This is a genomic window from Bacillus cereus group sp. MYBKT111-2, assembly GCF_051915205.1.
Classification (GTDB): Bacteria; Bacillota; Bacilli; order Bacillales; family Bacillaceae_G; genus Bacillus_A; species Bacillus_A paranthracis.
In genome coordinates, this window is the sequence record NZ_JBQAEG010000003.1 from 173015 (window position 1) to 230685 (window position 57671).

The following is a 57671-nucleotide window of genomic DNA, read 5'->3' on the forward strand; positions in this document are numbered from 1 at the left end:
TACTGTCGTAATTTGAAAATCATCCGTTCGTTTTGAGAAACGATCTCGGAGCCTTTTCACATGAACATCAACTGTTCGTTCATCCCCTTCAAAATCCATTCCCCATACTAGCTCAATTAATTCTTCTCTTGAAAATGTTCTCCCAGGATAACTAGCTAATTGTGATAATAATTCAAATTCCTTTAATGGAAGCAAAATCGTCTGCCCGTTACACTTTACTTCAACACCTTTACGATCAATTGTCGTCCCGTGAAGTGTAATTATGTCCGCACTTAGCATTTGATAACGGCGTAATAAAGCTTTCATACGGAAAATGACTTCAGCTGGTTCAAATGGTTTTACGATATAATCGTCTGTACCAGAAATAAATCCTTTTTCTTTATCGACTAACTGATCCTTTGCTGTTAATAAAATAACAGGAATATCATGATACTTCCGAATTTCTTCACATAACGTATAGCCATCAACGAACGGCATCATAATGTCTACGATCGCAAGATGAATATTTTCCTTCTCTAATACTTCTTGCGCTACCTTTCCATCTTCTGCTTCAAAAACTGTAAACCCCTCTTTTTGTAAATGATAATGTAACAACTCTCTAATATGCTTATCATCATCAGCTAATAAAATATGTATCATCTTCATTAAACCCTCTCTTATTCATCCTTCTACATCACTACATTAAGAAACAATTGGATTTTTTGCAAGAAAAAGAAAAGGATTCCTTAGAAGATACTCTTGTTATCATTGTGGTCAGCTGCTTTATTACTCTTATAACTTGGTGATGTACTCTGGTGTACGAATAAGTGATCTAATACTTTTTTAGTAAGTGGCATAAAGAAATTCAGTAATAGCCCACCTAAACAAACGGTTAATATAGTTCCAATACCAATTGGTCCATGTAAAATCGTTGCCATTATTAAGAATATAAGGTAAATACATGTTCGCGATATAAAGATATTCGTTCTCGTTAATTCTTGTATGATTAAAGTTAATCGGTCAATTGGAATGGGAGCAAAATTTGTTTGTAAATATATCGCAGTTCCTAATCCTGTAATAACTAAGCCAATTCCAAAATAAATCATTTTACTGTACCATATTTCTGGTTTAATTAAATTGCGTAATAAAAATAGCCACACATCAATACCAATACCCGTGATGAATGCTGTTAACAACCCTATTATCTCTGGTCTATGTCTTTTTAAAATTGAGTTACAACATATTAATAATAAAGCTATTATTATTTCCCAGCTTCCCACAGTAAGTCCCACATTTAAAGAAAGTCCTACTAAAAGTGCATCAAAAGGTGACGTTCCAAGATCTGATTGTATTGTAAAAGAAATACCAAGGGTTAATATTAAAATTCCTAATACATAAAAAATATACTTCATTTTAATCAACCTCTTCATCGTTATTTTTGTTGCATTTACAATAAAAATGTTTTATATTAAATGTAACTTCGAATTGTTGCATTTGCAACAAAAATAAAAGATAAGGAGTTCATTATGAAAGAAATTCTTCGTGAAATTGGTATGATTGCAAGGGCGTTAGATTCTATCAGTAATATAGAATTTAAAGAATATGAGCTTACAAAAGGTCAGTATTTGTATCTTGTGCGAATATGTGAAAACCCAGGAATCATTCAAGAAAAGCTATCTGAAATGATAAAAGTAGATCGTACAACTGCAGCCCGGGCTATCAAAAAGCTTGAAATCAATGGATTTATCGAAAAGAAAGAAGATGAATCTAACAAAAAAATTAAAAAACTTTTCCCGACAGAAAAAGGAAAAAATGTTTATCCTTTCATTAAGAGAGAAAATGATTATTCCAATACTGTTGCATTAGAGGGATTTTCGGAAACAGAAGCGGAAACTATTTCTAACCTTCTTCAAAGAGTAAGAAAAAATATAGAAAAAGATTGGGAATTTGTAAAAAAGGGAAATAAGAGAGATTATTGATTATATAAAGGAGCGAACTATTAATATGACTACACATATAGAAAAGTGCACCCTTAAAGATATACACAAACTTCAAGAAATTAGTTATGAAACATTTAATGAAACTTTTAAACATCAAAATTCACCCGAAAATATGCATCATTATTTGGAAAAGGCATTTAACTTAAAGCAATTAGAAAAAGAATTATCCAATAACTCTTCTCAATTCTTTTTTGTCTACTTCAACGATAAAATTGCTGGGTATCTGAAGATCAATACTGATGATGCTCAGTCTGAAGAAATGGGCGATGAATCACTTGAAGTCGAGAGAATTTATATAAAGAGCTCCTTTCAAAAACATGGTCTTGGAAAATATCTACTAAATAACGCTATCGAAATTGCAATAGCAAATAATAAAAAAAATATTTGGCTAGGCGTATGGGAGAAAAATGAAAATGCTATTGCTTTTTATAAAAAATCAGGGTTTGTACAAGCTGGCTCTCACTCCTTTTATATGGGAGATGATGAACAAGTTGACCTTATCATGATTAAAACACTCATATAAATTTTTTGAGAGGTGGGCTATTATGTATATTCCAAAGTATTTTAAAGTCACAAATGTTGATGAAATTTGGGATTTTGTTCAAAAAAACTCTTTTGGAACAATCGTCACAACAAAAAAAGAAAAACCAATCGCAACTCATTTGCCCTTTGGATTAACTAAAAAAGGTGATGACTATTTTATTACCGGACATATGGCTTATGGGAACCCCCAGTGGAGAACATTTGAAACCTGTGAGAATGTTCTTGTAATGTTTCAGGGACCGCACTCTTATATCTCTTCTTCTTGGTATGAAAATGAAGAAGTTCCAACATGGAATTATCAAGCCGTCCATATATATGGTAAAGCAAGTATTTTACATAAAGAGGAATTAATAGATGAATTAACCACAATGCTGAAAAAATATGAAGAGCATCGTGAAAATCCAGTATTATGGGATAAACTTTCCCCCACTCTCTTAGAAAATGAACTGAAAGGCATAGTTGGGTTTAAAATTAAAGTAGGAGACATTCAGGCTGCATATAAATTAAGTCAAAATCGAAATGAGACGGATTATATTAATATTATTGAAAAATTGTACAATGAAGAAAATCCAGATGCAAAACAAATGGCGGAACTCATGGGGAGTAGATTAAACAATCACATATAATCCATTGTAATTCAACTCTCACATTTCAAAATTAAAAAACAGACTGGAGCGCTTTATCGGCCGTTTCCATTAGAACGCAAAAGATTGAACTAAAAGTGAATGGCGTTTAATTAAAAAAGAATCTATTTTGAAAAAAGATTATTCAAAATAGATTCTCACGTTTTAGTATTAAGATTATTTTAAACAAAAATAATTTCTAAGCTTTCGAAATATCAACAAATCCTTCTCCAAACACATCACGAACATCGTGTATAGCGATGAACGCAGCCGGATCTGTAGTTTGAACAATCCGCTTTAGCTTCACTACTTCTTGCTTATTAATAACAACATATAGAATGTCCTTCGGCGTTTTCGTGTAATAGCCATGACCTGAATACACGGTAACCCCTCTGCCCATTAAGGTTGTTACCTTCCCGGCAATTTCATCCGGATTATCAGAAATAATTGTAATGGCCTTTTTCGGATTTAAACCTTCAATTACAAATTCCATTACTTTCGTTCCTACATATAGCATAATAATTGTCAGCATCAGTTTTTCTGCACCAATGATGAAATAAGATGAAAACGCAACGATTAAATCGAAGAACAGTAGACCATAGCTAATGCTCCAGCCTAAGTATTTATGTGTCATCCTCGCTAAGATCGTAGTTCCTGCTGTCGTTCCACCAACGCGAATGATAAGACCAATCCCGCATCCGATAAATATTCCACCGAAAATGGCATTTACGAGCATTTCATCCGAAGCAATCGTCCATCCTTCTGTTAAATGAAGAAATAGCGAGTTTGTAACTACAGCGATAATCGTATAAATCGTTGTGATTTTATTCAAAAATTTATAGCCGACTATTAACAAAATCGCATTTAAAATTAAATTCACTAAACCTGGTGACCACTCAAATAAGTAGTACGTAATAATCGTAATACCTGTTACCCCGCCTTCACCGAACTCATTCGGGATTACAAACAAATTCACACCTAACGCAAAAAGAAATGCACCGATAATAATAAAAATAATGTCTGTCGTTCTTTTTTTCATACAGTACCTCACTTCTTATGTAAATATTTATTCTGTCATAAACTCTCACCATTATATCGTGGAATATTCAAATCGAACAGTGGTTTATTTTTATTTTCATATAGGATGATAAATCAACTTTATTCTATATCCACATGTAATTTTAAAAGGGTAACAACTGTATTTATTATGTACTACAAGTAAAGTTTTGATTTCACATGTTATTCATGCTAAAAACCGAATAGGAACACGTACTCGCATGAACTTCGAGTACAAAACAAATAGGCGAAGCTATAGAATAGGCTTCGCATTAAGCATTTGATTGTAGAGATTTATATTCATACATTCCAAAATAAATTTACTTATCTTTCTCCATATATTCTTTAATCTTTCGTTCTTCCCACTCTTTTCCGAATATCCCAAATGGAAAAGTTGTTAAACCGTGTATAACGATACCAATCCCCCAACCTGCAAGTGGATATAAAAACCATAATTTACTTGAATCAGAGCTTATATTTATAAAAAAAAGCATTAAGTTAACTAGTATATATAATGCTAAATGAATATAAAACGCTTTTAAATTCTCCACTCTTTTTTTAGCTCGTAAATAATTCTCATCTCGCTCCATATATAAACACCTCTTTCATTATTGTATTTTTTAAATTCACTCCGATTTAAACATCATATTCTAGTCAGGAATACCTTATTCTCAAAAAATACAAAACAAAAAAGTACCTAGCAAATGGTCATGTCTATGACCATTTGCTAGGTACTGAATAATCCATTTATTATTTACAGAAATCTAATTAAGACCAAATCCAAACATCGTCATTATTTTCAACGTTGTTTTTTACTTCATGCACTTTTTCGATATGATCAACTGTGTTCCAGTTAATAGAACTTCCACCCCAGCCCACATAATTCATATCAATTTTCACTTTCTCACCCACATTAAATACTTGTCCCTTTGTTAAGAAAACATCAATAATATCTTTCTTCCCGTTTAACGATGGATACTCCACTACGACATATTTAGTAGCACCGTCTGTTCCTACTTTTGCTACTTCTCCAATTACATAATCAGGTGAGCCATCTTCTTTCATATGCATACCTAACTTGTTTGTTGTATTTTCAATTGCAGTTGCAACCATATATTCTGTAAAATTACGCATCATAGATCCAGTAGCTTTAACCTCATCTCCTACTTTCACATTTGAGAAAGTATCCATGTATACACTAACAGGTTCTTCATATTGCTTAGATTTTACGACAATTACACCGTTATCTACTTCTACTACTCGTCCTTCTAACGTCGAGAAATTCGATTCAATAGAAGCTGCACTCGCTGTTGTTACTTCTAGTCCTGGTAAATTTGTTCCTGATAATGCTGCGATTCCTAAAGCACCTGCTAAAATTAATTTTTTCATACCCATTATGAAACATCTCCATTCATGATGATTTTATATTTGATTGGATACGACCAACCTGTAACCATTATAGTTACAAGTCATAAAAAATAGCAACCCTCTTTCTTATGCAATGTTGCATACTGTGCTTTTTAAATATAAAGCGTTTTTCCCTATATTCAATACTACTGCTAAATTCTTGTACACCAGCAGGTAAACGAATTGATGATGAAGAAACTAATGTCATGCATCATATTTTTCAATACTACAGTTTGATAATCGTAGTCCATTACATTATGTAGGAGCGGAGTTAACATGTTAATAAAACCAAAGAGATTACAGGCAGGAGATGTTGTGGCAACAGTAAGTCCTTCATGGGGAGGAGCAGGTGATCCTGAAATAAGATGGCGATATGAGCAAGGGGTAAAGAGGTTAGAAGAAGTTTTCGGTCTTACGGTTGTTCCCATGCCAAATAGTTTAAAAGGTAGCGAATTCATTTATAACAACCCACAAGCTCGTGCGGAAGATTTAATGACAGCATTTAAAGATACGCGCGTGAAAGCAATTATTGCGAATATTGGCGGTCAAGATAGCATTCGCCTACTTCCCTATATAGATTTTAATGTAATACGTGAAAACCCGAAAATTTTTATGGGATACTCTGACGTTACTATTTCACATTTATTTTGTCATAAAGCAGGCCTTTCCTCTTTATACGGTCCGGCAATTTTGACCGACTTTGCCGAAAATGTAGAAATGGATCCATATACAATTGAAATGGTAAATCGAACTCTCTTTTCCAATGAAACGATTGGCAAGATTCAACCAGCTCATAAATGGACAAGTGAGCGTTTAGAATGGATCGAAATAAATAAGGATACAAGACGTACGATGCAGCAAAACAACGGGTATGAGTTACTTCAAGGCTCTACTACTGTACAAGGGCGTTTAATTGGTGGTTGCATTGAAGTACTAGAATTTGCAAAAGGAACGGAACTTTGGCCTGAGAAAAAACATTGGGAGGATAGTATTCTCTTCTTTGAAACTTCTGAAGATCATCCAGAACCAAGTTATATAAAGTATTGGTTACGAAATTATGCAGCGCAAGGCATTCTGCAAAAAGCAAAAGGTATCATTTTCGGTAAACCGAAAGATGAACAATACTATGAAGAATATAAAGATGAAATACTGAAAGTTATGAGAGAATATAACTTAGAAGATTTGCCGATTCTTTATAATTTAAATTTTGGCCATACTGAACCGAAGTTTATTTTACCTTACGGGGCAATGGCAGAAATTGATTGTGGAAATGGATCGTTCTCTATTTTAGAAAGTGGCGTGGAATGAATAAAATCACTCCTATGAGATATGAATGTGAACGGATACTTTTTAAAAGTATATAATTGGAGGGAGATTACGTGTATGGAAGTAACATTTACAGTAAGTAAATGGGATGAAAAACCAATTGATGATACTAGAAAAGATTTCCCTATTAATATTGCTCATGTTGAATATGATATTGATGGGGAATTAAAAGGAAAAGCTTTTGTTGAATACTTATTATATTATTTAGACTCAAATATAAATGATGGTCACTTGGCTACTGCTAAAATTTCTGGATTTTTACACTTTGAAGGGATTTATAAGGGGCAACAAGGGACATTTACAGCTATAGAGCAAGGAATATTTGATAAAGGAAATTTAGATTCCCCAGGAACAATTATTAAAGCTACCGGTAACTTAGAAAACCTACGAGGATTCTATAATTATCAGTTTACAGGTCAAACTAGTAAACTAATTTTAGAGTTTGAATTTCAGCAAAATATCCTATAATTTAGTGGAAAGGACATTTCTTGTAATACTAGGAATGTCCTTAACTCTTTTAAAATAAGAAAAACCGAAACTAAAATCATTTCGGTTTTTCAAACTAATGAAGTCTATCATTATTTTAAAGAATGTACAAATAACCCACTACGCAGTTTCGGTTCAAACCACGTTGATTTTGGTGGCATAACTTCTCCAGCGTCTGCGATTGCTAATAAAGATTCCATTGATGTCGGATATAGCGAGAACGCCGCTTTATATGCACCGCTATTTACAAGGCGTTCTAGTTCTTCTAATCCGCGGATTCCTCCGACAAAGTCGATACGTGAATCAGATCGCGGATCATGTATTTCAAGTACTTGGCTTAATAAATGATCTTGCAAAATAGATACATCTAAACCTTTCACAAGATCATTCGCATCAAACGTTTCCTCTTTCACTGTGAGCTTATACCACTTCTCGTTCACATACATGCCAAATGTTTTTGGTTCATTTGGTTTATACGGTGAAACAGATGCTTCTTCTACATAGAAGTATTGCGTGATTTGCTTTAAAAACTGTTCTTCTGATAAGGCGTTTAAATCTTTCACAACTCGGTTATAGTCCCAAATTGATAATTCATCATGAGGGAATAAAACTGATAGGAAGAAATTAAACTCTTCTTCTCCTGTGTAATTCGGATATTGTTCTCTTCGCATAAGCCCTACTTTTGCAGCTGATGCGGAGCGGTGATGTCCATCTGCAATGTAAAGATTAGGAATGTCTTCAAATACGTTCACTAAGCCTGCAATTACTTCTTCATCATCTATTTTCCAAGCAACATGCCTAACGCCGTCTTCTGCTGTAAATGTATAGATTGGCGCATGTTCTTCTTTCCAGCTTGCGATGAAACGTTTCACTTCTTCTTTTGTACGATACGTTAAAAAGATAGGACCTGTATTTGCGTCACATACATCTACGTGACGAATACGATCTAGTTCTTTTTCATGACGCGTTCTTTCATGTTTTTTAATTGTATCGTCTTCATACTCATCAATAGACGTACAAACGACAAGACCGGACTGCTTTCTACCTTGCATGGTCAGTTCATAAATATATAGTGCTGGCTCTTCGTCTTGAATGAACACTTCTTCTCGTATCAATCGATTTAAATTTTCACCCGCTTTTTCATATACGCGATCATCGTACGGTGAAAGCGCTGGGTCTAAATCAATTTCTGCTTTATCAACGTGTAAGAAAGAATACGGATTCCCTTTTACAACCTCTCTTGCCTCTTCACTATTTAAAACGTCATACGGTAAAGCTGCCACTTCCGCTGCTTTTTCTTCTACTGGACGAATGGCCCGAAACGGTCGGATTTTTGCCAAGTTCCTCTCTCCTTTACACAATCATTCGAACGGCTACAACACCTGTAATTTTACTTATATTTTCCACAATGTTCTCTTTTATTATATCATCAATTCCGTTATCAATATCAATCATCGTGTACGCCCAAGAATGTTTACTACGATTAATCATATCCGCAATATTAATATGATGCTCTGCTAAACATCCTGTAATTTGTCCTACCATGTTCGGAACGTTTTGATGCATGATTGTAATACGTTTCTTTCCGATATACGGCAATTCTACGTTTGGATAGTTGACTGAGTTACGAATATTTCCTGTCTCTAAATATTCACGTAATTGACGCGCTGCCATGATCGCACAATTTTCTTCTGATTCAGACGTAGATGCACCAAGGTGTGGAGTCGCAGTTACATTTTTCATCTTAATCACATTTTCATTTGGGAAGTCCGTTACGTAATGTGCAATAATCTCTTCTTCTAACGCTTTTTGAAGAACCTTTTCATCTACAAGTTCTCCTCTAGAGAAATTGAATAGACGCATACCTTTTTTCATCTTCTCTATAGCGTGTTCACCAATAATTCCCTTCGTTTGATTCGTAAGTGGAATATGAAGGGTAATATAATCACACGTTGCAAAAATTTCATCTAAACTAAATGCTCTTTGCACATGTGTAGAAAGGCGCCAAGCTGTTTCAACTGAAATGTAAGGGTCATAACCGACGACGTCCATGCCTAAAGCTAACGCATCGTTCGCAACTAAAGCACCAATTGCGCCAAGTCCGATAACACCTAGACGTTTCCCTGCAATCTCTGATCCAACGAATTGTTTTTTCCCTGATTCAACAAGCTGCGGTACTTCTTCACCCTCTAAATTTTTCGTCCAGCTTACTCCGTTAATAATGTTGCGTGAAGACATAATAAGACTGGCGATAATGAGTTCCTTTACTGCATTAGCATTCGCCCCTGGCGTATTAAAGACTACAATCCCTTTTTCTGTACATCGCTCGACAGGAATATTATTTACACCAGCACCAGCTCTGGCAATCGCCTTTAAATCTTTTGAAAACTCTTCTTGATGTAAAGAATAGCTGCGAAGTAAAATACCGTCTGGGTGGTCCATTCTCTCCCCTACTTCATAGCGCTCTCCGCTAAGCACTTGCAAACCTTTTTCTGCAATTTGATTTAACGTTTGAACACGAAACATATCCCCATCTCCCTATCTATTCTCAAGCTCAAATTCCTTCATATAATTTACTAATTGCTGTACGCCGTGTGCTGGCATCGCATTATAAATACTTGCGCGCATACCACCGACTGAGCGATGTCCTTTTAGCGTAACAAGTCCTCGTTCTTTCGCTTTTTGTAAAAACTCACTGTTCAGCTCTTCTGACGGTGTTGTAAACGGAATGTTCATAAGTGATCGATACGTAGGATCAACTGGTGAAGTAAACAATTTTGATTCATCTAAGAAATTGTAAAGAAGTGAAGATTTTATTTTATTTTGTTCTTCAATCGCAGATACTCCGCCTTGCTCTTTCAGCCACTCTAGTACAAGTTTTGTTACGTAAATACTAAAGGACGGCGGTGTATTATATAAGGAGTTATTTTTGCTGTATGTTTCATAGTTTAACATTGTAGGACAAGAGCGATCTGCTCCCCCAATTAAATCTCTTTTTATAATCGCAATCGTTAAGCCTGCTGGCCCTAAATTCTTTTGCGCTCCCGCATATATAAGACCAAACTTTGAAACATCATATCGTTCTGATAAAATATTTGAGGACATATCCGCAACGAGTGGTACTTTATCTACATGTGGAATGTCCACATACTTCGTTCCCTCAATTGTATTGTTCGTTGTAATATGTACATAATCTAGTTTTTCATCGCCTAGTAAACCATCCAGTTTAGGAATTGTAGTAAACTTCTCATTTTCAGAAGAAGCAATCACTTGCACTTCTCCTACTTTTTCAGCCTCTTGCAGTGCCTTTTTAGACCATGAACCAGTCAATACGTACCCTGCTTTTTTATACGTATTCATTAAATTTAACGGTATCATAGAGAATTGTAATGAAGCACCACCTTGTAAAAACAATACTTCATACTCATCAGGAATGTTCATTAATTCACGAAGTAAGCTACCCGCTTCATCTATAATACTTTGAAAATAAGAAGATCTATGACTCATTTCCATAATAGACATGCCTGTCCCGTTATAATTTACAAGCTCCTTTTGCACTTTCTCTAAAACTGGCAAAGGGAGTATTGATGGTCCTGCTGAAAAATTATACACTCTTTCCATCACCTTAATAACCTCCCTATTTCTCATCTTTTATTTTTTAAACTTTCTGAATTATACCTCACAATACAAGACACGGTCAATTTGTTTTCTATTATTACGGCGTAAGACGCAATGGAATCGCTTGCAAGTGCCAATATATTTTTTATAAAGTGAACAAAAAAAACATATCAACATAACGACATTCAAAATGTATACTGCGCTCCTTTTAAATTTGATACGTTCTTCTCTTATCTATTTTACTTTTTACACATAAAAAAAGAGCGAATCTACATTCGCTCTTTCCCACATATTTACGGCCCAAAGCTTATCATCCAACCTAACATAAATCCAAATATAGTAAACAATAGCATAAAAACAAATAAACTACATGCCCACAATGCATATTTTCGACTTTTTCTTTTTGTGATCATGCCTACGACTGAACATAACAATCCAACGCCAACTATTTCTCGAAAACCTTCGCCTATAAATGTTTCTTGACTAAGCAAAGTAATGTTCAAATACAATAACGCTAGAAAGGCAATAATTAATGAAATAGTCCCCATCCATGTTTCTTTTTTATAACTATGACTCTTTCTTTTTTTTAAGAATGCCAATTCCATAATCTCGCTTCACCTACTTTCAAGTTTCTAACTTTTTCATGGCTCATCAATTTTTCAACTTCCCCTTTAGGTCCAGTTACAACTGCCCCATATGTTTTTACCCCATTTTTTTCAAGGAAAGAAATACGCTTTGACAACTCTAATGTTTTCGCTCTAGATAGCTTCATCGCTAAATCTTCATGCTTTTGTAATGACTTTAACACACCAATAAATTGTTTCTCATGAGGTGAATCACTTACAAAAGGACCATTTAGACTTGAAATCATATCTGCTGGAAAACCAATCGGAGCAACATACATACCCTCATCATTCTTTTGCTTCTCCTCTAAACCTGTATTAACGGCATACCAGACGATATCAATAGTAGGAAACATATTCGTTACCTCTTGTACACTTAATAATTCTCTAAAAGATACAAATGCTTCTACGACAGATTCTTGCGGAAGACCTTTTAATACCTGCGCTTCTTCACTACTATTATAAGATATATTATAATTATTAGGATGAGACAATACTTCATTATCTACATATGGGACTTCTGGAATTTTTTCATCTGTTGTATATTCGCGGCTTACTTTCGCCACTTTACTTAATAAATAATATGTTTTCTCTTCACCTATTCGAATATCTTTCTTTCCTACCCTTTTATACAAATCAAAATGCAATTGTAAACTAAGCGGTAACAATGTTTGCTCCATGTCTCTTTCTTTCATATATACATTTGGTTCCGTTACACTTAACGTTTGCTTTACTACATTCCGTATCTCCATTGCGTTTGTAGGTGCGAATACATAGTATAAGAGCGTAGATATATATAAAATAGGTTGAATCAGTAATAAAAAAGTAAATACAATCAAAACGTTCGTAATACGCGCTCTTTTTTTCCCTATTTTCAACACTTGCTCCTGTTTTCCATCAGGAAGAGGTGCAGGTCTTTGATGAAGTGCTTCTTGCAACAAGTCTTTATAATCTTCTTGTTCAGAATGAGGTTTATCATTTGTCATTTTGACTCTTTTCCTCCTTTAACAATTGTTTTAATCTCTTTCTCCCGCGAAATATGTGGCTTTTATACGTGTTTAACTTTAAATCTAATACAGAAGCACCCTCTTCGTACGTTAATTGATGTACATCACATAATAAAACAGCTTGTGCCTCTACCACAGGTAAAGTATGAATAATCTGAATTAATTTTTCATAACTATTTTTTGCGACTACATACTCTTCTGTAGATTCACCTGCTTGTATTGTCTCTAATTCCTCCGTTCCTACAAAAGTCACTTTTCTCTCTTTCCTAACAAAATCAATAAACGTATGATACGCCACTTTAAAAAGCCATGATTTTACCTTTTGATTTTCATAATCTTCTAGATAAAGATACGCCCGATAAAAAGTCTCCTGCATCAAGTCCTCCGCTACATGATGGCTACGAGAAAGGGAAAATAAATACCGATACACATCGTTTATATAAACCTTATATATTTCTTCAATTTCCATTCCCCTCCTCCTTTCATATATAACACGAATAAGCGCGTTAAAAAGTTGCATTATTTTTCCTTTTTCTTTTTTTATAAAAAAATACCCCTTATACATTCTAATAACTATTTACAATTATAAACAAAATATAAGATGTTATAACTATGAATTCCAAAAAAACTCCACATGTAGTATGTACGGAGATTACACCATAGTTTATTTATAAATTGTAGGCGGGGAATATTTAATGCTTACTTTATAACCATACAAAAAAGTGTTAAGTACATAATCGTACTTAACACTCTAGTAATAAAAGAATAATAGCTAATCGTTCGTAAAAAACCGATCAAAAATTTGATAAATTGCAGAAAGACCAATGAGCCAATAAATAGTGTCCACAAGCGCCGGCATAGAACCAAACCATTTCTCAACTACATTGTAATCTAACGCTACAAATAACCAATTCAAACCGCCAAGAATCACCAAAATTACTGTAAGGTAAGACAAAAATTTCATTATGATTGCCCCCTAGGTGATAAGATGGTGAAAGGCCTTTCACTAGAAATATATGTGCCAAACTTTAAAACTTACCTATTTTATAAAAATTATTTTCGGTACCAGCCGTTAATAACTGCCGCCGTTTCTTGACTATGTATTTGATACGCATGCGTACTATCATTAGAACCAATAAACCAAATTGAAAAACCTTTAAAATATGGTTTCGGTTCTAATACGTCACGGTAAGCGCGCCATCCATTTAATTGTACGTCTTTTGAAAACACGTTAGAAACATCTGGATTCCACGGATTTTGCAATCCTAGTTCACGCGCTGGAACGTTAAATCCACCAAAGTAAACTGGCTTTCCTGTTGCTTTATGTAATTGTTCTAGTTGCTGAACAACATTCTGCCCACGATTATATACTGTCGTCGCAAATAAACTTTGCTTCACTTCTTCGTATGATGGATTTCTTTTTCCTGAAACTTCAAACCAACTATCGATACTAACAATGTCTACCTTCTTTAAATATGGACGGTTTATTTTCTCTACAAACTTCGCTTCATATGAAGGATCCCAGCTTGCTGTTAACCACCAATTCATTTGATACAAAACATTTCCTTTATACTGCTGGCGAACAAAATCAATCGTATCGCTCCAATATCCTTCTGCATATTCCATATTCACGAAATTAGAAGCAATCTTGAGCCCGTACACATTGTATTTACTTGTAATCGAGTTAAAGATGTCTTGCAAAATAACCGTTTTCCAATTCCAGAAGAAATCATTAATATTACTTGGATTCCATTCCGTTTCTCCAACATTTCCTTGCTGAATATATGGGAACGGTTCTACTATAACTTGAATATTACGCTTTAATAATTCTTGAATTAAAATAATAGCCTGTTGCTTTTGCGCTTGATTAATTACCATGTTCGTAGAAGTCACATTCGGAATATCTACCTGAATTGGTACATTTACTGTATTTAAATTTAAGCGCTCTACATCAGCTAACACTTTCGCTACATTTCCAACTTCCCATACCGTTACATTTCCTGATTTAATTTTTCCAGATTGAACAGTATTTACATCTGCCTGTACATTTCCTTGAAAACAAAAAGAAAACAGCATAATAAACACTCCTAAAAAACTTATTAAACTCTTATTTTTCTTCACAACTTTCCCCCTATAATTTTTGGCTTTCTTGATTATTTTATACAACGTTTCATATATATTCCACAAAAAATCCAATAAATTTTTATTGATAAAAATGCTATTCATACTAACCTCCTAAAAATAGTAAGATAAATAAAAAAAGGAACGGGTTTCCGCTCCTTTTTTATCTTTTTACGATTATCAATCCATTTCCCTTTTAGGCTCTACCAACATAATGTGGGATTCCTTTTCAGTGAACGGTTTATGCTCAACGCCCCTCGGGACAATAAACATCTCGCCTTTAGAAATTTTCACCTGTCCATCACGAAAATCGATGAACATCTCCCCTTCAAGCACAATAAATAGCTTATCTGTATTAGGATGCTCATGCCATATAAAATCTCCATTAGCTTTAAAAAGCTGAATTTGATCGTCATTCATTTCACTAATCACTTGTGGATACCAATAATCGTTAATTTTAGATAACTCGTCATTTAGTTTAATAGGTTGGTAATGGATAATGATCCCTCCTCATTTTCAACTTCCACTATATTACAGTAATCTAAGTAAAAAAGTCGTTATTACGCTTAAAAAGAAAATGCTCAGGCCAGAACTTTTCATTCAGATAGTACAAAGAAGTGATTTCAATGAAAGTACTTTCAATCCAATGTTTCCTTTAACTCTCCATAAGTATAGAACAGTGATTTTCAAATAAGAATGGACCTCTGTTGACATTAGTATGGATTATTGATGAACTTCTCGCGATATTTAGTAGGCGAAATGCCAACTCGCTTCTTGAAAACTCTACTAAAATAAAAAGGGTCTGCGATTCCAACAGCCTGCGCAATTTGTTGTACAGGCACACTACTTGTACATAACATTTTTTGAGCCATCTTTATACGATAGTTCAATAAATATTCTGCTGGCCCCATACCTGCATGCTTTCTAAACACGTAAGAAAGACGATTTCGATTAACATTATTTTGTTCTGTAAGCGTATGTATTGTAATATCTTTATAATAGTATTTATGAACGTAACTAGATATTCGTTCGAATAAAGTATGCGATTCATAGTTGTTTTCTCTATTGACAACACTTAATAAAGCTTCATTCAACGCTTCGCGAAACAGCATTTCAGTCTGAAACATCGAAATGCCTCCTCGCTGATTATACACATCCCAAAGACGCATAAGTAATTCGACAAGACGAGGAGATTGTCCTGTTAACAATTCAAAATGCTGATGAGTAAAGCCAGAGTCTTCTCGTTCTGAATTGCTTATCCGATATAAAACAAGAATATATTCCCAGTTTATTTCACCAAGCATTTTATGGGCTAATGTCATTTTTGCACCCCCATGTATAACTTTTCCTGGGGAAAGGATATACGGCGTACCATTAAATTGAAATTGCGTCTTCCCTGTAAGTGGAAATACAAATCCTGGGAAAGAATCTGTAGACTCAGCACAAGGCACACCTGGATTTTTAGCATAACGATATACTCCTTCTACTCGGAAAGGAGTATTGGCAAGATACTCTGCTAACTCATTCACGTCCAACTTCACAATGCAAGCCTCATTTCAATTATAGTTTTCTTGTAATTCGTGAGATTAATTGGTGTACATTCTGGGCAACGCTAAACTAAAAATAGTACATACGACTTAACAACATCTAGTTATTAACCTATAAATATATCGTTTTTCATTTATTGACAAAAGTATCCTCCCTATATTATTGATAATGATTTTCATTGTAGTTTGATAAAAAAACATTTGTCAAGTTGGATAGCCTAGAAAAATGATGAAACAAGGGGTACAGAGGAACAGTTCTGTCGCAAATAATATCTGGTCTTTGTTAACTAATTCCCCTTAAAACTGGAATGATCATATTAATAGTTGTAATAGCTTTATTAGTTACAGCACTTGCAGCATGTAGAAATAATCGTAATCCTGAAGAAGTTGCTACAGCGTATTTCGAATATGGAAACAGCCTACTATCCAATTAAATGATAGTAGGCTGGCTGTTAAAATGATTTAAGAACTGGGTTATGTTCTAAATGATAAGATTTCATTATCAAAAAGATTATTACTAGTCCTCTCCACAAACAAAAACACTCTATCACTTCGGCTCTAAATTTAACACCTTCCCTTCTATCCCCTCCGTATTCAATGTAGTCGTATGATATGTTCCATTTACCCAATCATCTATTTGATCATGATACCAATCGCTTCTAAAATGGCCCGATTGTCCTGGTCCTACGATATGATAACCGTTTGACATATCTTTCGTATCAATAACGAATCGCCAAGAAGCTCCGTGATTGACAATACCGTTATCTCCGTAACTCGCCGCTTGAACGGTAACTTGACTTCCGCCAATTGGAACTGGTTTCTCACGATTAAATGCTAGTAACGCTAACATACTAGATGATTTTGAGATTGGATGTGTAAAAGCAAGTTGATGGTAATCGCCCCACTTCCACTCCGTAACATCTGGTCCATACTCCTTCTGTAATTTCTTCATTACATTCTCGTACGATGTATGCACAACTTTCGTGAAGCCTCCATACTTCGTAAACCAAGCGCTCTTTTCTCCTGCTACTTCTTTTCGAATCAATTCATCCACAACTTGTGACTTCCCTTCAAATAACTCCATCACATCTTTCGGAATTTCTTTTGAAAATAACGTATTTGAAATCTCTTTCATTAATAGATGGAATAGTAACGGTGCCGATTCATCTTTACTATCGTAAAAATTCCACTTCGTTAATTGTTTTACGCCCTCTTTCTCTACTTCATTTAAAGATGCTTTATTTAACTCTTTTAAAAATATAGGAGCAAACTCTTTCCCGTATAAATTTTTTTGATCCATCTGTAACTCTTCTAAATCTTTCACTGTATATTTTTCCTTCTCTTGTAAAAACTCTTGAATACGCATTTGCCTATATGGCTGCGCCCACGTATTACTAATATGGTACGGATAATGATCATCTACAATTTTATTATTCGCAGTTGAAATAAACCCTTGTTTTGGATTGATTACTTTTGGAAGTTGATCATACGGGATATACCCTTCCCATTCATATTCATCTGTCCATCCTGGCACAGGCAGACTACCATCACCTTTTTTACGCACTGGTATATTTCCATTTGCTTTATAAGCAATTGTGCCGTCGTTTGATGCAAATACAAAATTTTGAGTTGGTGTATGAAAATCTTGCAGTGCCGTTTCAAACTCATTCCAGTCTTTCGCCTTATTCATATTTAATACAGCCTTTAATTCAGCGGAAGGCTCCAAAGCAGTCCATTTCAAAGCAAATACTGTTTTCGTCTTCTCTTTCCCTTTATCCGCAAACTCTGAAATGACTGGGCCATGCCTCGTAACTGTAACATTATACGGAATTGTTTTCCCGCCTTTTACTTTAATAGATTCATCCACAACGGTAGCTTTTTCCCACTTATCGTTATACAGAAATTCATTTTCATTATTAGGATTTCTCTTCTCAATATATAAATCTTGCACATCAGGACCTGTATTCGTAACGCCCCATGCTATTTTGTCATTGTGCCCTAATATAACCCCTGGTACGCCAGCGAAAATAACGCCACTCACATGTAAATCTTTCATTTCAAGTTTCGATTGATACCAAATAGAAGGTGTCGCAAGAGATAAATGAGGATCATCCGCTAAAATCGGCTTACCAGACGCACTCTTCTCACCGCTTATAACCCAGTTATTACTACCATTAAACTCTGGTGGAATGATTGTTTTTGCAAAGCTTTGTGCGACATTCACATTTGTATTCTCGAGTTCAGCTAGCAATCTAGGCGCATCTTTCGGATATGTAGGAAATAACTCATTTGCTTGCTCTTTCGGCAAATTTTTCAGCGCCCAATATCGAAATGCCTGTCCATGCCAATGTCCACCTAAATCAAACGCCATATACTTTCCAATTGTTAACGTATCAACAATTGACCACTCAGCAGGTTCGTAGCCTAATATAGTAAACTCGACCGGCAATTTCTTTTCCTCTTTTGCCTCGCGTATAAAAGCGTTCACCCCATCAGCAAATGACTGCAGAGCAAATTTTGCTTCTCCATCATATTGGCTAACAGACGCTTCGGCTGCTCGCCGTAAACCGAGCGTTCGAAACAACTTATCTCGATCAACAGCTGCTTCCCCCACAACTTCACTTAACATCCCAGAAGCCTGCCTTCTACTTAAATCCATTTGAAATAATCGATCTTGCGCTTGTACATACCCTTGCGAAAAATATAAATCATGTGCATTTTCCGCTTTAATATGTGGTACTCCTTTACTATCTCGCTTTACCGTAACAGCACGTTGTAAATCCTCTAGTTTTATCGTTCCGTCTATCTTTGGCACAGATTTCAGCGTATATATGTTTAAAAAAATCGCTGTACAAATAACTAATAAAAGAACGGTACTACTAGACCAAATGAAAATTTTCTTACCCCTAGTTCGTTTCTTCTTTATAACAACTTCCATATAACCCCTCCTTTCTCAAACTATTCGCTTCTATTTTGAAAGAACCTTTTTGAAAAGTTGAAAACCCCCTTCATTTTCCTACAAATGAAGGGGGAATTTTTATCGTTTATTACGCCAGCTTTCATTATGACCAAGATTTGAATCGGTCGCTAATTGTACATCATATAATATTTCACTAAAGAAATACTTATCTACTTCTTTTGGCACAATGCGTCTTTCATCATCAATTTCATCGTATTCATATGAACCACGATTCACTGTACCTGCTTTATAAAATTCAATATCATACACACATATATCTTCTTCATCTTCATAGCCAATCGGCGCTCCGCTAAATGACAGTTGTGCCCCTAATCCAGTGCGAGTATCTTCTTTATAAAACGTATAATACACACCGCCATCTTGAACTGATCCGCGAATCCATCCAAGTTTCGTCATCTTACCGAATAACGAGCGACCATTTAATAAAATACCACCAAACCTCTCAACAGTAACCTTATCATTTTCCTCTACTACAAACACTGGACGTTCCATTTGTAAGAACGGCTGGACAATCTTAGAATGTTCCAGTTGCTCTTTCCACAATTCTCTTTCCGTTTCGGATAATTCTAACGGATGAATGAAACCAATCACGGTTCCAGACGAAAATTCATGATTCTCTCCTATCACCGAATAAAACGTACCATCCTCCGCATAACGGAACATTTCCAGTAACTTTCCTTCCGTATATTCACCCCAAATAAGTGAAGTTGCAAATTGCTTCATAATTGGATTCTCCAGAAATAGCGCCTTCCACGAATCGTATGACCAATAGCGCTTTCTTGATAGAGCAGCTTCCAAACGTTGTTTCTGCATGGAAAGAGCACTTCGAAGCTCTTTCTTTAAAGTGGATACCTCTCTCTTAGCTAATTCAGCTTTTTCTATATCATCTTTTGCATTCGGCTTTGGAAGTGACTTCATACGTTTCCCTTCTTCTGTCTCTAATTCAATTTTTGACTCTGCAGTTAATATGGCCGTAAAACACCTATTCCCAAAATCAATCTCCTTCTCACCACGTATATTGAAACCAAGATTTGGTACCAGTTGATCTTCCAGCTCCTCTTCCGTTATACTACGTGTTTTTGCAGCGAGACTTAGTGCTTCTTTTGCCGCATTACGCACTTGTTTATGTTTATATTTAAAGGCCATTGCATGAATAGACATAAGTGCAAGCTTAGATGAGGACAAGCCTAAAGCCCGAACAGCATCAGCTGCAATTTTCCCTCGCATATCGAGCACCCATTCATCGATTTGCTTTTTCAGTATGCCGACCATTTTGTCATCACTATATATTCCATATAACGAAAGAATACCGCGTTTCTTCACATCTGCATCTTGAGAAATCCATGTTTGATATATTTCTTGCACACATTCTTTCAAGTCCTGTTCATTTAAAGTACTCCCAATCGCTTCAACTTCTTCTTTCTTCTCGATAACAGAATCTGAAATGTACTGCCGCAAATAAGCTAATGGAATTGTAGCATCGGCAATTTCATTAGAATGACGAAGACGGATTTGTGGTTCATCCCCAATCAATTGCAGAAGTGAATTTCTTTTTTGTTCCGTTACGATACGGCCACAAAGTTCTTCTATATTTTCTGCGCTTCTCCCCACTTCAAGTAATGGAGCAAATTTCTCGGCCAAAGAGGCATTCTTCTTATCTTGCAAAGCTTCCTGTACAAGTTCTGTATATTTTTCGATTTTATACTCTATAAGCAGTTTCATCACATTTTCACGAACAATTTTCTTTTTATTATGAAGTTCCAGCGCTACATCCTCCGCAGCTTCTACATCTCTTGAAAGAAGTTTAATTACAGACTCACGCATTTTTTTAGATGAATCCCCTAAAGTTTTAATTAAAATGGGACGCATTTTAATCATGTTATCCTTTGCTAACTCTTCTAAAATATATGCTTTGGCAACAGCAGAATACTCATCAAACTGTTCAATTATATACGCTTGTTCTTTTACAATGACATGAACAAGCGCTTCCTTCGCCTCATTTCTCTCTTCACTGTAGCATGCAGCTTGTTCAACTGCATAGGCAATCAGCTTTTCCTTACTTAGCCCATACGAAAGAAGTTCTTCTAATACCTGTTTCGGTTCTATCCCTCTGACAGAGCATTCGTAAAGAAGTTCATATAAATTAACACTATATACATCTCCAAATTGCAAGGTAAGTGCCGCTTCTCTTTTTGCTACATCATCTATATCCCAAAGAAGTACAACTTCTAAAACTGGCATATCCCAATACATATTTCTATATTTCGGGTTTGTAAGTATTTGCTTCATTTCATCAAATGACAATTTCCCGAGTAAATAATCACGATACGTATCCCGCACCGTAGACAACTTAAGTTGCAAAGCAGCGATAAAAAATTCTTCTCGCATTCTCCCTCTATTTAACTCATGTCCTTTTTCAGCTAACGTTCGTGCGATTATGAGGTAATTACTTTTACTTACATACTGCAAAGTACGTTGAACAAATTCAGGATTTTCTTCCGCCACGGAGCATAACATTTCATATTCATACGCTTTACAAAATTCTTCATTATTTAAATCATGTTGCCTCAGGCGGTGCGCAAAGAATCTTTCCTCAGAAATCCAAAACTGTTTACAAAAACTTTGAATTTCATTATAGGTTTTCTTATTTACACTCCCTGTTCGTTTATAGTTTTGAGGCTGATTGAGAGTTTGACACACGTAACACGTAGCATGATTTATAAACCCCCACACGTTTTTCTTTGCTAATATTTCCACATATCGCCTCGCAACGTTTGAATACTTATGGACATGAAATAACAGTCGCCAAATATAGTCCGGTAAATTTCCACCTAAAAATAATTCCCTATCACTTTCATCTTTTATATATCTTTCAGTTGCTTCAATCTTTTCCTTTTCCCCATTCAAATTCAAAATAAATTCAGCATGTTCTTTTAATCTCTCTTCCAATAAAGAGCTATACGTATGGAACCTCTCATAATCTACTTCAAACATTACGAGAAGTAGTGATAGTTGTTGCTTATTTAGTAAAGTATGTAATTGTCTCTCTATATAGTTCGGATTCTCTTTTGTTAACTCTTTCAGAAAACTATACGCCTCATTCACATAACTAGAGATATTAGTTAAATATTTACATGCAATGACTACAAGTTGATCCAATGGAAGTGCACTTTTTTCTAAATAAACCTTCATATTAGAAAAATCTACATATTTAAACCTTATTATAAGAACATTTAACAACTGCTCCCCTAACAAGTAATAGAATAATCGTAAGAAAGCTGGATCTTGCTTATGCACTTTCCTAAAATCATTTATAAACCGCTCAGCAAAATCGCCTCTTCTTTGATCTCGAATTGTCGTTAATTGAATATCTTTCAAAATCTCTTCTTCTTTTGTTTGTAAATATAGCAGTGATAATTGTTCCTGTTTTTCTGTCATATGAATATATTGAAATAACCGAGTTGTATTTGTAGTCAAACTTTGTTCCCCCGCATCTTTTATCCATTATAAAAACATCCTTATTTAATGGTAGTATAGCATAAAACCCACCAAAACGAACGTACATTCTATATTAAATTAATGTAAATTAAAACACACTACTCAAAACACTTCTCCTTCTCTCTAAACTACCCATTACACACTTCTCTCCACCATATTCGATACACCAATTCCTCAAAATCCCCTTCACATAAGCAAACGTTCGCTTATTCTGTTCAAACGCAATTTTAAGTGCCTCTAGTACGGTATTTCCTGAAACTTTTCGTATCCACCCCTTCAATTCCTTCACAATATATGGAGATAGACTACTTATATTTTGTTCGTAAAATTTGTAAACTTCACTATGTTGAGTATCCTCTTCCACTTCCATATCTTCTATTTTTTCAACAACTTCTTGTAAACTACTAGTATCCTCTTCCTCTGGCATACCAAAATGTTGCAACAACAATGGAATCTTCCATTCTTCTTCCAGACATTTACGTAAAAACATATGTATGAATTCTTTATTTTTTATAGTCTTTAACTCACGTAACACACATTTTTCTACATTCGTATTTAAAATAGGGTTATAGTGTAACCAATTTCGTATGTATAACTCTTTCGTTTCCGCATCGTATAAAATTTTCCCATATGCAACAAACCTATTTAACAGCTTCTCAACAGTCTCCATACTGTAGCCTGTTTCCAGTTCTGCTAAACGTTTCGGTAATACGTAAATTCCACATTGCTTCGTTTTCGTACCAGTTAACAAATATATGTAAAAATAACGCTCCTCTGGCGTTAAATCTAATATGAATTCATCTTGCCAAAAGTTCACTTGCACATTACGGTACACCGCCATATGTTTACCTCCCCCTCGCACTTATAAAAAGGCAGATTTCAATCCTTCAATATACATATAGGAGTGAGGGCTTGGTTTTTGCAGTTGAATTCCAAATTTTTTTAACTACTACAACGACGGTTTTATTTTTTCGCGCTTTTTTGTTCTTGTAGTTGTTTTTGTTTTGTTTTTTCTTAGTGATTTATTACTTGGTAGGTGCTTATAAGGGGCTTGCAAGGGGCTTAATAAGGGCTTATATAAAAAGGAGCTGTTCCAAATTCTCATTTTGGATAGCTCCTTTATCATTCTTTCTATTTTTGACTTGCATCTAACATCTTCACTAAAAAGGCAGCTGCTTCACCACGAGTTGCTGTCCCTTTAGGATTAAACTCATTATTTCCAACACCAGTAACTACTTTTAAGCTATATAATCGTTGAACATGTTGTTTGTATGTGATTAGATGTTGATCTGTAAATGGTAATGCGGCTAATTCACCTGTAACACCTTTATACTGTAATGCGTTGTCAATCATGATCGATGCTTCTTCACGTGTGATAGATGCGTTAGGATCAAAAATCCCGCCGCCACGACCGTTAATAATTCCTGCACTTGCACTACGTTTAATACCGCTATGAAGTGATGGATGCGCTTTGTTAATGTCTACAAATGACTTATCTCCTTCCGGTAGCTTGAGAGCATTTGAAATTAATGCAGCAAACTCAGCTCTCGTTACATTACGATAAGGCGCAAATACACCATTTCCTTCACCGTGCATAATTCCAAGGCTGTTCAGCTTACGAATGTTCCCTTCAAACCATCCACCTGTAATATCATCTTTTGGTTTTTGTACTTCTTTATGTGGCATATTATAGTTTATTTTAATCCAACTTGGGTTATAGAAAATCCACTCATCGTTACCTACTTTATACCAACCATTTTTAACTGCTAACACTTTGTAACGATCTCCGTTTGAAGCTTTACGAACGATATGATGTTCAAGTCCCGAACCACTACGTACGTTTATACCATCACCATTCACTACAAGCTCCATATTAGGTTCAGCTGGATTATATTCATTGGAATCAAATAGCTCATTTCTTTCTTGTAAAGGCGAATCAATTTGTGCGTTAACATTTGCATACCATTGAATACCTTGTACGAAGCCAGTCCAATTCCCACGAGAAATTAAAATATCAGGACAGTTTTTCCCGCTCCATTGTTGATGCCTATAAATGTGGTCCGCACTAATACCTTCTTTGTTCATTAAATAACCTGCAAGTCTCTTTGCATTCTCTAACGCTTTATTGTAATCTCCATCTTGGTTAACTGAAATTTCAATCCCTATAGATTCTCTATTTCCTGATCCATCCCCATCTCCTGCATGCCAACCGTTTTCATTTGTTGGTAAGTGCTGATAAATTTGTTTATCGTCTACAGTAAAATGCCATGAAGCTGTTCGGAACGTACCTTCCGTTGCTTGTTTATATAAATACTTCGCATGGTTTTCAGCATTTGCACCGCGGGCAGTGTTTGCAGTTTCGTGAATTGTAATATAACGTGCTTTCATCGGATTAGCGGGGCGAATATCAGGGTTTCCTGCTGGAACAATCCACTCTACAAACGGGACACCTGCAAGTGTTCCATATTTCTTCGTAGTCATCGATGCGCTATACTGAATAGCTCTTCGCTTTTCAACCGGCTTCATTTCGCGAGTAGAACCATCATTTCGACCGTCTACATGTTCAAATGCCTTTTCAATATTTGAAATGGCTTCATCTTCTGCTACTTCACCTTTTTTCGCTTCTTTTATTTTATGTAACTCTTCTGTTTCATCATGTTTATGCTTATATTCTTCTAGAAGAATTTCCTCGTTCTCTGATACTTCTGCTTCATTAATTTGCATGTGATCTGGAGTTTCTAGATTGAAATTAGAATAACGTAATACGTTCGTTCCACGCTCCCCTTGTGCAATACGAAGCTGGTCAGTATGAGATTTATTTATCTCTTCTGCTGATATTGATAAAGGTGCACTCCCTAACATTACTAGACTTGTTGATAGTGCGATTACTCGTTTTTTTATATTCATTGCTGTAATCGATACCTACACTATCCGTGTAAATATCTCAACCTCCCTTTATTTTCTCATTCGTAAAAGACTATGAATCTACTATGTATAAAAATATGGTTATTCCGCCTTTTCATTTTATCCCCAGCAGGCGAATGATAGTTTCTAGAAAATCCCTTAACAGACATTATTTTATAACCAATTGCTATTGCCGTCAAAAGAACTTGTCCCCTTTTGCACACTACTACTTCTCAAAAAATAGATTAGGATACCTTTTACTGTTTTGCTTCAACAAGAAGGATGGTTATAATTTTTCATAACTATCAAGTCTCTATTAAATAAATGCTGTTTCCTTATACTTTTCTCTTTGAAAATATTAATATTTTTACATTCTTGCGATAATATAGATGTAACCTTTTACATTGAAATGAGTTTTATTTGGAAAGACAACTTACAAAAAAGATAATTAATAAAGTCGATTTCTTATCTCCATAAGAAATCGACTTTATTAATAGTAAATTTAAATATTTTTTCATTTTAGCTTCTATTACAAATTCCCTTTAACATTTTCGACAATCTCGTTTATCGTATTTCGATCAAACTTATCACTAATTTCGTACGGCTCACGATCTCCTACTAATTGTACGCCTACAATATCATTGCGGTCCTTACCATATTGCACTTCAATAATCGATCCACGCTCTATTTGCTTCCAAACAAGACCTGCTTCATCTTTATTATCTAACACAATACAGTCCTCAATATTTTCGTCAATCCCAATTAACTTGTTATCATCCATATATCCAACCTCGTATTGTTGACGTTCTTTCGCTTTTCCGCTTACTACTATACCTTTGCTTCCATATGAGTAATCCGTATAATCCTTTTTCTCCGATTGTATCGCTTTCGGCTCTTTTGCTTCAGTTTTTTCAGTATTTTCACAACCCATAATCATACTAATTGGCATCACTGCAGTTAATACTATTCTCGTAAATGTCTTCATCATTTATAACCAACCTCACATGTTTAACTTTACATTCCATTTATCCCCTTACCAAATAATAACATGATAATACCGAGAAAGAGTCAAAGTTAAAGTGAAATTTTAATCATTAGTTTTTTTATGCTAAAACTCTATGTAAAAAGCTAAATTTTCAAAATCACTAACTGAATTATCAACAAATGATAGAAAGTAGACATCCTACTCACATAAGATTTAAAATTAGGAAGTATGGAAAACATGATAAAAAATATAGGTTAGTTGTTCGCAATTAAAATGGTTTTTACATGAAGAAAGGAAGTGCACAGCTTTGGATTTTAAAACAGTTATGCAAGAGCTTGAAGCTCTAGGCAAGGAACGAACGAAAAAAATATACATATCTAACGGTGCGCAGGAACCAGTTTTCGGCGTAGCTACAGGTGCTATGAAACCAATCGCAAAAAAAATAAAAATAAACCAAGAGTTAGCAGAAGAACTTTATGCCACAGGCAACTACGATGCTATGTATTTTGCAGGCATTATTGCGGACCCGAAAGCTATGAGGGAGTCTGATTTTGATCGATGGATAGACGGAGCGTATTTTTATATGTTGTCTGATTATGTGGTGGCAGTTACTTTATCCGAATCAAATATCGCTCAAGAAGTTGCTGATAAATGGATTGCAAGTGGTGAAGAGCTTAAAATGTCTGCAGGCTGGAGTTGCTACTGCTGGCTTTTAGGAAATCGCAAAGACGATGAGTTTTCTGAAAGCAAACTTTCCGATATGCTTGAAATGGTGAAAAAGACAATCCATGATTCGCCAGAACGAACTAAATCCGCTATGAATAATTTTCTAAACACTGTAGCAATTTCCTATGTACCACTACACGAAAAAGCAGTCGAGATTGCAAAAGAAGTTGGTATAGTTGAAATAAAACGTGATAATAAAAAAAGTAGTTTGCTAAATGCTGCAGAGAGTATTCAGAAAGAACTTGATAGAGGAAGACTTGGTTTCAAGCGTAAACATGTAAGGTGTTAGATGATTAAAAGGGTGTCAATCTAAGTAAGATTGACACCCTTTTTTAATGAGAAAAATGAATGAATTCCCCCTGCACACCTTATCTGTTAAACATTTCTTCATTCAATTTATAAACCCTATCTCTTTTTTCATCACTTTTGACAAAAATAAGCTTTCCTTCTTTAACAAATCCTTCTAATAGTAAGCATACTTCTCCATATGCTTTCGGCTTATTCGTTGTGAATCTTTCATCTGATATTTTTCCAGCTCGTATTAATTGTTCACACAGCTCAAGTGCACTTATTTCTTCAGAATCCATTAATTCCAATATATCTCTTTGCAATGGTGATAAAGGTACTGGTATTTCAGCTACCTCCACCTTTTCTTTCGCGTTTTCTTCTTCAAATAAATCTTCAAATGAAATTTGATTCATTACTTCTTTTCCTTTCTAACGATTGATTTGTATAAAGCGTAGTTATTGTTATGTAGTACGTACCTTAATACATACATGTCAAACTCATGTACATCGTTTCATATAGTATATTTCGATTATACCAAATATACGTTCTGTTTTCTATCGTAGAATGGAAAACAGAACATTTTACTGTATGTATCATCATTAAATAACGCTGAATATCAATTATCCACATTTTTGGTTATATTATCAAAATTCCATCCACATTACGGAAATAAATGACAAATAATTATAACTTACATGTTACAATTACGATGCATGCATTTAGTTGTATTAAATGCATGCATCGTAATGAGTATATTTAATAAAGTTAAATGAAACCGGGGAGGCTTGCGCAAATGGGGAAGAAAACAAGCAAAGCTAAAAATTTTTTCGGATTCGTAATCACTGCAGCACTAGTAACTACAACGATGGTAGGCACAGCTAATGCACAAACAACTACGAATAGCTATAAGGTAGCTAGTAATACGAACACTGTATTTACAGATGTACCAAAGGACCACTGGTCAAAAGATGCTATTGATTACTTAGCAGCAGCAGGGATTTATAAGGGGTATGGAAATGGGAAATTTGGTTTTGGCGACAATGTTACTAGAGGACAGGTAGCTTCTTTAGTCAATCGACATTTAGGTTTAAAAGTAGACGATAAACAAGGAAATATGTTTAGTGATATTGCAAATCATATGTTTGAAAAAGATATTAAAGCCATTGCGCAAGCTGGAATTATGACAGGTGATGGAACAGGTACATTCCGTCCAGATGATGTATTAACTCGATATGAGATGGCAGTAATATTACAAAAAGCATTTCATTTAGAATCAAAAGAACAAGGAAAATTTAATGACGTATCAAAAGGTCATTGGGCTTATGAAGCTGTAAATACATTGCGTAGTAACCGTATAGCACAAGGTGACGAGTCCGGTAATTTTAACGGAAACACATTTGTGAAGCGTGAGCAGTATGCACAATTTTTCTATAATGCAATAGCAAAAAACAGACATTATAATTTCAACATCAATTCAAAAGAAGAACTGAAACAAATGTTAACAACCGCTTTACAGAATGGAACGTTTGGTCCATTTACATTAAATTCATTGCGTAAAGATATATCTGAAGTAAAAAAAGAATATGGAGTGCCTGATGTTTTGAAAAAAGCACCATGTACAGAATGTGATGCACCTAATATAGCGGTATACGGCGATTATAATATTGATATGTACCCTTGGGACGCTAGATATATATGGGTGAAAATGGATATTTCTATCGATGAATTAAAAGAGTGGTTTGGTGAGCCCGATTTAATCGGAGAGGATATGACTAGCGAAGGCTTTATATACAATCGAGGAAGCTATTCTCTTTATTTCAGCTTCTCTGATGGTTATATTCAACGCGCCGAAATATCTAAACGTGAAGATCGTTAATAAGTTACAAACAATAAAAAAATCCTTCAAGAACATGCCTTTTCTTGAAGGATTTTTTTGTCTCTATCTATTTAACATAATACAAAAAAACTCCTACTAATTAAAGTTTCACTTTATTCTTCTTGGTGCTCCGCTTCCCATTCACTTAAATACGTTGCATATTCTAATTCATCTGGATCATCATATAACATAGAAATAAACTCTAATTTATTTCCATCACAATCTAGAAAATATACGCTTGCAGCTGGCATCCATCTTTGAACAATTGGTTCTTCATTCCCTTTCCCCTGACTCCCTACTACCTCTATTCCACGATTCTCTAACCATAATTTAGAAATCTTTAAAAACTCTACATCTACACGAAAAGCGAAGTGTTTCATCTCAAAATCTTCATTACTATGTACTTCCCATAATCCAAGCATTTGTTTTTTATTTTTTCCTATCCAAAAGAAAGCAACCCGCCTTTTTGATAGTTTTTTTGCTAATGTTAAACCTAACTTATTTTGATAGAAATCTATCGCCTTTTCTAAATTTTTCACATGTAAATGCGTTTCATATATGCTTTGTATCATTATATATTTCTCCCTCCCGTACATTACAATGTTTTCAAATATATTTTATTTTTATCATACAAATACATACATTTGAAATCATCCTACTTTTGTATCATTGTTCTTTCCTTCAAATGTATAGGTATCCAGCTTTAACGAATACCCCAACACTGGAGTTCAATACAATGAAACTAGTGAGGTTTTATTCCCCCACACTAATCATGCTTTTATGGAAAATTGGCTCTTACCTTAATGTACTTACAAAAAGATATTATTGATTTCGCTAGTTCCATTCAAGCAGAAATTCATTTTGATCTATATATTTGTTAAAAATAAAAACGCTATTGATATTGAAATCAGTAGCGTTCTTATGTGACCATATGTTTTATCTTACTTGTACCCAAAAGCACATTCTTTTTATATAACGTATTACTTCAATTTTCCCTCAAAAACAATCTTCCTACCGCACGGTTCAACTACTGTTTTGCCGTCTTTCTTCACCTCATGAAAGATTGGCTCTTCCATGCGGCGAGACGGTGCATAGCCTTCTTGTTCCATACGTGCTAAGCAGTCTGTAATTGTTTCGTTTTCGAGTACTTCAAATTTCTTTTTATTAGGTTGTTTTGTCATGCCCTAACCTACTTTCTATTTTTCTTGATGCGAATTGATTCTTCATGTAGATCATATATAACATTGCGAGAATTCCTATTATAATCATAACCGCAATAAAAAAGCTTGTATACTGTATTTTTTCTATAAATACGCCTCCTAATACAGGTCCCAGTATACTTCCTAAACTAAAGGCAATTCCAGATAATATATTACCTGCTGGCAATAAGTGTCTCGGTAATAAATCTGTCATAAATCCAAGTCCTAACGAGAAGCACGATCCAATGACCATACCCGCTAACAACATGCAGGCAAAGACGATCCAGTAATATTGATCAAATACGGCTGCCAGCAAGAAAATGCCCGTACTTATGCAGAACGTCCACGTTAAAATACGGTCCCTTCCGTATTTGTCACTTAATATACCGAGCGGAATTTGTGTAATAATGCCCCCAACTGCAAATGCTGGTAATAAGAAGGATACTTCTGAAACGGACCATCCTTTTCGAAGCGCGTATACTGGTAAGTTACTGTTTAACATTGCTTCCAGTACGCCATATGCAAGTGGCCCCAGCAGTGCAATCCATCCTAATCCAACAACTTGTTTATAACGAGAAAATGATGATTCACTCTTCACTTCTCTTTCATCTTGCGCCGGGAATGCATTTTTTGTTGGTAATAATAACAGCCAACCTATTAGACAAAGTATAGTAGATATAATAAATGGCGTTGCAAGACCGTACTGAACTGTGCTTGCTAAATACGGACCGACGGCAAAACCAATTCCGAAAAATACACCGTATATCGATACTTGTCTACCTATTTTACTCGGATCCGATGTTGTCGTAATCCATGTTTGTGTTCCGACATGTAGCATATGATCTCCCACTCCAACTAGAAATCTAAGGATAAACCATACCCAAAACGAAAATGTTTGTGTAAAAAAGAATAATGAAATAATAACGAGAAACCCACCAATCACGATAATTGGCTTCATTCCAAACTTTTGCATCGGTTTTTCAAGAAACGGTGAGATCACTAATATCCCAATGTATAGTGCTGTCGCATGAATACCGTTAATACTTGAACTAACCCCTTCTTGTTCAAAAATCATTGCAATGGCCGGTAAAAGCATTCCTTGTGACAAACCCGAGATTGCTACAATCCCAACCATAATCCAAAAAGTAAAACGTATCGACATCCCTTTCCCTCTCCTTCTCACGCTTTCCACTTCTCATTATAAACTGTTTCTGCAAATGCGTGTACGAATATTCGCAAAAAAAAAGAAGCTAAAAGAATGAATCTTTTAGCTTCTTATCCTTCCCAAACTTGTGCTTTCACATTGTTATGGAATTGCTTGAAATACGGATGTTTATAAAAAGCAGTTTCATACAAATAATGATGCGAATGAACAATTGGTGGCTGTTGTATTTGTAACGGAACTACAACTGGTGAAACTTGCATATACAGCGGAGCTATCATCATTTTTGTATACACATGATGATTATATGGAGAATGCGCAATGAAGAACGGATGATGCATGGATAATCTCCCCTTTTACTTACAATGTTATAGTATATGCAATACCTTTCATTTCGGGGATTATTTCTGTTCTAACCAATCCTCTACATGCTTTATAAATACATCTAAACAATCAATAAACGGCGAATGACCGCAATCTTCTAATACCTTCAACTCTGCATTTGGCAAATGTTTTGCTAACTCCTCACCGACTACTTGTGGTACGACATAATCTCTGTCACCTTGTATGACGAGTGTTGGCGCTTTAATATGATGAATTTGCTTACTTCCCTCTACAACCCCATTATGTTCATCTGAAATATTAAATGTAATGAGCGCATAATTCACATCTACGAAATTACGTTGCGTTAACATATCGTCTAAATACTTTTCATAACGGTCTGGTTCAGGTTGATTATGTGTATATATTAATAAATTCCATACTGTACGGTAATATAATTTATTCATATTTTTTATCGCATCTAACACTGGTGCAATCTGTACGGGATCTTGTGCAATTTCTTCTTTCGTCTTTACTAAGCTTGATACGATTGGTTGCCCGTTTATATCCTTTTTAAAAATCGGATACCCTTTCATGCCCACTGATTCTACTAAAATTAACTTTTCTACAAAAGTTGGGTGATTCGCTGTAAATTGCATTGCAACACCACCGCCCATTGACCAGCCCATTAATGAAAATTTCTTTAGTTTTAACCCGTCGATAAATAATTTTACATCTTCTGCAAAGTCTTGTATTGAATCTATCGCTTTATTATACGTTGATTGACCAAATCCCCTTAAATCGAGAGCGTAAATATGGTATTGCTCTTGCAGCTTTTCAATAACTAAATCAAAGTGTTGTGACGATGTCATGTTCCCGTGAATAAGTACAAGAATATCTGTATTTTGCCTTCCAACTTCCTGATACGCAATCGTTTCTCCGTTCGATAGTGAAACAAACTTCATTGTTGCAGGCTTAATCATCACAAGTTCCCCCATTCTATTTAAATAGAAAGAAAATTCTTTACTTACTTAAAGAATAGCACGTAGAATATACGTTCGCAACATAAAACCTATAAGAATTTTTTACATAAATCAACATGTCTATTACTAGACAATTATAATAAAAAAGTATATAGTTAGCTAGGTAACTAATTTGAAAGGATCAACATACATGGACGAAAAACAACATTTTTTTCACATTGTCAGCCAGACTTCTCGCAAGTTTACGAAGAAATTTAATGAACGCGTATCTCCCACTGGGTTATTTAGTGCGCAATGGGCTGTAATTTTCCGTATTAATCAAACTGGTTCTTGTACGCAAACAGAATTATGTCAGTATTTAAATGTTGAATCACCCACGATGACTCGTACGTTAACACGTATGGAAACGATGGGATGGATTATTCGTACTGAAGGAAAAGATCGCCGTGAGAAGCTCATTTCTTTATCAGAAACAGCGATAAAAATGATTCCGGTATGGCAAGAAGAAGTTGATACTTTTGAAGAAAAGACGCTAGAAGGTATTAACGAAGATGATTTACATCAAGCATTTCAAGTGTTACAACAAATTATTAAAAACTTAGATTAACTCGGAGGGATGACCATGCAAAGTGAGAAACTTTGGACGAAGGATTTCCTCGGAACTTGTTTTAGTAGTCTATTTCTCTTCTTAACATTTTATATGCTTATGACTACTTTACCCGTCTATGTAATAGACGGCCTAAAAGGAAAACCTGAGGAAATTGGTTTAGTTGCAACTGTTTTTCTTATTTCATCTGTTTTATGTAGACCATTTACAGGAAAATGGCTTGATGAATTAGGGAGAAAGAAAATTTTATTTATTTCACTTTCACTATTTTTAGCTGCTACCGTTATGTATTTCGGTGCACAAAGTTTATTTTTATTACTTGCCCTTCGCTTCTTACATGGTATTGGGTTCGGTATGGCAACAACTGCAACTGGTACGATTGTCACAGATGTTGCGCCAGCTCATAGAAGAGGCGAAGCACTTGCCTATTTCGGCGTATTTATGAGTCTGCCAATGGTAATTGGTCCTTTTTTAGGTTTAACAATTATTTCTCATTTTTCATTCACTGTACTATTTATCGTTTGTTCCGTATTTTCATTGCTTGCATTTTTATTAGGACTACTTGTAAATATTCCGCATGAAGTACCAGTGAGCAAACAAAAACGAGAAAAAATGAAATGGAAAGACTTACTTGAACCTGCTTCTATTCCAATCGCTCTGACAGGATTTGTTTTAGCCTTTTCTTATAGTGGTATTTTATCCTTTATTCCTATTTATGCGAAAGAGCTCGGTTTAGGAGAAGTTGCTAGTTACTTCTTTATTTTATACGCACTCGTTGTTGTCATTTCTCGTCCATTTACAGGAAAGATTTTTGATCGCTTCGGTGAAAATGTACTTGTTTACCCAGCTATCATTATTTTCACAATTGGTATGTTCATTTTAAGCCAAGCGCAAACTCCGTTTTGGTTCCTTGGCGCAGGTATGTTAATCGGTTTAGGTTACGGAACATTAATTCCAAGCTTCCAAACGATTGCGATTTCTGCCGCTGCAAACCATCGACGTGGTTCTGCGACAGCTACGTACTTCTCATTCTTTGATAGTGGGCTCGGTTTTGGTTCTTTCATTTTAGGTATCGTCGCAGCGAAATCAAGTTACCATAATATGTATTTCATCGCAGCTATTATCGTTGCGTTCACTTTACTTTTATACTATGGATTACACGGACGAAAACAAAAATTCAAGAAACAACATACAGACGGAAAAGTTTCCGCTTAACATAAATAAGGAAAGTAAACTTCCCCGTTTACTTTCCTTATTTTGTATTTCTTTCAATAGACGCGTATACTAATAGTAGAAATAAAAAGGAGGGACCGATATGAAACTAAAAAAATCTCCCCTACTCTTACTCATAATCACATTCATATTTGTAATTACAGGGCTCGGTTTTACATACTTCAAACACAATAAAACAATCCCATCGAAAAATAACGTGACGAAAAAAAATTGGCTAGATGATCCCTACTTACGTTGGTCGTATACACATATGAAAGAATTCACTTTAATTAACGAGGTGAAAAATAACCCGGATCACGTTTTTCACTTCTCTACCGCATTGCAAAACTTAGACGATTTTGCTGTAGAGCGTAGATTTGGAAATACAACTCCTCTAAAAAAACTTTTAGATGATAACAAAACAGATGCGTTTGTCGTTGTACACAATGGACAACTTGTTTATGAACGATATTTCAATGGATATAACGAGAGCGAACCGCATGGTATGGCGTCATTAGCAAAGGTATTTACCGGAGCAATAATACAATCTCTCGCTGAAGAAAACCGTATTGATTTAGAAAAAACAGCTGACACATATATAAAAGAATTAAAAAATACACCGTTCGGAAAAGCAACACTGCAGCAATTAATGGACATGCAAGTTTCTGTGGAATACCCCACTCACGGCTATGAACACCCAGCGTTAGAAAATCAAGATGCACAACTATACTTGGCAAGCAATATTTTACCTCGAGGTAAAAATTACGATGGTCCCATGAAAATTTATGATATGTTACAAGAAGCAGAAGAAACTGCACCGCCTGGTTCCGATTTTTCTTACGATAACGGATCAGCAGAAACACTCGCTTGGATTATTCGAACGATCACTGGTAAATCATTAGCTGAAAACGTTAGTGAGCGCATATGGTCTCAAATTGGTATGGAAGAAAACGCGTATTACGTAACAGATGAAACAAAAGTTGAACAAGCAAGCGCTGGTTTAAATGCAACTGCTAGGGATATGGCGAGATTCGGACAATTATTATTAAATAACGGGGAATATAACGGAAAACAAATTCTCCCTTCTTCTATTACTGAAGATATAAAAAATGTGCAAGAAGGCGAACTTGCAGTTGGCCCTGGAGCTTCCATTTCTTATCATAATCAATGGTGGATTCCGCACAATGAACAAGGTGCTTTTGAAGTGTTAGGTAGTTACGGACAAACACTTTACATCGATCCGAAAGCGAATATGGTAATTGTCCACTTCTCTTCTAACGCTACGCCAAGTAATGACATACATTCAACATACTCAAACATGTATGTTGATATTGCACATCATTTAGAGAAGCTTCCACAGTAGTGGAAGCAGGAGTTTAAACCTTACATGTATGACTATTTGATTGAACACACAATCTGTTGTGTTGAAACATAAATATATCTAAAAAAGGAGCTCTCTTCATAAAGAGAGCTCCTTTTTTTATTTCTTCTTCTTTTCTGTCGGTTGACTTTGTTTAGCGAAATTAGATGAATCATCGAAATTTGGTTGCTTTTTACCAGCATTATTACTTCTACCTTTTCCCATATGTAATACACCTCCCCTCCTCCTTACTATTCCCAATAAAAAAATCCTCTTGCATCCAGAATTTTTTTATTGTCCCTTATTCATATGGCACTACTGTTCTCGTAGTACTTCCAACACTTTCAGTTAGAGAAGCTTCCACAGTAGTGGAAGCTTTTTCTTGTTGGGGTGTTTTACTTAAAACCATTACCCTCATAACGGTTATTCATCATTAAATTTTTTATTAGCAATCCAATAATACGTTACGAAGAGTGTCAATAAGATCCAAACTATAGTTAGTACTCCTGTAATTATTGCGTTTGAATGTACGCCCCCCGTAACTAACGTTTCCATTGCATACTTACTCATACTTGCTGGATTAAGCAAATCCATTATTGGATTCAAACCGACGATTACTCTACAGGCTAAAAGGAAAACAATTGAAATTAATGCAATCATACCTTGACTGTGAAAAATAGTACTTATCATTGTTGTGAAAGATACGATAAAAAGAATCCAAATTAGATACAATAGTAATCCAGTAATTAGGTGCGCAAATGGAACGGCAGTAAAAAGAGAATTTACATATAGATAAGAAGTAACGTATCCAATTGTTACACTACAAGCTACCATTAAATAGTTGGCCACTATTTTCCCACCTACATATGAAGTAACAGTAACGGGTCTTGTTAAAATAAAAGCCAACATACCATTGGCTTTATCTGTTTGAATAGTACCCATCATAGATATCACTAGAATCATAAGTCCGAGCTGATCAAACTGGGATCCCAAAGTACTTGCTAATACTTCGCCTCCTTTTTGTGTTGCCATATTTGGATCAATGATAATTCCCTGCCCTCCACCTAATGCTTCTAGAATTGATGGTAAATAATGAGTTACTATCGGTTGTGTCGCGCCTAAAAATATAAAAACAATTGGTAGCCAAATGATCTTAAAATCACGTAACATTTGAACATATTCTTTTTTTATCAATACCATTGTGTTATTCATTTTTGCACCACCAATTTCAAAAAAATTTCTTCTAAAGTATCGTTGCTCATTTCAAATTTAACGATGTTCACTTTATGTTCGAGTGCATTTTGCAGTAACATATTTTTATTTATTTCAATACTTTCAACCTTTACTTTGATTTTAAGCCCAACCACTTCTACGTCCTTCACATACGGTAATTTTTTTACAACTTCAATCCACTTTTGATCTTTAGTTGTTATTTCAATAATCAATTTATTTTTACTATTACGGTGTAAAAGTTCGGTAATCGTTGTGTCTTCTATTTTTGTTCCATCTTTTATAATGACAAATCGTTCACAGATTTCTTCTGCATCGCTTAAGATGTGGGTTGATAATAAAATGGTTGTATCTTTTTTTATTTCTTCAATCAGATTCAATACTTCTCGCCGGCCGATTGGATCTAATGCGGATACCGGTTCATCCATGACAATAAGCGAAGGTTTATGCAATAATGCTTGTGCAATACCAAGTCGTTGTTTCATTCCACCAGAAAATGTACTAACCTTTTCGTTTTCTTCCCCTTTTAGTCCAACTTTCTCTAAAATTTCTGGAATTGACTTTGACAATTCTACTTTATTCAATCCCGAAAGTTGGCCCATAAACATAAGCGTTTCTCTCGCTGTCATCCAATGAAAAAAATTAGGATATTGAGGTAGATAACCAATTTCACTTTTCATTTTTGATATTTTTATCCCATTCAATAAAACTTCACCAGCAGTTGGATTAGTAATATCCGAAATTACTTTTATTAATGTAGATTTTCCTGCTCCGTTTGGTCCAATTAATCCGACGCATTCCCCCGCTTGCAGTTCCATCGAGAAATTATTGACAGCAGTTTTTCCTTTAAATGATTTTGTTACATTTTTAATCTCTAGTTTCATAATTTCTCACTGTCCTTTCTCCCTATAACGAAGTAGAAAATAGGTCCCAATACATTAACGAAAAGAATAATGAACGTCCATACAAGTACATTTTTTCTTGTTTTTCTATGTCGGTATAAATCAATGAATGCAATAAAAACTAAAAGTGCCCCCACTGCAATAACTGGCAATATAATAGGTAGAAAAGTCATAATATCAATGTCTTTAAGATCATTCAATCCATAATGTAGTTGCATTATTGTCATTCCTCCCTAAATTCATTCTCATTATTGATAATGATAAATCATAAACGAATGAATTGCAAACATTATTCTCATTATTTATAATGAGAATAAAAATATATGATAAATAAGGTGAGCGAATGAGTAATAAAGTTGAAATTTTAATGCATCCGGTAAGAATGAAAATTTGCCAAGTGTTAATGAGAAATAAGGAAAATGGGCTAACACCATTAGAAATGGTAAAAATCATTAAAAATGTACCACAAGCCACACTATATAGACAGCTACAAACTATGGTTGATTCTGGTATCGTCCATGTAATTAAAGAAAAAAAGGTAAAATCTGTTTCTGAAAAATATTACGCAATCAATGAAGAAGATGCAAAAATTGAAGGAAGTGAGTGGAAAAAATTATCTAATGATGAAAAGTTAAACTACATTTCCTATTATCAGTTATCACTTATGACACAATATCAAAGTTACCTTAAGAAATTAGAGGAACAAAACAGTCAAGAAGATACTGCTACTTTTTCTGTAGTGGAATTAAAGCTAGATGAAGAACGCTTTGGAAAATTTCAAAGCGAACTTAACGAATTAATGATTAAATACTACAATAGCCAAAATAAAGATGAAATAGAGGCTCCGGTTCGGACCATCGCTATTACAATTATTCCAGAAACGTGAACTCACTCAACATACATAATACAAGCCGATGATTCCTTACCGTAGGAATCATCGGCTATCTTCATTTTGACTTTTGCTGTATGGCTGGCGAAAAAAACGGATCTAGAAACTGAAATGTTTTAAAATCTAGAATTCGAATGTGCTTAAAGTTGCTATCTATATTACATGAATTCTTTTCTCGTGTTAATCTCATACGATCCACACTCTCTCCAAAAACTTTTAAAAAAGAAGCATGGGTAAACTAACAAATATAAATTAGGGATCCACCAAGACATATCAAAATCTAAACGAATTGTCCAAAATGCTAGAGCTTGTAACCCTGAGCAAAAAGTTAAAATTAATGATAGAAATGCAAAGTGGCTCCAAGTATGTTTTTGTTTAGAATGCAAATACAAACTTAAAAATCCCGTTAACGAGATTAACAAATCTAGAGGCAGGAAAGACCAATTCCACGCTACTAAAATAGGATCTTCATAATCTTTAAACAAATATTCTTGCGGAATCATATGAAAAATTGTTATGAGCCAATATATAACAAACCCAAAATCAGTAATAAAGAAAAAATACTTTAATCGATTCAATGTATACGTTCCTCCACCATTTCTTTTTTCTTCGCTTCATGTGCCGCACTATTAAAATTTAATATTACGACTCCAACTAAAATAAAAAGAATTGCTAGTATCTTAATTATATTGATACTTTCTCCAAAATAAATAAAACCAATTGTTGTAATCGTTACAATTCCCATACCTGACCACACCGCATATGCTACGGACATTTCCATCCCTTTTAATGCAAATGACAGAAATGCAAAACTTACTACATAAAATACAAAAATAAGAATGCTTGGTACAAGTTTCGTTAATCCATCAGATAGTTTCATTGCAGTTGTACCTGCTACCTCAAATAAAATTGCTAAGCATAAATAAATCCACTGCACTACTCTCACACCTTCTATTTCGAATTAGAAATGCCATACAATAACATATCCATAATAGATTCCAGCATACTTCCTAATGTATGATCACTTTTTTTGATAAACATCGGATCATATATGCGATTCAGTGCCCCCAAATAGACTTCAATAAAAAACGGAATTTGAATTTTTCTTATGCTTCCTTCTCTCATTCCCTCTTCTATTAAACCAATTACAGTAGACCACCCTTCACGTAAAAACTGATCTAATTTTAACCATTGGTAATAATGATGTTTTTTTAGTTCTACTAATAAACTTGCATCCATGAATGTAAATTGTTGTGGAATGCAAATTAAGATGAGTCTTATTTTTTCAACTGTTTGTAACGTATCATCTTCAGCGATATTTTTTTCCTTTTCTTGAATACTTTCTATTACATTACGAATAACTTCATCTACTATTTCATCTTTTGAAGAGAAGTGCTCATAGATTGTCCTCTTACTGACAGCTAATTGTTTTGCTAAATCACTAATTGTAAATGTAAACCCCTTCGTTTGAATTTGATGAATGGTTTCCGTTACTATTCTTTGTTTCATAATCCGCCCCCTAAACCTTTGGTACCAATTTAGTTTTTTTGGTACCATTTCATTTTACAATATTTAACACAACGTATACAACTAACATTTCAAATTTTCTTATTTTTAACTCAAAACAGGTAAACATAAGAGCGTTGATAATCATACCTGCATATTTAACAATCAAGTGAATGTATAAAATAACACTCATACATGAAAGTTTAACTAAAGTTAAATGCAATTGTATAAGGCTATGTTGGTAAATATTCTTTTTTAGCTTGATGGGGAGAAACCCCGATCTACCTTTCACCTAAGTAAAAAAAGCGCCCTATAAACAGGGCGCTTTGCTCCAACCTAATGACTAATATTAGCCGTTGGGTATAATGTTGTTCCTCCAATTGAAACCTTTATTTCATTTGTTAATGGAACATTTTGTTCATTAATAATGGTTCTCCACCATTCCCATGCAAGACCTGTACATTCTCTTGCTACGATTTTTATATTTTTTGAATTTGGTGGAAGAGGGATTACTGTAGAGTAATGGGCTGTTTTATCTTTGCCACTACCTTCCCATGTTTTATGTGTTAGTACTTCTTTCCCATTTTGATCAAATGTGAATTCATCCCAAGATACATCAAATTGCGCAACGTAAGCACCGTAATGATCAAGTGTCATTTTTGCACTTGAATATTCTGTAGTTGTCGTCTCGATATAATCTGTATTGTTATGAACAGCAGCAGTTGCATTATCTTTTAAGAACGTGCTTGTATATGAAATTGGATATGCTGGATTTTTAAAACTTAATTCAGCATTATCTTTAATGATATTTCGTATTTCATTGAAATCTTTTGTAACAACCTTGTTATGCTCTTTCGCATCTCCGCCTAATACGACAGCCGTAAAGGTACTTTCTTCAAAAATATCTTTGTACTGTCCACTCGTTTCGACGCTGTTATTCTTCAGTAAAGCTTTAAAAGCAGCTTGTACATCTTTACTCTTAGATGTTGTTTCTAATTTTACATAAACCGTTCTACCATAAGCTACATTTGAGACCATAACAGGTGGAGCTGAATTACTTACTCCTTTACGAGTTAGCTCATCAAAAGTAACACTATTATCAAAGAGATCAGATGGATTATTAGGTAGTTCAGCACTTACAGTATAAAATATTTGTTTATATGCCGCCACCATCACTTTCTTTTCTCCATTTGCAACTGCATTAAAGTCAATATTTAGACTGTTATCAAGATATTTAGCATTAACATTAAGAGCACTTGCGATTTGTGATTTACTATAAACCATAGATTCTGTATACTGCATTCTTGCAGGTAACGTATGTGTTGCGGAATACTTTTCATTCCAAGTAGATACTAAATCATCTACTGCTCCAGCTACATTACCATATGTCGGATTTTGGACAGTGATTGTATTTTCTTTTCTCATACCAGGTAAGTCTATACTAATATTCAAAGGCTTTCTCTTAGCCACTAATAAACTCGGTTGATTGTCTGCAAAAGCTTTATTGGCAAGTTGTACAGCTCCTGGATACGTACGATTCGCTACAGAATCAATAATCGAAATATCGACTGGTGACGTTGTAAGTGATTTTTTCTCACGTTCCACTACTACAAATTTACCATTTGAATTGATACTTTCTTTCGGAACAAAACTCTCTATTTTATCACCATTTACAGCTAAAACCTCTTGATTATTATATGTAAGATTCCCTATACCAGTATCAATGCTACTAGCATTTTTATTTATATCATTTGCATGACCGATTTGTGTTTCTGCGAAAGAAATAGATGAATAATTAAGAGTGCATAGACTAACTAATACACATGTAAGGAACTTTCTTTTCTTGGTATTTTTCTTAATGTTCAGAAAAATCACCCCATTCTTTTTTTAGTAAGATATAATAATGATAGATATATGATAGCTAACGAATAAACTTACATAAACGCTTTTAAAAGTTCTTGAACTAAAGGAATTACTCCACCTAAAAATTTTAAAACTGCCATTGCGATTTCCATATTCCTTCCTCCTCTTTGCTGTATTAAGATGTGTTGTATATTTATGCTTTCATTATAATAAGCTTTTTCATTTGCATCAATTCATTTTCATATGCAATATTTCATATTTGAGAAAAGCAACTTTTTCTATCAGGGTGATATGCTACTACTCTTCTTGAACATATTTCAATCCCCTAAAAATATCAGAATTTTCTATTTTTAAAAGGTTATGAACGAAACAACCTCGAATAATTGTAATACATATACATAAGGAGGTTGATCTATTTTGTTTCGTTCTTTTACTAATGGTTGCGTCGCCTTAGTGCAACGTTTCTTGCCAGAACCGTTTATTTTATCATGTTTATTAACTGTTTTCGTTATCTTCTTCGGTATGTTTGCAACGCATCAAACACCTGTGGAAATGATTAATCACTGGGGTAATGGCATTTGGGGGCTTCTCGCCTTTTCTATGCAAATGGCACTTGTACTCGTGACAGGATCTGCTTTAGCAAACGCTCCTCTTATTAAAAAAGGATTAACGAAAGCTGCCAGACTACCGAAAACGAATGGACAAGGTATTATTGCCATTTCAATCGTAAGTTTACTAGGCGCATACATAAACTGGGGCTTTGGTATTGTTGTATCTGTTTTATATGCAAAGGAAGTAGCAAGGCAGCTGGAAGGATTAGACTATAGACTGGCAATTGCTTCTTCTTACTCTGGATTTCTCATTTGGCATGCGGGACTTTCTGCTTCTATCCCTCTTACGTTAGCAACAGGCGGAGAAACGTTAATGAAAACGACAGCTGGAAGTATTAAAGAAGCGATTCCAATCACTGAAACGTTATTCTCACCATACGCTCTCGTTCCCGTTATTATCTTTTTAGTTACGATGCCTCTTATTAATAAGGCAATGCATCCAGATGAAAAACATACGATTACGGTGGATCCTAGCGTGTTCCATGAGGAAGCTGCCGCTCAAGAAGTAGAAAAAAATACGTTCGCTGAAAAAATGGAAAATAGTATCATCATTACACTTTGCGTTGGATTGTTAGGTCTCATTTATATTTTCAATTACTTTTATACGAAAGGCTTTAACCTTACGCTAGACATCGTTATTTTTATGTTATTAATTGCTGGACTCGTTTTCCACCGTACTCCGATTCAATATATTCGCGCTTTTTCAGACTCTACGAAAAGCGCTTCTGGCATTCTACTTCAATTTCCGTTTTACGCAGGAATTATGGGGATGATGATTGGAGCAAATAGTGAAGGCCTTTCACTTGGAGGAGCTATTTCGAATTTCTTTATTAGCATTTCAAACGAAACGACTTTCCCGCTCTTTACTTTTTTAAGTGCTGGCATCGTTAATATTTTCGTTCCATCTGGTGGCGGTCAATGGGCTGTGCAAGCACCCATTATGATTCCAGCTGGCGCTGAACTTGGTGTACCTGCTGCAAAAACAGCAATGGCCATTGCGTGGGGCGATGCTTGGACAAATTTAATTCAACCTTTCTGGGCATTACCAGCATTAGCGATAGCTGGTTTAGGTGCTCGTGATATTATGGGATTTTGCGTTGTGAACTTACTATATGCAGGTTTTATCATTAGTCTATGTTTCTTATTTATTTAAACGAAAAGCTAGTTTTATACTAGCTTTTTTACATAATAAATCATTTATTTCCCACGCAATTTATTACGGTCTTCCACTCTATCTCCGTAAGATATAATGCCTCAAATGCAAAAAAGTCTTCACATACTTTTTCAATCAGATGTGGGTTTTCCCTCAAGAAGTTCCACTGTAAAGCTTTAGGAAGAAAATGCATTTCATACTCCTTACTTCCCCTTACTACTTCATCAACTTCTCTTTCACAAATTCCTCTTATTAAGTAATCATTTCTTAATTGTATTTGAATTTGCTGAAATGTTTCGCTACATTTCTTCAATTGAAGTAAACATGTAATATACGTTCGTAAAAGTCTGCTGTCATCCCCGCAACACTTTATAATACGTTCCATTTCATTCATAGTGTACGAGCCTTTTCTTCTATTTGTAATAACCACTTTTCCCGCTTCTCTCGTTTACTCGTTTTCACAGATTGAAAAACTGACCGTTTTATATCGCGAATGCCGCAAAAACGTAAGACACCTCTCTTCATTATAATCCAATCTGCTGATCGATATAATAGTGCGACGTACCATAACGGTGAATCTAGCGTATTAATCACCCACGCCTTCTTCCCTTTCAATAACCCTTTAGGCAGAGCACCTTCATATTTATAAGCAAATCCAGCAACGAAAATACGATCAATAAATCCTTTTAAAATAGCTGGCATCCCCCACCACCATATCGGATAGATGAATAGAAGCATATCCGCTTCTTCTACTAATGTCCTGTACCGAGCTGTTTCTTCTTCATTTACTAAGTCACGTCTTTTCTTCTCTTCATTAAATACAAGGACTGGATCAAATTGCTCCTTATATAAATCAAGTACGGTAACTGAATGATTTGTTTCCTGTAGTCCTTTTTGCACATGATTTAAAATTGCCGCGTTAAAACTTGAAGGACTAGGATGAGCGTATACAATAAGTACATTCACTACAAAACAACTCCCTTTATAAGTTAAAGTTTCCCCTTCTTTAACATCTTCTCTACAATTTGCACGTTTTTTGAACTCTGTAACAAGCGATGTAGTACCGTTAATAACTCTTCCTTTTCTAACTCTTTTAGTTTCTCTTTCACTGCACTCTCACCAGCACTTTGAATATCATAAACAACTGCCGCCATATGTTTGCAAAGATTCTCATACGGACACTCGCAGCTACTTTCTGTAAAATCTTCAAGATCAATAATCACTTCATAGTCTCCTGCATTTCCAGTAACGAAAGCAAATATTTTCTTGTCTTGTATTTCAACATCTTCTACATGTCCTTCTTCATAATATTCATACCCTTTATCCATAATGTACTTAGGAATCCATTTCGTTATATCATGTAATAAGTAAGCGTACATCATAGCACCTCTTCCTTTAATTCCCTTTTGACTTCTAGAGCCACTGCATGTTATTCTAATAACTGTCAAATAGCAAGTCTATGTGACAAAACGACTGACACCTATTCGGCGAAGGTGTCTCTTTTCATTTGCAGCCGATATGAAGTGCCTCTTTCAGGCACATTCAATCTTTGACACTACACACTCAACACCATTCCCTGTATCAGGCTGCTTAAGCAGTCTTTTACTCTACATACTTCAAAAAAAAGAGAGCTTAGCTCCCTTTTCTCGCCTTATAAAATACCCCTTTTTCAGTATAGAGATATTCATCAGCTAATGTAATTTTCCCATCCAGTTTCAGTTCATCTAATAGTCTTGATAAATAAAATTGATGTAACATCTTTTTCGTGAATTTTCCTTCATGATGCGAAACGATATGTTCTTGAATATCTAACAATGATATCGGCTTATCTTGCTCTATCATATATTCATAAACTGTACTACGCAGTTTTACGTATTTTTCGAGTGTCACAGTAATGCGCAACCCCTTTCTTCTTAATGTAAATTTTCGTAATCGGTTTTTTTGCAATAAAAAAACCTCTCCGATAAGAAGAAGTTACGTATATATCTTCGTCTTATCTCCCAGAACAAATTTGTTCTGCTGGAATTAGCACCTGCATCGCGGTTGCTGGGTTTCATCGGGCCAGTCCCTCCACCTCTCTGGATAAGAAAATATTCACTTAATTCTTACTATACGTAATTTCATTTCAATTGTCAAACAAATATAACAAATTATATTTTCTTCTTTACTGTTCATACTATACATATATGAATATGCAAGGAGGATTATGAAATGCATCAAAATGCTCGTGGATATGTACAAGATTCTTTTCAATCATTACAAGAAGCAAAACATTGTTTAGAAGAAGCATTACAGACTGTTGAAAAAGATTTTAATCGCGCTCGTATTGAGCAATCCCTTTATGCGATCGAACAAGCTATTCAACGCTGCGATTACACCGTTCATATTTTAGAACAAGATTGAAAAAACTTCCCATCATAAGGTGGGAAGTTTTTTCAAATGGCATACTTCATAATTATTGCCGTTATGATTAAAAAATATACAGAATTCACAATTTCTAAAATCCCTACTTTTATAATAGAAATTTTTTTGCCATACAATATAATGGCTCGAATGACACTTGGTATAAAAATAAGAGAACACAACGGATTAATAGCAAATACGATGACCGTTAACATGATATGATAACCCCAAGATATATAACGATACTTCGGATTATTTTTCTCACGTATCATCGTTTTCACATAAAACGTACTTCCTAAAAAATATAAAAATGAAATAAGCGCAATAAATAATGCAGTTTTATCTATCAGTTTCATTGAAAAATAATAACTAACTAAACCACCTATACAGAAAACAATAATTGCACTAACGTCATTTAATAATGCTCTTTCATTTTTTTGACGAGCGTAATACATATTTACTATAAAGAATGGAATCATGACTATTACGAATAAAAGAATGCGCCATTCATATAATAGAGAAATCATCCCAAATACGAACGCAATGAGAAAATATACAATTGCTGCATGTAAATACTCTCTTTTTCGTCTTTGCTTTATGTACGTAAGAAATGGATACGTAGCTAAATAGATAAAGAACCAAGCTATAAACAATGGAATGTGATATATAGTAGGTTTTCCAAGTATGACACTTAATAGAAATGGTATAGCAAGCATCGCCCATGCACCATGTTGCTTCGGAATAACTAACTTCATTAACTATACACCTCCCTTTTGAAAATAGTTCTCACCTACTATTATACAAATAATTTTATATAGTAACGGATATATATTGGACTATTTTTTGACAATAAAAAATGCTCCTTACAATATGTAAGAAGCATGAAAGAGGCAAACGAATATGTAAGTCGCGACCCTACCTTATATGAGTATGCTTTTCTATACCATGTTATGCTTATCCAATATGCCATATTTCTTTTTAAATCTTGTAAGAATCGTAATCCAAGACGTACTAAATAATAGTAAGAAAACAACATTCGAAATTGCATGGCTCAAATCGAAATAAAAACTTGCGATATAATACGAAATGACTGTTTCCCACGTTGCCTCTCGTATAAAACCGAGAAGTCCCCAGAAATTCATAATCCAGCCAAATAAAAATCCAACAAACAATCCGTATAGAAGCCTTTCCCATAGCTTTTTCATTAAAAACGTATTACGTAATAATCCAGCTATAAAACCGATCATACCCCATGAAAACATTTGCCACGGCGTCCACGGCCCTTGTCCTAAAAAGATATTAGACACAATCGCCGCTGTTGCCCCGATCATAAATCCTGTTTCACTTCCAAACACAATTGCAGAAACGATAATAACAAAAGAAGTCGGTTGTACACTCGGTAAAATAGAAAATGGTACGCGACTCACTGCTGCAATTGCTGCTAACACGGCAACGAGAACAATTTCACGTGAAACAAACGCCTTTCTTTCAAAGCGGATATAGAAAGGTAACATAATAACAACTAATAAAAACAAACTACTTAACATGTAATACCCATCCATGATAAGTGTAGTAAAGAGTAATGTGCCTATTATTACTGCAAAAATACATATTATGAATGCAACATATCGTTTGGACACGCTTCGTACACATCCTCCCACGTTAATGCATATGGCAATTCTTTTCGAATGAATCGATTGATAGATGTTGTATAAAAGAAGTTGCCACTAAAAAATTCTTTCGGTGCATCATTCATAATGACTGCTCCATCAAATAACATCATACATTGATCCACGTATTTCGCTGCAAACTCAATATCATGCGTTGCCATTACAATTGTTGTACCTTCTTTTTGCAGTTTCCTAAATAACTCTCCTACTCTCTCTTTCTTCCATGGATCGAGTCCCTTTGTCGGTTCATCCAGTAATAATAAAGTCGGCTTTGATAATAACGTTGTACATAATGCAAGTAGTTGTTGCTCTCCCCCGCTACAATCATGTGGATGGCGTTCTTTAAGTGCATATAGCCAAAACTTTTTAAGCTGATGTTCTGCTATTTCGTTTCCTTGTTCTCCATATAATTCACGCGCTCGTTCATACACTTCGTCCCACACTGTATCAAATGTAAAATGATAATACGGATGCTGTGATACATACCCAATACTTTTAAATCGTTCTTTCGAATCAACTTTATGTATCACTTTCCCATTCCACTTTACTTTCCCTCTTCTCGCTTTTTGCAATCCAGCTAAAAGCGTTAACAGTGTAGACTTCCCTGTCCCATTCTTTCCAACGAGAGCTACCCATTTTCCTTTTTCAATCGATACTGTTAAATCTCGTAAAATGAGCGGACTATTTTTTTCATATTGGAATGAAATATGCTCGGCACTTAAAATGACTTCTTGCTTTTCACCTTGTACTATTGGCTTATTTACATATGATATCGCTGAAAAATCATTCATTTTCATTTGCGCTTCTCGCACTGTAAACGGAATATCTTTCGTATTCCACTCTAAAAACAATCTTGGAATTTGCGGAATAAATGGCCGGAACTTTTCTACTTCCCACATATTTGCTACAACCGTTTTCGGACTACCGTCATACACGATTTGGCCGTTACTCATACAAATAACGCGCGTTGCAAGTGGTATTACTTCATCTAAACGATGTTCACTTAAAACGATCGTAATGCCAAGTTCTTCATTAATACGCTTTAACAATCCTAAAAACTCTTTTGCGGCAATTGGATCTAACTGCGCTGTCGGTTCATCTAATAATAATAATTTCGGTTGCATTACTAATACGGCAGCTAAATTAACAAGTTGCTTCTGTCCGCCAGATAACGTATGAACAGATTGATGCAATAAATCTTGAAATCCTAAGAAACTAATAAGCTCTGCTATTCTTTTTTGAATAATATGTGATGGTAATCCAATATTTTCTAAAGAAAACGCTAATTCTTGAATTACTGTATCCATTACGAGTTGATTTTCTGGATTTTGAAATACCATACCAATTTCTTGAGCAGATAACAAATCCGGTACATTTTCTAATAAAGTACCATCATAATATGTATCCCCAGTACGCTTACCGATTGGAAGTAATTCCTTTTTAAAATGTTTTAATAAAGTCGTCTTTCCAGATCCTGATCCTCCAGCAAGTGCAATAAACTCTCCTTTTTGAACAGAAAGAGAAATATGCTGTAACGCTTCTTCGTTTTCATCAGCATATACAAATGATAAATTGTTTATTTCTGCATGCGCCACCATATCCATTCCCTTCCTTCCATTATGATTGGTAAACTAATAAACATCGTAAATACAACAAACATCATCCCATCGTATTGCTGAAATAAAATAGATTCGACTTTCGGATAAATGATTAACTTTCCTCCGCCATACGTACTACATATAATAGCAATTATAAATAAAATACTTAAATAACTGAGCGTGTACCAATCGCGTCTTTCCATTCTATACCGAATATATGTCGTACGCTTCGTTACACCAAATCCACGAGCTTGCATAGAATCTGCCGTTTGCAGTGCATCTTCTAATGAACAAATTAATAATACTTGCAATAGTTGCATACCATTTTTCACACGTTCCACAATGGAACCTGCATCTACCTGTACACCTTTCGTCTTTTGGACGAGTGTTATTTTCTGTAATCTTCTCATAAACAAAGGAACAAATCTCACTGTAATCATCGTTAACAATGCTACTTTCGGTGAAATTCTAGAAAACAAATATAAAAATTTATGACTTGAAATAATATCATTATACGAAGCAAACGTAAACATAATCGCAACTAGTAATAACCCCATTACTACTCCAAACATAATTGCCTCAAGTTTAATACGGCTATCACCTAACCAAAATAACGTAGTTCGGCCTCTATGTGTTAATAGCGAATTAAATAAAATGACCATAAAAAAGAAAACGATTGTGCTCGGTAACATCTTTCTTACCTTTTGGCTATTCCCTTGCATCACATTTAAAATAACAATTAATAGTATTGCTCCAATTAAAAAAAGAGGATGAAGACACATCATACATAGTATCATCACCCCGATATAATAGAAAAAATTCACAAAAGGATGTAAAGAAGAAAAACTTATTTTCATAGTCCTTTACCGAATGCCTTTCTTATTTTAATACAAACACCCACTCGATTGTATCGCCTGGTTTTACTGTAACTACACCTGCACTATGGTTTGGAAACGCACCGTTCACACGATATTTCCATCCACTAGTAGCGGTAATATCTTTTTCATATAAATCATTAATACCTTTTACATAAACTCCATCTTTAGAGCCCATTGCATCCACATCTAATCCTGTACGCTGCAATACTTTATAAACTGTATCGCCTTCTTGTACATCCACCTTTTTTGCACCTAATAAATATCCTTCATTACCTTTTACTGAGATCGTAACTTGTTTTGGTTTTGGTATTACTGGATCTGGCACTGGCGGTACTGGATCTGGTACCGGTGTTGGTGGAGTTGGTACACTATTGTTCTCTTCTGGTTTTTTCTTTTGCTCCTGCTTCGGTGTTTCCTTCGGCTGATTCACAACCTTTGCTTCTTCTTTTACTTCTTGCGCTTTCGGTTGTTGCTCTTGTTGTTTCTCTTCTTGTGCTTTTTGTTGTTCTGGTTGCTTAGTAGCGACAGGCTGTTCCTGCGTTTTTTCTTCTTTCTTTACTTCCGGTTGTGCTTGTGGCTTTTCTTCTTTCGGCTTCTCTTCTACTTTTTGCTCTTGCTTTTCTTTCTGTTCGTCTTGCTTATTTTGCTCTTGTTCAGCTTGTTTTTCCTCCGGTTTTTCTTCCGGTTTCGCTTCATCTTTTTTCTCTTCTTGTTTTGCTACTTCTTCTTGCTTTGGTTCTACTTTCTTCTCAGGCTTTACAGCTGCCTCTTCACATCCGGCAAGTAGCCCAAGTGAAAGCAGTAAAGAAATAAACCATTTCATCTTACTCATGTTGCCTCTCACCTTTCATATTAAAAATTAGGAGCAAATGATTGCTCCTAATTTTTGTTAAGCTGCTTTACGTCTCCATAATACATATGCAGAAGCAATACATAATACACCCATACCTACTTCTGTCGCTGCACTATGAGAAGATGCTCCTGTTTTTGGTAATGTGCTACCGTTTCCGGATTTTTTATGTTTAACCGGTTCGTTATCCACAACAACTTTTAAAGTGCCATCTTTTGTTTCTTGTTGCACTTGTTTTTGTTCTTCTGGTTGTTCAGTAACTTCTTTTTCCACCACAACATTTTCTGAATCTACATTTGGTTTTGGATTAATTTCAGTAACAGATTCAGTTGACCAGTCATAAATCGATTTTCCAAGATCTTTAAACTGAAGTAAAGCTAATAATGCTTGCTCTGTTGCCATTCCGCTACCGGTTTGATCGCCTGGTAACCATTTAAATTCACCATTTGGAAGTTGATATGACAATAGATTTTGCATCGCCTTATGTAGACGGTTTTGATCTACATCTTTCACAAGGGATAATCCAATAATAGCTTGCGCAGCACTATTAGAATTCTCTTGTCCATCAGCAGAGAAACCGCCATTTTCTAGTTGTTCATTATATAAGTATGCGACAGCCTTTTGCAATGCTGGTTTCACATCTGCTCGGTCTTGATAAGGAGCTAATGCTGATAAAACCATACCTGTTACATCAACGCTACTAGCACTATCTTTACTGCTTGCGCTATCATAAGTCCAGCCGCCATCTGTATGTTGCGCGTTTAAAAGTGCATCTACTAAAGCAACTCGATTCCATTTTGAATCTACTGGAATTTCATATTTTTTCGTATCAAATGCAAGTAAAGCAAATGTATAACCTGTAACAGAATTCACTTTATCTGATTCGTACAATTTTTGAACTAAATTATGTTCGCCTACCATTTTTGGGTCTGCATTCATTGCATTCATCATAATAATCGTTCTAGCTAAATCTGTCGCTGAAAAACGATTAACGCGCTTTTCTACCTTTTCAGTTACAGCCTTAACATAATTTAATTTCGCCTCGATTGGTATATTCTTTCCAGAACGAGAAAGACCTAGCGCTACCCAATCACTTTCAATTCCATCTTGTAACATCTTTTCAGACGTCTTAGAGATCGCGTCATTTACTTGTGCTACTGGAACTTGAATGTTCTCTTGCTTTGGTTGTTCTGGTTTTTCTTGTTTTGGATCATCCGTCTTCGGTTCTTCTGGCTTTTCTTGTTTTGGATCATCCGTTTTTGGTTCTTCTGGCTTTTCTTGTTTTGGATCATCCGTCTTTGGTTCTTCTGGTTTCTCTTGCTTTGGATCATCCGTCTTTGGTTCTTCTGGTTTTTCTTGTTTTGGATCATCTGTTTTTGGTTCTTCTACAGTTTTACAAGTACCAAATTTATCTAATGTTTGTTGTAATGTTTCTTGACTCATATTGTTCCAATCTGAAACAAATCGGAAAACAACAACATCTCCAGATTTTAATTTATAACTATCCGCTCCAACTTCTGCAGATTTATCATTTACATCATACAGCCAGCCACTTGTAGCCCCGGCCATTAAGCCATCAATGCCTTTTACATACGTTCCAAACGACATCGTTTCAGCTTCTACTTTGTCCCCCATGACTTTTTGTAGCAAGCTTAAAGCTGTTTCCCCATCTTTAATTTGCTCTTCTTTCGGACATAACATAATGCCCTTTTGTGATTCACCAATAATTGCAAGTTTTGCTGTATTTCCTTCAGCAAACGTAATATGTACTGTATTCGCAAAAGAAACAAATACAAGTGTAACTGCCATTAACGACGTAAGCAGCCATTTTTTTAACATTGCCATCCCAAAATTTCCTCCCTTACTACTATTCACACAAAAAAAGGCCCTTCAAGGGCGTGCAATTGACACTCTTTTTTTGTAAGTGTCGAACAAACTGTGCAACACCTCCTACCCGCATCATTCGCGGCTATATTTGTATAGGAAAAATAATTTTGTTCATGAACGTATCATTGTGATAACATTCACTTTCCTAGGCACAACTTACTTCCATTTAAGTTATCGTAAAACGATAAACCTATACATTCTGTTAATTTTAAATTTCTGTATTATTTTACTATTGACAAAGAATTTTGTCCATGCTTTATCGGATTTATTTTCTAAGAATAGTAACTTACTAACCTTTAACGATGCAAACTCTTTTCACTAATAATGACGCCATCTTCATCCACATACACATATTCATTCGGCTTCCATTCAACTTGCCCAAATTGCAATGAAATATTTCGTTCTCCTTTCCCTTCTTTTACACTTCTATTCGGCATTGTCCCTAACGCTAAAATACCCATATTTATATTCTTTAGTTCACTAGAATCACGAACGTATCCATATACAATAATTCCTGCTAGCTTTCTTTCCTCCGCAATAGCTGCCAAATTATCACCGAGTAACGCACAATTCGTAGACGCTCCCCCATCAACAACTAATACCGTTCCTTCCGGCAATGTTTGTAACCCTTCCTTCACTAGTACATTATCATCCTTCACTTTTACCGTTGCAATTTTCCCGTGGAATTGTTCTTTCTTCCCAAAAGATCGAAAAGACTGGCGACATATTTGTAATTTATTTTCAAACTCATCACATAGATCCGTAGTTTTCCACATCTTTTTCCCTCTTTTCCTTTTACTTTCTATTTAACATATTCTTGGATTATTTTCGTTTCCCTGTCTAATGTTGCAAGAATTTGTATGTGCGGGAAAAGGACAGAAAAACTATTGCCTTAATTGCCGTCATAAGGTAGGCTGAACGCTTTTGTTTCGCTCATAATAATTTTTGAGGGCGAATGTTTGTTTCTTTTTGTCTTACGATATAATGTAGATAAGAAGGGAATAGATTGTAAGACAACGAAATTAGATAATGATTATCATTCCGCTACTTGATCCAAAAGGAATTTCGATGAAGAACATATTCTTGTTCCATTTCTTTCTAAATATTAATTTATCAAAAATAATTTTAATACTCCCTCTAAGAAAAGCGGTGAAAACAATGGCCAGAAAGAAAGCAGTGAAAGTATTACGTAAACAAAAGAAAAGAGAAAACATGCAACGCTTCACGCAGAAACAGAATATCGGACGAGCTTGCCTCACAGCTAAAGAATTTCGTTTACTTCAGCGCATGTCACATAGTTCAAAAGCATTGCGAAATGTTGGATTGTACACGATTAAACAAAGTTATTTGAACGATAATAAAATGGCTACTATAAAAGAAGTGGACACTGCCATGCAAGCCGACACCAACTACTGGGGCATGCAATCAAACTCTGTTCAAGCGATTCGTAGAACCTTATTTACAGAAGTGAAGAGCTTTTTTAAAGCATTGGAACAGTGGAAAAAAAATCCTGAGAAGTTCACAGGTCGTCCGAAGTTCCCAAATTATTCTCGTTCCACCGACAAACGAATCGTTGAAATCTATCAAGTTCCAAAAGTAGATGATAATGGGTATTGGATGATTCCAATGAATGTGGCATTCAGAAAAAAATTCGGTTCTATTAAAATACGTATGCCGAAAAACTTAAAGAATAAAAAAATCTCCTACATTGAGATTGTACCGAAGCAAAAAGGTCGGTTCTTTGAGGTGCATTACACATATGAAATGCACGTTTCTCAAATGAAGAAACCATCCACGACTACGAGTAACGCTTTGAGTTGCGATTTAGGTGTAGATAGATTAGTAAGTTGCGTAACCAATACAGGTGATGCCTTCTTAATCGATGGAAAAAAACTAAAATCCATAAATCAATACTTCAACAAAATGATATGTAATCTAGGGCAGAAAAATATGGACAATGGAATTTCAAAACGTATTGTAACGAATAAAATGGCCGCACTTTGGCATAAACGAGAAAGACAAATAAACGGTTACATTGCACAAACAGTAGGTCTGTTGTTCAAAAAAGTGAAAGAATTCGATATAGATACGATTGTTATAGGGTATAACGCTGGTTGGAAACAAAACTCTCATATGGGGAAAAAGAATAATCAAAAGTTTGTGCAAATCCCATTTCAAAAATTGATGGCAGCAATTGAGAATAAATGTATAAAAGAAGGCATCCGATTTTTCAAACAAGAAGAAAGCTATACTTCAAAAGCTAGTTTTATTGATAAAGATCCGGTTCCGGTTTGGTCTAAGGATGATAAGACGCAGTATCGCTTTAGTGGCAAACGAATTACGCGTGGTCTGTACCAAAGTAAAGCAGGAACATGTATCCATGCTGATATTAATGGTGCCCTGAATACATTGCAAAAATCAAGAGTTGTACAATTGGATGACAATCTCAAAGTGAAAACGCCGATTCTATTAGAAGTACAAAAACGTAAGGCTGTTGCTTCGCGCATAGCTTAGTGGGTGCGTCAACCATCCATGTGTACGCGACTTGTCGGGGCTTGTAGCACACGCCTGATTCATCTGAGTGGTGGCTTCTTCCATAAGGGAGAACTGCTCTTTTTCGAAAGGGTGGTGCAAGTGGGAAAGCAATCGTTCGTTGCCAGTACCAACCAAAAACATACTTGGGGTGTTACCATAAGGTGGCATGAATGCTAGAGCGTCAACTGTCTAGCGATAGACGAAAAGACCTAGTGTTCTAACCCATGCCCCCACTGAAAGGCTTTATCTCAGTGGGGGGGAGTTGACTTAGGGACTTATGCTGGTTTTAATGCTACTATTTTATCGCCCTCACCTTTAGGCATTTCACAAAAAATCGCGAAACTCCCAATGTTTTCAGGAATTGGTTTACGCACAGCAATTTATATCTCTTTTTTACTTGCTACCATTCTATATATTAATTGGTACGTAAAACGCTTAAAAAATTCGAATAAAGGAAGCATACTCGGAGATAACTGGTTTCCAAGTAATGCTCTTTCAAGTGAAAAAGAAGCGCAGAAAACAGAAGTTCCTTGGACAATACGTCATAAATTAATTTTACTCGTTTCAGCTTTATCATTAATTGCATTTTTAATCGGCGCTTTTCGTCTACATTGGACAGACGTAGAAATGACTGCTACTTTTATTTTCATCGCAATTACAGCTGGAATAATAGGTGGTATGAAAGCAAACGATATCGCTTCTACTTTTCTAGCAGGCTGCCAAAATCTCATATACGGTGCTTTGATCGTCGGAATGGCTCGTTGTATTTCAGTCATTTTAGAACAAGGAAAATTACTTGATACAATTGTGAATCAGCTCGCACAGTCTCTCGAAGGACATAGCCCTGTATTTGGCGTAATCGGTATGTATGTAAGTAGCGCCGCATTACATTTCCTCATTTCATCCGGGACAGGTGAATCTGTTATTTTCATCCCGATATTAGCTCCATTAGCTGATTTCATGCACATTACACGCCAAGTTACAGTACAAGCTGTTATGCTTGGAGAAGGTGTAGTGAACTGCCTCAACCCAACTTCCGGTGTTTTAATGGGTGTCCTCGCAGCGAGCGGCATTTCTTATGGAAAATGGATTCGATTTATGGCTCCACTTGCATTCATTTGGTTTATTATTGGACTTATTTTTCTTATTGTTGGCGTGAATATTGAGTGGGGACCGTATTAAAACTATGAAACTTTCTCCCTATTATTTCACCGTTATCTTATAATAATGAAAAAAAGGATTGATTATAGTAATCAATC

The 57671-nt window shown here is 35.1% G+C and carries 59 protein-coding genes, 2 pseudogenes and 1 riboswitch (1 of these 62 cut by a window edge); of the genes and pseudogenes, 17 read left to right on the forward strand and 44 right to left on the reverse strand.

Annotation, left to right across the window (positions count from 1 at the left end; translation table 11 throughout):
* Positions 1-645: the 5' portion of a response regulator transcription factor gene (locus ACTFNE_RS09630; RefSeq protein ID WP_000781974.1), read on the reverse strand. It extends 33 nt beyond the left edge of the window; 645 of the gene's 678 nt are visible here — the first part of the coding sequence; it begins with the start codon at positions 643-645; its stop codon lies beyond the left edge, outside the window.
* A gap of 80 nt (positions 646-725) precedes the next feature.
* The gene (locus tag ACTFNE_RS09635; RefSeq protein ID WP_270705963.1) at positions 726-1391 is read right to left on the reverse strand and encodes a YczE/YyaS/YitT family protein; all 666 of its coding nucleotides are present in this window, start codon (positions 1389-1391) and stop codon (positions 726-728) included.
* Between the two features lie 114 nt (positions 1392-1505).
* Between ACTFNE_RS09635 and ACTFNE_RS09640 the strand changes: the two genes are divergently transcribed.
* Genes ACTFNE_RS09640 through paiB form a run of 3 tightly spaced genes read left to right on the forward strand, consistent with a single transcriptional unit; the run spans position 1506 to position 3148 of the window.
* Positions 1506-1958: a MarR family winged helix-turn-helix transcriptional regulator gene (locus tag ACTFNE_RS09640; RefSeq protein WP_000658984.1), complete on the forward strand. Its 453-nt coding sequence runs from the start codon at positions 1506-1508 to the stop codon at positions 1956-1958.
* A gap of 25 nt (positions 1959-1983) precedes the next feature.
* Complete coding sequence (locus ACTFNE_RS09645; RefSeq protein WP_270705962.1) at positions 1984-2502, forward strand: GNAT family N-acetyltransferase; 519 nt, start codon at positions 1984-1986, stop codon at positions 2500-2502.
* A 22-nt stretch (positions 2503-2524) separates the two neighbouring features.
* Positions 2525-3148: a protease synthase/sporulation negative transcriptional regulator PaiB gene (gene paiB / locus ACTFNE_RS09650; RefSeq protein ID WP_101166726.1), complete on the forward strand. Its 624-nt coding sequence runs from the start codon at positions 2525-2527 to the stop codon at positions 3146-3148.
* Positions 3149-3344: 196 nt separating this feature from the next.
* Here the strand turns inward: paiB and ACTFNE_RS09655 are convergent, their stop codons facing one another.
* The 3 genes from ACTFNE_RS09655 to ACTFNE_RS09665 all read right to left on the reverse strand — a co-directional run bounded on the left by ACTFNE_RS09655 (position 3345) and on the right by ACTFNE_RS09665 (position 5596).
* A complete protein-coding gene (locus ACTFNE_RS09655; protein ID WP_000747499.1) occupies positions 3345-4184 on the reverse strand; it encodes a YitT family protein in 840 nt (279 codons plus the stop codon).
* Between the two features lie 337 nt (positions 4185-4521).
* On the reverse strand, positions 4522-4791 hold the full coding sequence (locus ACTFNE_RS09660; RefSeq protein ID WP_000438991.1) for a 2TM domain-containing protein: 270 nt from the start codon (positions 4789-4791) through the stop codon (positions 4522-4524).
* Positions 4792-4969: 178 nt separating this feature from the next.
* Positions 4970-5596 carry a hypothetical protein gene (locus tag ACTFNE_RS09665; RefSeq protein WP_270705961.1) on the reverse strand — a complete coding sequence of 209 codons (627 nt, stop codon included), beginning with the start codon at positions 5594-5596 and terminating at the stop codon, positions 4970-4972.
* A gap of 288 nt (positions 5597-5884) precedes the next feature.
* On the opposite strand from ACTFNE_RS09665, the gene ACTFNE_RS09670 reads away from it, so the two are divergent.
* Together ACTFNE_RS09670 and ACTFNE_RS09675 are read left to right on the forward strand one after the other, a co-directional pair.
* The gene (locus tag ACTFNE_RS09670; protein WP_270705960.1) at positions 5885-6916 is read left to right on the forward strand and encodes a S66 family peptidase; all 1032 of its coding nucleotides are present in this window, start codon (positions 5885-5887) and stop codon (positions 6914-6916) included.
* Positions 6917-6991: 75 nt separating this feature from the next.
* Complete coding sequence (locus tag ACTFNE_RS09675; RefSeq protein WP_270705959.1) at positions 6992-7402, forward strand: DUF3224 domain-containing protein; 411 nt, start codon at positions 6992-6994, stop codon at positions 7400-7402.
* 110 nt (positions 7403-7512) lie between these two features.
* Here ACTFNE_RS09675 and ACTFNE_RS09680 read toward each other — a convergent pair whose 3' ends face one another.
* The 10 genes from ACTFNE_RS09680 to ACTFNE_RS09725 form a co-directional block, all read right to left on the reverse strand.
* Positions 7513-8760: a DUF1015 domain-containing protein gene (locus ACTFNE_RS09680; protein ID WP_270705958.1), complete on the reverse strand. Its 1248-nt coding sequence runs from the start codon at positions 8758-8760 to the stop codon at positions 7513-7515.
* Between the two features lie 13 nt (positions 8761-8773).
* Positions 8774-9946 (reverse strand): 3-phosphoglycerate dehydrogenase family protein, encoded by a 1173-nt coding sequence (locus ACTFNE_RS09685; protein ID WP_270705957.1) that lies wholly within the window; start codon positions 9944-9946, stop codon positions 8774-8776.
* 12 nt (positions 9947-9958) lie between these two features.
* Positions 9959-11041 (reverse strand): 3-phosphoserine/phosphohydroxythreonine transaminase, encoded by a 1083-nt coding sequence (gene serC / locus ACTFNE_RS09690; RefSeq protein ID WP_002163592.1) that lies wholly within the window; start codon positions 11039-11041, stop codon positions 9959-9961.
* A gap of 290 nt (positions 11042-11331) precedes the next feature.
* On the reverse strand, positions 11332-11643 hold the full coding sequence (locus tag ACTFNE_RS09695; protein WP_046198453.1) for a hypothetical protein: 312 nt from the start codon (positions 11641-11643) through the stop codon (positions 11332-11334).
* On the reverse strand, positions 11625-12647 hold the full coding sequence (locus ACTFNE_RS09700) for an anti-sigma factor (protein WP_046198452.1): 1023 nt from the start codon (positions 12645-12647) through the stop codon (positions 11625-11627). The genes ACTFNE_RS09695 and ACTFNE_RS09700 overlap by 19 nt, the downstream gene beginning before the upstream one ends.
* Positions 12637-13137, reverse strand: a complete 501-nt coding sequence (locus ACTFNE_RS09705; RefSeq protein ID WP_046198451.1) for a sigma-70 family RNA polymerase sigma factor — start codon at positions 13135-13137, stop codon at positions 12637-12639. Before ACTFNE_RS09705 ends, ACTFNE_RS09700 begins: the two co-directional genes overlap by 11 nt.
* 303 nt (positions 13138-13440) lie before the next feature.
* Positions 13441-13632, reverse strand: a complete 192-nt coding sequence (locus ACTFNE_RS09710) for a DUF378 domain-containing protein (RefSeq protein ID WP_000670804.1) — start codon at positions 13630-13632, stop codon at positions 13441-13443.
* An 89-nt stretch (positions 13633-13721) separates the two neighbouring features.
* A complete protein-coding gene (locus ACTFNE_RS09715) occupies positions 13722-14789 on the reverse strand; it encodes a glycoside hydrolase family 113 (RefSeq protein WP_046198478.1) in 1068 nt (355 codons plus the stop codon).
* 180 nt (positions 14790-14969) lie between these two features.
* Positions 14970-15209: a cupin domain-containing protein gene (locus tag ACTFNE_RS09720; protein WP_000997182.1), complete on the reverse strand. Its 240-nt coding sequence runs from the start codon at positions 15207-15209 to the stop codon at positions 14970-14972.
* A 293-nt stretch (positions 15210-15502) separates the two neighbouring features.
* Positions 15503-16330: a helix-turn-helix transcriptional regulator gene (locus ACTFNE_RS09725; protein ID WP_046198449.1), complete on the reverse strand. Its 828-nt coding sequence runs from the start codon at positions 16328-16330 to the stop codon at positions 15503-15505.
* A gap of 314 nt (positions 16331-16644) precedes the next feature.
* On the opposite strand from ACTFNE_RS09725, the gene ACTFNE_RS09730 reads away from it, so the two are divergent.
* Complete coding sequence (locus tag ACTFNE_RS09730; RefSeq protein ID WP_270705976.1) at positions 16645-16770, forward strand: hypothetical protein; 126 nt, start codon at positions 16645-16647, stop codon at positions 16768-16770.
* 113 nt (positions 16771-16883) lie between these two features.
* On the opposite strand, the gene ACTFNE_RS09735 is transcribed toward ACTFNE_RS09730, so the two are convergent.
* From ACTFNE_RS09735 to ACTFNE_RS09755, 5 genes are all read right to left on the reverse strand, one after another.
* Positions 16884-19274, reverse strand: coding sequence for a penicillin acylase family protein (locus ACTFNE_RS09735; RefSeq protein ID WP_046198448.1), 2391 nt, complete (start codon positions 19272-19274; stop codon positions 16884-16886).
* Between the two features lie 99 nt (positions 19275-19373).
* A complete protein-coding gene (locus ACTFNE_RS09740; protein WP_046198447.1) occupies positions 19374-22793 on the reverse strand; it encodes a DUF4132 domain-containing protein in 3420 nt (1139 codons plus the stop codon).
* Positions 22794-22902: 109 nt separating this feature from the next.
* Complete coding sequence (locus ACTFNE_RS09745) at positions 22903-23655, reverse strand: DnaD domain-containing protein (protein WP_270705956.1); 753 nt, start codon at positions 23653-23655, stop codon at positions 22903-22905.
* A gap of 290 nt (positions 23656-23945) precedes the next feature.
* Positions 23946-25721 carry an S-layer homology domain-containing protein gene (locus ACTFNE_RS09750; RefSeq protein ID WP_270705955.1) on the reverse strand — a complete coding sequence of 592 codons (1776 nt, stop codon included), beginning with the start codon at positions 25719-25721 and terminating at the stop codon, positions 23946-23948.
* A gap of 526 nt (positions 25722-26247) precedes the next feature.
* Positions 26248-26706 carry a hypothetical protein gene (locus tag ACTFNE_RS09755; RefSeq protein ID WP_000978300.1) on the reverse strand — a complete coding sequence of 153 codons (459 nt, stop codon included), beginning with the start codon at positions 26704-26706 and terminating at the stop codon, positions 26248-26250.
* A 304-nt stretch (positions 26707-27010) separates the two neighbouring features.
* Here ACTFNE_RS09755 and ACTFNE_RS09760 point away from each other — a divergent pair, with 304 nt between their 5' ends.
* Entirely contained in the window at positions 27011-27718 is a 708-nt protein-coding gene (locus ACTFNE_RS09760; RefSeq protein ID WP_046198443.1) for a DNA alkylation repair protein, read from the forward strand.
* Between the two features lie 79 nt (positions 27719-27797).
* Here ACTFNE_RS09760 and ACTFNE_RS09765 read toward each other — a convergent pair whose 3' ends face one another.
* Complete coding sequence (locus ACTFNE_RS09765; protein WP_046198442.1) at positions 27798-28130, reverse strand: DUF3895 domain-containing protein; 333 nt, start codon at positions 28128-28130, stop codon at positions 27798-27800.
* A 380-nt stretch (positions 28131-28510) separates the two neighbouring features.
* Between ACTFNE_RS09765 and ACTFNE_RS09770 the strand changes: the two genes are divergently transcribed.
* Entirely contained in the window at positions 28511-29593 is a 1083-nt protein-coding gene (locus ACTFNE_RS09770) for an S-layer homology domain-containing protein (RefSeq protein WP_270705954.1), read from the forward strand.
* Positions 29594-29706: 113 nt separating this feature from the next.
* Here ACTFNE_RS09770 and ACTFNE_RS09775 read toward each other — a convergent pair whose 3' ends face one another.
* The gene (locus ACTFNE_RS09775) at positions 29707-30165 is read right to left on the reverse strand and encodes a VOC family protein (RefSeq protein WP_046198440.1); all 459 of its coding nucleotides are present in this window, start codon (positions 30163-30165) and stop codon (positions 29707-29709) included.
* A gap of 231 nt (positions 30166-30396) precedes the next feature.
* On the opposite strand from ACTFNE_RS09775, the pseudogene ACTFNE_RS09780 reads away from it, so the two are divergent.
* Positions 30397-30474, forward strand: a pseudogene (locus ACTFNE_RS09780) (DUF4279 domain-containing protein); the annotation flags it as partial.
* Positions 30475-30573: 99 nt separating this feature from the next.
* On the opposite strand, the gene ACTFNE_RS09785 reads toward ACTFNE_RS09780, so the two are convergent.
* From ACTFNE_RS09785 to phaZ, 4 genes are all read right to left on the reverse strand, one after another.
* A complete protein-coding gene (locus ACTFNE_RS09785; protein ID WP_000166303.1) occupies positions 30574-30774 on the reverse strand; it encodes an NETI motif-containing protein in 201 nt (66 codons plus the stop codon).
* Complete coding sequence (locus ACTFNE_RS09790) at positions 30758-31954, reverse strand: MFS transporter (RefSeq protein WP_000027642.1); 1197 nt, start codon at positions 31952-31954, stop codon at positions 30758-30760. Before ACTFNE_RS09790 ends, ACTFNE_RS09785 begins: the two co-directional genes overlap by 17 nt.
* Positions 31955-32067: 113 nt before the next feature.
* Entirely contained in the window at positions 32068-32295 is a 228-nt protein-coding gene (locus ACTFNE_RS09795) for a hypothetical protein (protein ID WP_000546480.1), read from the reverse strand.
* A 60-nt stretch (positions 32296-32355) separates the two neighbouring features.
* Entirely contained in the window at positions 32356-33273 is a 918-nt protein-coding gene (gene phaZ, locus ACTFNE_RS09800; protein WP_139303820.1) for an intracellular short-chain-length polyhydroxyalkanoate depolymerase, read from the reverse strand.
* A gap of 175 nt (positions 33274-33448) precedes the next feature.
* Here phaZ and ACTFNE_RS09805 point away from each other — a divergent pair, with 175 nt between their 5' ends.
* The 3 genes from ACTFNE_RS09805 to ACTFNE_RS09815 all read left to right on the forward strand — a co-directional run bounded on the left by ACTFNE_RS09805 (position 33449) and on the right by ACTFNE_RS09815 (position 36440).
* On the forward strand, positions 33449-33865 hold the full coding sequence (locus ACTFNE_RS09805; RefSeq protein ID WP_000343680.1) for a MarR family winged helix-turn-helix transcriptional regulator: 417 nt from the start codon (positions 33449-33451) through the stop codon (positions 33863-33865).
* Positions 33866-33880: 15 nt separating this feature from the next.
* Positions 33881-35080 (forward strand): MFS transporter, encoded by a 1200-nt coding sequence (locus ACTFNE_RS09810; RefSeq protein ID WP_098922557.1) that lies wholly within the window; start codon positions 33881-33883, stop codon positions 35078-35080.
* 100 nt (positions 35081-35180) lie between these two features.
* A complete protein-coding gene (locus ACTFNE_RS09815) occupies positions 35181-36440 on the forward strand; it encodes a serine hydrolase domain-containing protein (protein ID WP_046198438.1) in 1260 nt (419 codons plus the stop codon).
* A 420-nt stretch (positions 36441-36860) separates the two neighbouring features.
* Here the strand turns inward: ACTFNE_RS09815 and ACTFNE_RS09820 are convergent, their stop codons facing one another.
* From ACTFNE_RS09820 to ACTFNE_RS09830, 3 genes are read right to left on the reverse strand one after another with little or no spacing between them, the layout of a single operon-like run.
* On the reverse strand, positions 36861-37649 hold the full coding sequence (locus ACTFNE_RS09820) for an ABC transporter permease subunit (protein WP_109629862.1): 789 nt from the start codon (positions 37647-37649) through the stop codon (positions 36861-36863).
* On the reverse strand, positions 37646-38551 hold the full coding sequence (locus ACTFNE_RS09825; protein WP_000764115.1) for an ABC transporter ATP-binding protein: 906 nt from the start codon (positions 38549-38551) through the stop codon (positions 37646-37648). The genes ACTFNE_RS09820 and ACTFNE_RS09825 overlap by 4 nt, the downstream gene beginning before the upstream one ends.
* Positions 38548-38787, reverse strand: a complete 240-nt coding sequence (locus ACTFNE_RS09830) for a PLD nuclease N-terminal domain-containing protein (protein ID WP_001175969.1) — start codon at positions 38785-38787, stop codon at positions 38548-38550. Before ACTFNE_RS09830 ends, ACTFNE_RS09825 begins: the two co-directional genes overlap by 4 nt.
* Positions 38788-38912: 125 nt before the next feature.
* Between ACTFNE_RS09830 and ACTFNE_RS09835 the strand changes: the two genes are divergently transcribed.
* Positions 38913-39455: a transcriptional regulator gene (locus ACTFNE_RS09835; RefSeq protein ID WP_000066860.1), complete on the forward strand. Its 543-nt coding sequence runs from the start codon at positions 38913-38915 to the stop codon at positions 39453-39455.
* 161 nt (positions 39456-39616) lie between these two features.
* Here the strand turns inward: ACTFNE_RS09835 and ACTFNE_RS09840 are convergent, their stop codons facing one another.
* The 4 genes from ACTFNE_RS09840 to alo all read right to left on the reverse strand — a co-directional run bounded on the left by ACTFNE_RS09840 (position 39617) and on the right by alo (position 42839).
* Entirely contained in the window at positions 39617-40036 is a 420-nt protein-coding gene (locus tag ACTFNE_RS09840; RefSeq protein ID WP_001080894.1) for a DUF5360 family protein, read from the reverse strand.
* A complete protein-coding gene (locus ACTFNE_RS09845) occupies positions 40033-40395 on the reverse strand; it encodes a DMT family transporter (protein WP_270705953.1) in 363 nt (120 codons plus the stop codon). Before ACTFNE_RS09845 ends, ACTFNE_RS09840 begins: the two co-directional genes overlap by 4 nt.
* 14 nt (positions 40396-40409) lie before the next feature.
* Positions 40410-40967: a TetR/AcrR family transcriptional regulator gene (locus ACTFNE_RS09850; RefSeq protein WP_270705952.1), complete on the reverse strand. Its 558-nt coding sequence runs from the start codon at positions 40965-40967 to the stop codon at positions 40410-40412.
* A 333-nt stretch (positions 40968-41300) separates the two neighbouring features.
* Entirely contained in the window at positions 41301-42839 is a 1539-nt protein-coding gene (gene alo, locus ACTFNE_RS09855) for an anthrolysin O/cereolysin O family cholesterol-dependent cytolysin Alo (protein WP_270705951.1), read from the reverse strand.
* 405 nt (positions 42840-43244) lie between these two features.
* Between alo and ACTFNE_RS09860 the strand changes: the two genes are divergently transcribed.
* A complete protein-coding gene (locus ACTFNE_RS09860) occupies positions 43245-44591 on the forward strand; it encodes a short-chain fatty acid transporter (protein WP_270705950.1) in 1347 nt (448 codons plus the stop codon).
* Between the two features lie 40 nt (positions 44592-44631).
* Here the strand turns inward: ACTFNE_RS09860 and ACTFNE_RS09865 are convergent, their stop codons facing one another.
* The 4 genes from ACTFNE_RS09865 to ACTFNE_RS09880 all read right to left on the reverse strand — a co-directional run bounded on the left by ACTFNE_RS09865 (position 44632) and on the right by ACTFNE_RS09880 (position 46481).
* Complete coding sequence (locus ACTFNE_RS09865; RefSeq protein ID WP_046198435.1) at positions 44632-44985, reverse strand: hypothetical protein; 354 nt, start codon at positions 44983-44985, stop codon at positions 44632-44634.
* Complete coding sequence (locus ACTFNE_RS09870; RefSeq protein ID WP_001101676.1) at positions 44982-45557, reverse strand: NAD(P)H-dependent oxidoreductase; 576 nt, start codon at positions 45555-45557, stop codon at positions 44982-44984. The genes ACTFNE_RS09865 and ACTFNE_RS09870 overlap by 4 nt, the downstream gene beginning before the upstream one ends.
* 23 nt (positions 45558-45580) lie before the next feature.
* Positions 45581-45970 carry an SWIM zinc finger family protein gene (locus ACTFNE_RS09875; protein ID WP_000271503.1) on the reverse strand — a complete coding sequence of 130 codons (390 nt, stop codon included), beginning with the start codon at positions 45968-45970 and terminating at the stop codon, positions 45581-45583.
* A gap of 253 nt (positions 45971-46223) precedes the next feature.
* Positions 46224-46481: a hypothetical protein gene (locus tag ACTFNE_RS09880; RefSeq protein WP_000171478.1), complete on the reverse strand. Its 258-nt coding sequence runs from the start codon at positions 46479-46481 to the stop codon at positions 46224-46226.
* A gap of 100 nt (positions 46482-46581) precedes the next feature.
* Positions 46582-46680: riboswitch (SAM riboswitch) on the reverse strand.
* 122 nt (positions 46681-46802) lie between these two features.
* On the opposite strand from ACTFNE_RS09880, the gene ACTFNE_RS09885 reads away from it, so the two are divergent.
* The gene (locus tag ACTFNE_RS09885) at positions 46803-46994 is read left to right on the forward strand and encodes a hypothetical protein (protein WP_000554029.1); all 192 of its coding nucleotides are present in this window, start codon (positions 46803-46805) and stop codon (positions 46992-46994) included.
* Positions 46995-47026: 32 nt separating this feature from the next.
* Here ACTFNE_RS09885 and ACTFNE_RS09890 read toward each other — a convergent pair whose 3' ends face one another.
* The 7 genes from ACTFNE_RS09890 to rraA form a co-directional block, all read right to left on the reverse strand.
* Positions 47027-47749 (reverse strand): YwiC-like family protein, encoded by a 723-nt coding sequence (locus ACTFNE_RS09890; RefSeq protein ID WP_270705949.1) that lies wholly within the window; start codon positions 47747-47749, stop codon positions 47027-47029.
* A gap of 183 nt (positions 47750-47932) precedes the next feature.
* Positions 47933-48634, reverse strand: a complete 702-nt coding sequence (locus ACTFNE_RS09895) for an ECF transporter S component (RefSeq protein WP_270705948.1) — start codon at positions 48632-48634, stop codon at positions 47933-47935.
* Positions 48607-50268 (reverse strand): ABC transporter ATP-binding protein, encoded by a 1662-nt coding sequence (locus ACTFNE_RS09900; protein ID WP_002163589.1) that lies wholly within the window; start codon positions 50266-50268, stop codon positions 48607-48609. Before ACTFNE_RS09900 ends, ACTFNE_RS09895 begins: the two co-directional genes overlap by 28 nt.
* Positions 50241-51119: an energy-coupling factor transporter transmembrane component T gene (locus ACTFNE_RS09905; RefSeq protein ID WP_270705947.1), complete on the reverse strand. Its 879-nt coding sequence runs from the start codon at positions 51117-51119 to the stop codon at positions 50241-50243. Before ACTFNE_RS09905 ends, ACTFNE_RS09900 begins: the two co-directional genes overlap by 28 nt.
* A 22-nt stretch (positions 51120-51141) precedes the next feature.
* A complete protein-coding gene (locus ACTFNE_RS09910; protein WP_270705946.1) occupies positions 51142-51972 on the reverse strand; it encodes a DUF4430 domain-containing protein in 831 nt (276 codons plus the stop codon).
* A 57-nt stretch (positions 51973-52029) separates the two neighbouring features.
* Positions 52030-53835, reverse strand: a complete 1806-nt coding sequence (locus tag ACTFNE_RS09915; protein ID WP_270705945.1) for a DUF4430 domain-containing protein — start codon at positions 53833-53835, stop codon at positions 52030-52032.
* A 338-nt stretch (positions 53836-54173) separates the two neighbouring features.
* Positions 54174-54653: a ribonuclease E activity regulator RraA gene (gene rraA, locus ACTFNE_RS09920; protein ID WP_046198429.1), complete on the reverse strand. Its 480-nt coding sequence runs from the start codon at positions 54651-54653 to the stop codon at positions 54174-54176.
* A 382-nt stretch (positions 54654-55035) separates the two neighbouring features.
* Between rraA and ACTFNE_RS09925 the strand changes: the two genes are divergently transcribed.
* Together ACTFNE_RS09925 and ACTFNE_RS09930 are read left to right on the forward strand one after the other, a co-directional pair.
* On the forward strand, positions 55036-56391 hold the full coding sequence (locus ACTFNE_RS09925; protein WP_046198476.1) for an RNA-guided endonuclease TnpB family protein: 1356 nt from the start codon (positions 55036-55038) through the stop codon (positions 56389-56391).
* A 288-nt stretch (positions 56392-56679) separates the two neighbouring features.
* Positions 56680-57594: pseudogene (locus ACTFNE_RS09930) on the forward strand (Na+/H+ antiporter NhaC family protein); the annotation flags it as partial.
* Positions 57595-57671 lie beyond the last annotated feature (77 nt).

Coding starts and splice junctions, on each gene's coding strand:
- ACTFNE_RS09875 (WP_000271503.1), bottom strand. CDS start 45,970: ATGTACGCTTACTTATTACATGATATAACGAAATGGATTCCTAAGTAC.
- ACTFNE_RS09635 (WP_270705963.1), bottom strand. CDS start 1,391: ATGAAGTATATTTTTTATGTATTAGGAATTTTAATATTAACCCTTGGT.
- ACTFNE_RS09775 (WP_046198440.1), bottom strand. CDS start 30,165: ATGATACAAAGCATATATGAAACGCATTTACATGTGAAAAATTTAGAA.
- ACTFNE_RS09640 (WP_000658984.1), top strand. CDS start 1,506: ATGAAAGAAATTCTTCGTGAAATTGGTATGATTGCAAGGGCGTTAGAT.
- ACTFNE_RS09710 (WP_000670804.1), bottom strand. CDS start 13,632: ATGAAATTTTTGTCTTACCTTACAGTAATTTTGGTGATTCTTGGCGGT.
- ACTFNE_RS09850 (WP_270705952.1), bottom strand. CDS start 40,967: ATGAAACAAAGAATAGTAACGGAAACCATTCATCAAATTCAAACGAAG.
- ACTFNE_RS09785 (WP_000166303.1), bottom strand. CDS start 30,774: ATGACAAAACAACCTAATAAAAAGAAATTTGAAGTACTCGAAAACGAA.
- ACTFNE_RS09825 (WP_000764115.1), bottom strand. CDS start 38,551: ATGAAACTAGAGATTAAAAATGTAACAAAATCATTTAAAGGAAAAACT.
- ACTFNE_RS09670 (WP_270705960.1), top strand. CDS start 5,885: ATGTTAATAAAACCAAAGAGATTACAGGCAGGAGATGTTGTGGCAACA.
- ACTFNE_RS09655 (WP_000747499.1), bottom strand. CDS start 4,184: ATGAAAAAAAGAACGACAGACATTATTTTTATTATTATCGGTGCATTT.
- ACTFNE_RS09720 (WP_000997182.1), bottom strand. CDS start 15,209: ATGAATGACGATCAAATTCAGCTTTTTAAAGCTAATGGAGATTTTATA.
- ACTFNE_RS09705 (WP_046198451.1), bottom strand. CDS start 13,137: ATGGAAATTGAAGAAATATATAAGGTTTATATAAACGATGTGTATCGG.
- ACTFNE_RS09755 (WP_000978300.1), bottom strand. CDS start 26,706: ATGATGAAGACATTTACGAGAATAGTATTAACTGCAGTGATGCCAATT.
- ACTFNE_RS09915 (WP_270705945.1), bottom strand. CDS start 53,835: ATGGCAATGTTAAAAAAATGGCTGCTTACGTCGTTAATGGCAGTTACA.
- ACTFNE_RS09765 (WP_046198442.1), bottom strand. CDS start 28,130: ATGAATCAAATTTCATTTGAAGATTTATTTGAAGAAGAAAACGCGAAA.
- ACTFNE_RS09925 (WP_046198476.1), top strand. CDS start 55,036: ATGGCCAGAAAGAAAGCAGTGAAAGTATTACGTAAACAAAAGAAAAGA.
- ACTFNE_RS09790 (WP_000027642.1), bottom strand. CDS start 31,954: ATGTCGATACGTTTTACTTTTTGGATTATGGTTGGGATTGTAGCAATC.
- ACTFNE_RS09695 (WP_046198453.1), bottom strand. CDS start 11,643: ATGGAATTGGCATTCTTAAAAAAAAGAAAGAGTCATAGTTATAAAAAA.
- ACTFNE_RS09835 (WP_000066860.1), top strand. CDS start 38,913: ATGAGTAATAAAGTTGAAATTTTAATGCATCCGGTAAGAATGAAAATT.
- ACTFNE_RS09750 (WP_270705955.1), bottom strand. CDS start 25,721: ATGAATATAAAAAAACGAGTAATCGCACTATCAACAAGTCTAGTAATG.
- ACTFNE_RS09815 (WP_046198438.1), top strand. CDS start 35,181: ATGAAACTAAAAAAATCTCCCCTACTCTTACTCATAATCACATTCATA.
- ACTFNE_RS09795 (WP_000546480.1), bottom strand. CDS start 32,295: ATGCATCATCCGTTCTTCATTGCGCATTCTCCATATAATCATCATGTG.
- ACTFNE_RS09745 (WP_270705956.1), bottom strand. CDS start 23,655: ATGGCGGTGTACCGTAATGTGCAAGTGAACTTTTGGCAAGATGAATTC.
- phaZ (WP_139303820.1), bottom strand. CDS start 33,273: ATGGGGGAACTTGTGATGATTAAGCCTGCAACAATGAAGTTTGTTTCA.
- serC (WP_002163592.1), bottom strand. CDS start 11,041: ATGGAAAGAGTGTATAATTTTTCAGCAGGACCATCAATACTCCCTTTG.
- ACTFNE_RS09735 (WP_046198448.1), bottom strand. CDS start 19,274: ATGGAAGTTGTTATAAAGAAGAAACGAACTAGGGGTAAGAAAATTTTC.
- ACTFNE_RS09905 (WP_270705947.1), bottom strand. CDS start 51,119: ATGAAAATAAGTTTTTCTTCTTTACATCCTTTTGTGAATTTTTTCTAT.
- paiB (WP_101166726.1), top strand. CDS start 2,525: ATGTATATTCCAAAGTATTTTAAAGTCACAAATGTTGATGAAATTTGG.
- ACTFNE_RS09730 (WP_270705976.1), top strand. CDS start 16,645: ATGATCATATTAATAGTTGTAATAGCTTTATTAGTTACAGCACTTGCA.
- ACTFNE_RS09770 (WP_270705954.1), top strand. CDS start 28,511: ATGGGGAAGAAAACAAGCAAAGCTAAAAATTTTTTCGGATTCGTAATC.
- ACTFNE_RS09700 (WP_046198452.1), bottom strand. CDS start 12,647: ATGACAAATGATAAACCTCATTCTGAACAAGAAGATTATAAAGACTTG.
- ACTFNE_RS09685 (WP_270705957.1), bottom strand. CDS start 9,946: ATGTTTCGTGTTCAAACGTTAAATCAAATTGCAGAAAAAGGTTTGCAA.
- ACTFNE_RS09820 (WP_109629862.1), bottom strand. CDS start 37,649: ATGAATAACACAATGGTATTGATAAAAAAAGAATATGTTCAAATGTTA.
- ACTFNE_RS09665 (WP_270705961.1), bottom strand. CDS start 5,596: ATGGGTATGAAAAAATTAATTTTAGCAGGTGCTTTAGGAATCGCAGCA.
- ACTFNE_RS09900 (WP_002163589.1), bottom strand. CDS start 50,268: ATGGATATGGTGGCGCATGCAGAAATAAACAATTTATCATTTGTATAT.
- ACTFNE_RS09805 (WP_000343680.1), top strand. CDS start 33,449: ATGGACGAAAAACAACATTTTTTTCACATTGTCAGCCAGACTTCTCGC.
- ACTFNE_RS09660 (WP_000438991.1), bottom strand. CDS start 4,791: ATGGAGCGAGATGAGAATTATTTACGAGCTAAAAAAAGAGTGGAGAAT.
- ACTFNE_RS09865 (WP_046198435.1), bottom strand. CDS start 44,985: ATGAATGAAATGGAACGTATTATAAAGTGTTGCGGGGATGACAGCAGA.
- ACTFNE_RS09910 (WP_270705946.1), bottom strand. CDS start 51,972: ATGAGTAAGATGAAATGGTTTATTTCTTTACTGCTTTCACTTGGGCTA.
- rraA (WP_046198429.1), bottom strand. CDS start 54,653: ATGTGGAAAACTACGGATCTATGTGATGAGTTTGAAAATAAATTACAA.
- ACTFNE_RS09645 (WP_270705962.1), top strand. CDS start 1,984: ATGACTACACATATAGAAAAGTGCACCCTTAAAGATATACACAAACTT.
- ACTFNE_RS09890 (WP_270705949.1), bottom strand. CDS start 47,749: ATGAAGTTAGTTATTCCGAAGCAACATGGTGCATGGGCGATGCTTGCT.
- ACTFNE_RS09675 (WP_270705959.1), top strand. CDS start 6,992: ATGGAAGTAACATTTACAGTAAGTAAATGGGATGAAAAACCAATTGAT.
- ACTFNE_RS09810 (WP_098922557.1), top strand. CDS start 33,881: ATGCAAAGTGAGAAACTTTGGACGAAGGATTTCCTCGGAACTTGTTTT.
- ACTFNE_RS09830 (WP_001175969.1), bottom strand. CDS start 38,787: ATGCAACTACATTATGGATTGAATGATCTTAAAGACATTGATATTATG.
- ACTFNE_RS09885 (WP_000554029.1), top strand. CDS start 46,803: ATGCATCAAAATGCTCGTGGATATGTACAAGATTCTTTTCAATCATTA.